The organism is ANME-2 cluster archaeon, assembly GCA_014237145.1.
GTDB lineage: Archaea > Halobacteriota > Methanosarcinia > Methanosarcinales > Methanocomedenaceae > Methanocomedens_A.
Genome location: JAAXOC010000077.1, coordinates 1 through 55,859, shown reverse-complemented (window position 1 = coordinate 55,859; position 55,859 = coordinate 1). Strand labels below are relative to the sequence as shown.

58 protein-coding genes and 2 pseudogenes are annotated in these 55,859 nt (G+C 43.1%); 39 read left to right on the top strand and 21 right to left on the bottom strand.

The window, feature by feature from the left end; all coding sequences use genetic code 11:
- The first annotated feature begins 104 nt into the window (after positions 1-104).
- Positions 105-803 (top strand): hypothetical protein, encoded by a 699-nt coding sequence (locus HF974_10045; GenBank protein MBC2698648.1) that lies wholly within the window; start codon positions 105-107, stop codon positions 801-803.
- A 126-nt stretch (positions 804-929) separates the two neighbouring features.
- Positions 930-7,967: a PQQ-binding-like beta-propeller repeat protein gene (locus HF974_10040; protein ID MBC2698647.1), complete on the top strand. Its 7,038-nt coding sequence runs from the start codon at positions 930-932 to the stop codon at positions 7,965-7,967.
- A 10-nt stretch (positions 7,968-7,977) separates the two neighbouring features.
- On the opposite strand, the gene HF974_10035 is transcribed toward HF974_10040, so the two are convergent.
- From HF974_10035 to HF974_10020, 4 genes are all read right to left on the bottom strand, one after another.
- Positions 7,978-9,468, bottom strand: a complete 1,491-nt coding sequence (locus tag HF974_10035) for a DUF11 domain-containing protein (protein ID MBC2698646.1) — start codon at positions 9,466-9,468, stop codon at positions 7,978-7,980.
- Positions 9,461-9,799 (bottom strand): DUF2149 domain-containing protein, encoded by a 339-nt coding sequence (locus HF974_10030; GenBank protein ID MBC2698645.1) that lies wholly within the window; start codon positions 9,797-9,799, stop codon positions 9,461-9,463. The genes HF974_10035 and HF974_10030 overlap by 8 nt, the downstream gene beginning before the upstream one ends.
- Entirely contained in the window at positions 9,796-11,016 is a 1,221-nt protein-coding gene (locus tag HF974_10025; protein ID MBC2698644.1) for a MotA/TolQ/ExbB proton channel family protein, read from the bottom strand. The genes HF974_10030 and HF974_10025 overlap by 4 nt, the downstream gene beginning before the upstream one ends.
- A 1,457-nt stretch (positions 11,017-12,473) precedes the next feature.
- Entirely contained in the window at positions 12,474-13,049 is a 576-nt protein-coding gene (locus HF974_10020) for a nucleotidyltransferase domain-containing protein (protein MBC2698643.1), read from the bottom strand.
- 87 nt (positions 13,050-13,136) lie between these two features.
- Between HF974_10020 and HF974_10015 the strand changes: the two genes are divergently transcribed.
- Entirely contained in the window at positions 13,137-13,520 is a 384-nt protein-coding gene (locus HF974_10015; protein ID MBC2698642.1) for an ATP-binding cassette domain-containing protein, read from the top strand.
- Between the two features lie 50 nt (positions 13,521-13,570).
- Positions 13,571-13,798 (top strand): hypothetical protein, encoded by a 228-nt coding sequence (locus tag HF974_10010; GenBank protein ID MBC2698641.1) that lies wholly within the window; start codon positions 13,571-13,573, stop codon positions 13,796-13,798.
- A gap of 314 nt (positions 13,799-14,112) precedes the next feature.
- Here HF974_10010 and HF974_10005 read toward each other — a convergent pair whose 3' ends face one another.
- The gene (locus tag HF974_10005) at positions 14,113-17,550 is read right to left on the bottom strand and encodes a DNA polymerase II large subunit (protein MBC2698640.1); all 3,438 of its coding nucleotides are present in this window, start codon (positions 17,548-17,550) and stop codon (positions 14,113-14,115) included.
- 230 nt (positions 17,551-17,780) lie between these two features.
- Between HF974_10005 and HF974_10000 the strand changes: the two genes are divergently transcribed.
- Positions 17,781-18,164 carry an ArsR family transcriptional regulator gene (locus HF974_10000; protein ID MBC2698639.1) on the top strand — a complete coding sequence of 128 codons (384 nt, stop codon included), beginning with the start codon at positions 17,781-17,783 and terminating at the stop codon, positions 18,162-18,164.
- A gap of 179 nt (positions 18,165-18,343) precedes the next feature.
- Positions 18,344-19,372 carry a TIGR00303 family protein gene (locus HF974_09995; GenBank protein ID MBC2698638.1) on the top strand — a complete coding sequence of 343 codons (1,029 nt, stop codon included), beginning with the start codon at positions 18,344-18,346 and terminating at the stop codon, positions 19,370-19,372.
- Between the two features lie 5 nt (positions 19,373-19,377).
- On the opposite strand, the gene HF974_09990 is transcribed toward HF974_09995, so the two are convergent.
- Positions 19,378-19,752, bottom strand: coding sequence for a TrmB family transcriptional regulator (locus HF974_09990; GenBank protein ID MBC2698637.1), 375 nt, complete (start codon positions 19,750-19,752; stop codon positions 19,378-19,380).
- 150 nt (positions 19,753-19,902) lie between these two features.
- Here HF974_09990 and HF974_09985 point away from each other — a divergent pair, with 150 nt between their 5' ends.
- On the top strand, positions 19,903-20,085 hold the full coding sequence (locus HF974_09985; GenBank protein MBC2698636.1) for a 4Fe-4S binding protein: 183 nt from the start codon (positions 19,903-19,905) through the stop codon (positions 20,083-20,085).
- Here HF974_09985 and HF974_09980 read toward each other — a convergent pair.
- Positions 20,073-20,774, bottom strand: a complete 702-nt coding sequence (locus HF974_09980; GenBank protein ID MBC2698635.1) for a uroporphyrinogen-III synthase — start codon at positions 20,772-20,774, stop codon at positions 20,073-20,075. The two genes, HF974_09985 and HF974_09980, sit on opposite strands and share 13 nt — an antisense overlap.
- A 178-nt stretch (positions 20,775-20,952) precedes the next feature.
- On the opposite strand from HF974_09980, the gene HF974_09975 reads away from it, so the two are divergent.
- Positions 20,953-22,245: a hypothetical protein gene (locus tag HF974_09975; GenBank protein ID MBC2698634.1), complete on the top strand. Its 1,293-nt coding sequence runs from the start codon at positions 20,953-20,955 to the stop codon at positions 22,243-22,245.
- Positions 22,246-22,377: 132 nt separating this feature from the next.
- On the opposite strand, the gene HF974_09970 is transcribed toward HF974_09975, so the two are convergent.
- The 7 genes from HF974_09970 to HF974_09940 form a co-directional block, all read right to left on the bottom strand.
- Positions 22,378-22,605, bottom strand: a complete 228-nt coding sequence (locus HF974_09970) for a hypothetical protein (protein ID MBC2698633.1) — start codon at positions 22,603-22,605, stop codon at positions 22,378-22,380.
- 37 nt (positions 22,606-22,642) lie between these two features.
- Complete coding sequence (locus HF974_09965; GenBank protein MBC2698632.1) at positions 22,643-22,807, bottom strand: hypothetical protein; 165 nt, start codon at positions 22,805-22,807, stop codon at positions 22,643-22,645.
- 229 nt (positions 22,808-23,036) lie between these two features.
- Positions 23,037-23,309 carry a hypothetical protein gene (locus tag HF974_09960; protein ID MBC2698631.1) on the bottom strand — a complete coding sequence of 91 codons (273 nt, stop codon included), beginning with the start codon at positions 23,307-23,309 and terminating at the stop codon, positions 23,037-23,039.
- Positions 23,310-23,724: 415 nt separating this feature from the next.
- A complete protein-coding gene (locus tag HF974_09955) occupies positions 23,725-23,877 on the bottom strand; it encodes a hypothetical protein (GenBank protein MBC2698630.1) in 153 nt (50 codons plus the stop codon).
- Between the two features lie 273 nt (positions 23,878-24,150).
- Positions 24,151-24,948 carry a sugar phosphate isomerase/epimerase gene (locus HF974_09950; GenBank protein MBC2698629.1) on the bottom strand — a complete coding sequence of 266 codons (798 nt, stop codon included), beginning with the start codon at positions 24,946-24,948 and terminating at the stop codon, positions 24,151-24,153.
- 4 nt (positions 24,949-24,952) lie between these two features.
- Positions 24,953-26,068 (bottom strand): pyridoxal phosphate-dependent aminotransferase, encoded by a 1,116-nt coding sequence (locus HF974_09945; GenBank protein MBC2698628.1) that lies wholly within the window; start codon positions 26,066-26,068, stop codon positions 24,953-24,955.
- Entirely contained in the window at positions 26,065-26,562 is a 498-nt protein-coding gene (locus HF974_09940) for a hypothetical protein (protein MBC2698627.1), read from the bottom strand. The genes HF974_09945 and HF974_09940 overlap by 4 nt, the downstream gene beginning before the upstream one ends.
- A gap of 170 nt (positions 26,563-26,732) precedes the next feature.
- On the opposite strand from HF974_09940, the gene HF974_09935 reads away from it, so the two are divergent.
- From HF974_09935 to HF974_09920, 4 genes are read left to right on the top strand one after another with little or no spacing between them, the layout of a single operon-like run.
- Positions 26,733-27,737, top strand: coding sequence for a phosphate uptake regulator PhoU (locus tag HF974_09935; GenBank protein MBC2698626.1), 1,005 nt, complete (start codon positions 26,733-26,735; stop codon positions 27,735-27,737).
- 49 nt (positions 27,738-27,786) lie between these two features.
- The gene (locus tag HF974_09930; GenBank protein MBC2698625.1) at positions 27,787-28,422 is read left to right on the top strand and encodes a GTP-binding protein; all 636 of its coding nucleotides are present in this window, start codon (positions 27,787-27,789) and stop codon (positions 28,420-28,422) included.
- A 4-nt stretch (positions 28,423-28,426) separates the two neighbouring features.
- Positions 28,427-28,786, top strand: coding sequence for a DUF2073 domain-containing protein (locus HF974_09925; protein ID MBC2698624.1), 360 nt, complete (start codon positions 28,427-28,429; stop codon positions 28,784-28,786).
- A 36-nt stretch (positions 28,787-28,822) separates the two neighbouring features.
- Positions 28,823-29,242, top strand: coding sequence for a hypothetical protein (locus HF974_09920; protein ID MBC2698623.1), 420 nt, complete (start codon positions 28,823-28,825; stop codon positions 29,240-29,242).
- A gap of 12 nt (positions 29,243-29,254) precedes the next feature.
- Here the strand turns inward: HF974_09920 and HF974_09915 are convergent, their stop codons facing one another.
- On the bottom strand, positions 29,255-29,713 hold the full coding sequence (locus tag HF974_09915; protein ID MBC2698622.1) for a hypothetical protein: 459 nt from the start codon (positions 29,711-29,713) through the stop codon (positions 29,255-29,257).
- Positions 29,714-29,750: 37 nt separating this feature from the next.
- Complete coding sequence (locus tag HF974_09910) at positions 29,751-30,401, bottom strand: class I SAM-dependent methyltransferase (protein MBC2698621.1); 651 nt, start codon at positions 30,399-30,401, stop codon at positions 29,751-29,753.
- A gap of 96 nt (positions 30,402-30,497) precedes the next feature.
- Between HF974_09910 and HF974_09905 the strand changes: the two genes are divergently transcribed.
- The 14 genes and pseudogenes from HF974_09905 (at position 30,498) to HF974_09840 (ending at position 40,440) form a co-directional block, all read left to right on the top strand.
- Complete coding sequence (locus HF974_09905; GenBank protein ID MBC2698620.1) at positions 30,498-31,265, top strand: hypothetical protein; 768 nt, start codon at positions 30,498-30,500, stop codon at positions 31,263-31,265.
- A 303-nt stretch (positions 31,266-31,568) separates the two neighbouring features.
- On the top strand, positions 31,569-32,909 hold the full coding sequence (thiD, locus tag HF974_09900; protein MBC2698619.1) for a bifunctional hydroxymethylpyrimidine kinase/phosphomethylpyrimidine kinase: 1,341 nt from the start codon (positions 31,569-31,571) through the stop codon (positions 32,907-32,909).
- Complete coding sequence (locus HF974_09895; protein ID MBC2698618.1) at positions 32,899-33,153, top strand: hypothetical protein; 255 nt, start codon at positions 32,899-32,901, stop codon at positions 33,151-33,153. The genes thiD and HF974_09895 overlap by 11 nt, the downstream gene beginning before the upstream one ends.
- Positions 33,150-33,989, top strand: coding sequence for a Bro-N domain-containing protein (locus HF974_09890; GenBank protein MBC2698617.1), 840 nt, complete (start codon positions 33,150-33,152; stop codon positions 33,987-33,989). Before HF974_09895 ends, HF974_09890 begins: the two co-directional genes overlap by 4 nt.
- Positions 33,990-34,310: 321 nt before the next feature.
- The gene (locus HF974_09885; GenBank protein MBC2698616.1) at positions 34,311-34,457 is read left to right on the top strand and encodes a hypothetical protein; all 147 of its coding nucleotides are present in this window, start codon (positions 34,311-34,313) and stop codon (positions 34,455-34,457) included.
- A 247-nt stretch (positions 34,458-34,704) separates the two neighbouring features.
- A pseudogene (locus tag HF974_09880) lies at positions 34,705-34,782 on the top strand (hypothetical protein).
- The gene (locus HF974_09875; protein MBC2698615.1) at positions 34,760-34,936 is read left to right on the top strand and encodes a hypothetical protein; all 177 of its coding nucleotides are present in this window, start codon (positions 34,760-34,762) and stop codon (positions 34,934-34,936) included. The pseudogene HF974_09880 and the gene HF974_09875 overlap by 23 nt, the downstream one beginning before the upstream one ends.
- Before the next feature lie 109 nt (positions 34,937-35,045).
- Positions 35,046-36,527 (top strand): ATP-binding protein, encoded by a 1,482-nt coding sequence (locus HF974_09870; protein MBC2698614.1) that lies wholly within the window; start codon positions 35,046-35,048, stop codon positions 36,525-36,527.
- Positions 36,528-37,015: 488 nt separating this feature from the next.
- Positions 37,016-37,189, top strand: a complete 174-nt coding sequence (locus HF974_09865; GenBank protein MBC2698613.1) for a hypothetical protein — start codon at positions 37,016-37,018, stop codon at positions 37,187-37,189.
- Between the two features lie 447 nt (positions 37,190-37,636).
- On the top strand, positions 37,637-38,134 hold the full coding sequence (locus HF974_09860) for a flavodoxin (GenBank protein ID MBC2698612.1): 498 nt from the start codon (positions 37,637-37,639) through the stop codon (positions 38,132-38,134).
- A gap of 70 nt (positions 38,135-38,204) precedes the next feature.
- On the top strand, positions 38,205-38,279 hold the full coding sequence (locus HF974_09855) for a PGF-CTERM sorting domain-containing protein (GenBank protein MBC2698611.1): 75 nt from the start codon (positions 38,205-38,207) through the stop codon (positions 38,277-38,279).
- Positions 38,280-38,660: 381 nt separating this feature from the next.
- Complete coding sequence (locus HF974_09850; GenBank protein MBC2698610.1) at positions 38,661-38,807, top strand: hypothetical protein; 147 nt, start codon at positions 38,661-38,663, stop codon at positions 38,805-38,807.
- A complete protein-coding gene (locus HF974_09845; protein ID MBC2698609.1) occupies positions 38,804-40,024 on the top strand; it encodes a DUF362 domain-containing protein in 1,221 nt (406 codons plus the stop codon). The genes HF974_09850 and HF974_09845 overlap by 4 nt, the downstream gene beginning before the upstream one ends.
- 113 nt (positions 40,025-40,137) lie before the next feature.
- Complete coding sequence (locus HF974_09840; GenBank protein MBC2698608.1) at positions 40,138-40,440, top strand: transposase; 303 nt, start codon at positions 40,138-40,140, stop codon at positions 40,438-40,440.
- Positions 40,441-40,748: 308 nt separating this feature from the next.
- Here HF974_09840 and HF974_09835 read toward each other — a convergent pair whose 3' ends face one another.
- Complete coding sequence (locus HF974_09835; GenBank protein MBC2698607.1) at positions 40,749-40,958, bottom strand: TOBE domain-containing protein; 210 nt, start codon at positions 40,956-40,958, stop codon at positions 40,749-40,751.
- Positions 40,959-41,582: 624 nt separating this feature from the next.
- Between HF974_09835 and HF974_09830 the strand changes: the two genes are divergently transcribed.
- Positions 41,583-41,819: a hypothetical protein gene (locus tag HF974_09830; protein MBC2698606.1), complete on the top strand. Its 237-nt coding sequence runs from the start codon at positions 41,583-41,585 to the stop codon at positions 41,817-41,819.
- A 206-nt stretch (positions 41,820-42,025) separates the two neighbouring features.
- Here HF974_09830 and pssA read toward each other — a convergent pair whose 3' ends face one another.
- The 3 genes from pssA to artA are packed head-to-tail and all read right to left on the bottom strand — an operon-like array spanning position 42,026 to position 44,245.
- A complete protein-coding gene (gene pssA, locus HF974_09825) occupies positions 42,026-42,715 on the bottom strand; it encodes a CDP-diacylglycerol--serine O-phosphatidyltransferase (GenBank protein ID MBC2698605.1) in 690 nt (229 codons plus the stop codon).
- Position 42,716: 1 nt separating this feature from the next.
- Complete coding sequence (locus HF974_09820) at positions 42,717-43,367, bottom strand: phosphatidylserine decarboxylase (protein MBC2698604.1); 651 nt, start codon at positions 43,365-43,367, stop codon at positions 42,717-42,719.
- Positions 43,367-44,245: an archaeosortase A gene (artA, locus tag HF974_09815; GenBank protein MBC2698603.1), complete on the bottom strand. Its 879-nt coding sequence runs from the start codon at positions 44,243-44,245 to the stop codon at positions 43,367-43,369. Before artA ends, HF974_09820 begins: the two co-directional genes overlap by 1 nt.
- Positions 44,246-44,884: 639 nt before the next feature.
- On the opposite strand from artA, the gene HF974_09810 reads away from it, so the two are divergent.
- From HF974_09810 to HF974_09800, 3 genes are all read left to right on the top strand, one after another.
- Complete coding sequence (locus HF974_09810; GenBank protein ID MBC2698602.1) at positions 44,885-45,130, top strand: 4Fe-4S binding protein; 246 nt, start codon at positions 44,885-44,887, stop codon at positions 45,128-45,130.
- Between the two features lie 177 nt (positions 45,131-45,307).
- The gene (locus HF974_09805) at positions 45,308-46,507 is read left to right on the top strand and encodes an exonuclease SbcCD subunit D (protein ID MBC2698601.1); all 1,200 of its coding nucleotides are present in this window, start codon (positions 45,308-45,310) and stop codon (positions 46,505-46,507) included.
- A 2-nt stretch (positions 46,508-46,509) separates the two neighbouring features.
- The gene (locus HF974_09800) at positions 46,510-50,013 is read left to right on the top strand and encodes an AAA family ATPase (GenBank protein MBC2698600.1); all 3,504 of its coding nucleotides are present in this window, start codon (positions 46,510-46,512) and stop codon (positions 50,011-50,013) included.
- 69 nt (positions 50,014-50,082) lie between these two features.
- On the opposite strand, the gene HF974_09795 is transcribed toward HF974_09800, so the two are convergent.
- Positions 50,083-50,325: a type II toxin-antitoxin system HicB family antitoxin gene (locus HF974_09795; GenBank protein ID MBC2698599.1), complete on the bottom strand. Its 243-nt coding sequence runs from the start codon at positions 50,323-50,325 to the stop codon at positions 50,083-50,085.
- Between the two features lie 261 nt (positions 50,326-50,586).
- On the opposite strand from HF974_09795, the gene HF974_09790 reads away from it, so the two are divergent.
- The 9 genes and pseudogenes from HF974_09790 (at position 50,587) to HF974_09750 (ending at position 55,848) form a co-directional block, all read left to right on the top strand.
- Positions 50,587-50,823: a hypothetical protein gene (locus tag HF974_09790; protein ID MBC2698598.1), complete on the top strand. Its 237-nt coding sequence runs from the start codon at positions 50,587-50,589 to the stop codon at positions 50,821-50,823.
- Positions 50,810-51,028 (top strand): type II toxin-antitoxin system PemK/MazF family toxin, encoded by a 219-nt coding sequence (locus HF974_09785; protein ID MBC2698597.1) that lies wholly within the window; start codon positions 50,810-50,812, stop codon positions 51,026-51,028. Before HF974_09790 ends, HF974_09785 begins: the two co-directional genes overlap by 14 nt.
- A 618-nt stretch (positions 51,029-51,646) precedes the next feature.
- Positions 51,647-51,832 carry a hypothetical protein gene (locus HF974_09780; GenBank protein ID MBC2698596.1) on the top strand — a complete coding sequence of 62 codons (186 nt, stop codon included), beginning with the start codon at positions 51,647-51,649 and terminating at the stop codon, positions 51,830-51,832.
- On the top strand, positions 51,825-52,073 hold the full coding sequence (locus tag HF974_09775; protein MBC2698595.1) for a type II toxin-antitoxin system RelE/ParE family toxin: 249 nt from the start codon (positions 51,825-51,827) through the stop codon (positions 52,071-52,073). Before HF974_09780 ends, HF974_09775 begins: the two co-directional genes overlap by 8 nt.
- A 247-nt stretch (positions 52,074-52,320) precedes the next feature.
- On the top strand, positions 52,321-52,620 hold the full coding sequence (locus HF974_09770) for a GIY-YIG nuclease family protein (GenBank protein ID MBC2698594.1): 300 nt from the start codon (positions 52,321-52,323) through the stop codon (positions 52,618-52,620).
- A 231-nt stretch (positions 52,621-52,851) separates the two neighbouring features.
- Positions 52,852-53,172 (top strand): hypothetical protein, encoded by a 321-nt coding sequence (locus tag HF974_09765; protein MBC2698593.1) that lies wholly within the window; start codon positions 52,852-52,854, stop codon positions 53,170-53,172.
- 214 nt (positions 53,173-53,386) lie between these two features.
- Positions 53,387-54,205, top strand: coding sequence for a hypothetical protein (locus HF974_09760; protein ID MBC2698592.1), 819 nt, complete (start codon positions 53,387-53,389; stop codon positions 54,203-54,205).
- 17 nt (positions 54,206-54,222) lie between these two features.
- Positions 54,223-55,158, top strand: coding sequence for a nucleotidyl transferase AbiEii/AbiGii toxin family protein (locus HF974_09755; protein ID MBC2698591.1), 936 nt, complete (start codon positions 54,223-54,225; stop codon positions 55,156-55,158).
- Between the two features lie 270 nt (positions 55,159-55,428).
- A pseudogene (locus HF974_09750) lies at positions 55,429-55,848 on the top strand (hypothetical protein).
- Positions 55,849-55,859: the final 11 nt, after the last annotated feature.

The following is a 55,859-nucleotide window of genomic DNA, read 5'->3' as shown; positions in this document are numbered from 1 at the left end:
AAGATAACTTCTGCAGATGCACTCTATCTGGCAAAATATCTTGTAGGAAACGAGGCGGCACCATAAGGCATCCTTACGGATGCCTTTTTTTTGCTGATGTGAATATGAAAATATTAACAATAGCATTTTGTGTGCTTTTTCTTGTGATAATGTCAGCTCTGCCTGTGTCTGCAACGGCTGAGTTATATTTTGGAGATGTTGAGACACTGGAGGATGGATCCAAGACATTGATTGTCAGGGATGTGAAAAATCTTGGTTCATGTGATGCCAATATCGAATTTACTACATCCGGAGTCGAGGTTACAGGGGTAACATCAGGAGATGGGAATGCCCTTACTGTGCAGACTTCGGATATAGATAACACAAACACAAAAGGCTCTGTGATTGTAACAGCATGGGATGCAAGTACAGCTCATAGCGGTACTGTGATTATTTGTAATATTGTATACACGGGAAGTCATTCAAATCTATTTGAAATTCCTTCCGTAGAATTATTCGATTATGATAGTTATGACAAGATCCAGCACAGTGGAAACAATGACATTGATCGCAGTTCAGGAAAATCCACAATTAATCCCACTGCAACAAAATTTGCAGATGATTCTGCTACAAGCATTGCAACGGTATCCGGAGGAGAAGCAGATGGAGAAGGTATTGTTGCCGAATCCACAGAAATTGTAGATGAGACAAATGGGTCATCCGGGGAAGATAATAATGGTATTCCAAGGTTTGGATTATTGACTGGTCTATCGGTTATGTTGATTACGGTGTGGCTGTTGCGTAAAGATAATAAGAACGGATAATATCTGGAAAAACAAATGCAAGAGAATACTTGAAATCCACTACCTCTCTGAAACAAAAACATGACTACAATGTATGACCTGCATTAGCGCACTTGATTCTATCATTTGATGGAGGTATAACCCCGAATGTGTCGAGAAATATCCATCTATGTGCTTGTTTCAATGATGTGTATAGCCTGTGCTGCATCAGCGATAGCACAGACAGCACCGTTCGTGATCAGTGGCTATATCTTCAATTCCGACGGCAGCCCGTGCAACGGACCGGATATTATTATAACAGACCTGACCACTGGTGTGAACCAGACCGCTCTGGTGCACTCCACATCAAACTATTACCGTCTCGTGCTTGACAGCAGCAGTATCAGTACTGGTGATATCCTGCACTTCCACATATCGTGCAGTTCACAATCGCAGACAATCGAACACACGATTACGGGCAGTCATATCGACAACGGCGGGATAACCAACTCAAATTTTACATTTACATCAAATGGAATAAACCTCTCAGGCTACAAGATCAATGATACCAATGGCAATGGATTGTGGAACCCGGGAGAACAAGGGATCCAGGGATGGAATATAACGCTTAAGAATGCCACAAGTGTGGTTGTATCCACTGCTTCAACCAATCAACAAGGCTACTACGAGTTTACGAACCTTCTCCCGGGAAGCTATAACGTGAGCGAAGAAGACAAAGCAGGATGGATGCATACTAATGCTTCTTTCAAGCAGGTAACCCTTGCTGACAAATATCTGACAAATCTCAATTTCACGAACAGGCCTTTCACGCATGCCGTGCCAGAACTGGATACCCTGTTCGTGATCAGCGGATGGACACACTATGAGGATAACACAGAATACAACAACCCGGTTATCAGCATAACAAATCTACACACCAGTGACAACTGGCACCCTATGACCCGGTCAGGCAATAATTATTACCGTCTCATCCTTAACACCACAGATATAAGCAGCGGTGATGTGCTGCAGTTCAATTTCACAGATGGCGAAAGTATCAACTTGACAGATCACACCATAACTCCAGACGATATCAACTGCGGAGGACTATCCGATTTTAATCTCACCTCCAGAACCAGAGCAATTCCGGACATTGCAGTGGAAGTTGAAATGCCAGAATATATGTATCCGGATTATCCGGATGATATATACATAACAGTCAAAAACACGGGCATAAGGGATATCGATCTGTTCAATCTTTCATTTGATGTCAATGAAACACTGGTGGATACCATAACCATCAGTTCACTACCAGCAGGTGAAAATACTGCCGTTCATTTTACATGGACTCCGGCAGATACTGGAAATTATGCAGTATCTATTACAGCAGATCTGGAGAATCAACTCAATGAATTGAACAGGGACAATAACAAAATAACAAAGAACGTGAACGTAACCCCCCTTTCGGTCATTCATGTACCGAATGATTATTCCACGATCCAGGATGCGATAGATCATGCTGGACCGCACACTTTCATTTTTCTTCGGGATGGCGAACACTGGCTCAGCACAGGAGATCAGTATTCGCCCATAACAATAGATGATAAGCACCATCTAAAGCTGATCGGCAGCAGCAAATGTGCAAAAATCATGATACGAACTGCGTTTATAAACAAACCCGGACTTGACATGATACGGATATTCAACTCAAGCCAGATAGAATTGCGTAGATTTACAGCAGAAGCCACGGGCATTAATGAAAATACCTCGCTTCAAAATATACGGCTTGTTGCGGTTGAACGATCGAATAACATAAAGCTGACAGATCTGATACTTCATCATGATGGTCACACCGAAGATGCCCCGAATAATGCCATAAAACTTGTAAATTCCGAATACTGCCGCATCGTAAGCAACGTCCTGTCAGGTAAAGAAAAAAGGTATCTCACCGAACCGATTGGAACTGTAGGCATATCGCTGGTAAACTCCAGAAACAATCTGATTAGCAATAACACGATCTATCATTTTGTACAGTGTATTAATCTCGCAGATAATAACACACTCAATAACACACTACACCTTAACAATTTATTTCCACATGAGAACGGCGGCATAGCTGCAATAGATCACGGATGCAACCACTGGAATTCGGCAGCTTCGATGAAGTACCTGTACAATGCAAGCGAATACAGGAACTATACCGGAAATTACTGGAATGGGTTTACCAGCAATGACAGTAATGGGGATGGAATTGCAGATTCACCGTATACCAGCGGCAGGATAAACGATCATTATCCCATGATCGAACCGCATGGCCTCACCTTTAACCTCATTACAACAGGGATTTCAAGACCATCCCTGATCTATACCGGCAGGGAAAATAGAATACTTGCATCAATTGAACGTGAAGGAACATATCCGGAATCTGAGCGCTTAGAGGTAAAACTGACGGTAAACGATATCGAAGTTGAATCCAAGGTAATCACAATGAAAAACAGGGAGAACAGGATACTGCGTTTTATATGGGTACCAGGGGATGTGGGGGCATACAATCTAACTGTTGATGTGCACCCTGAAAATGAGATGAGGGAAGTGGATGAAACAGATAATAAATTATCGATCAATGTAACGGTATCCTCGCCTATGTTTAATTATACTGATAATATTATATCTGCGCTCGATTTTTTGAATAGGTCACAGATGCCGAGAAGTGGCAGTCTTAGTGGATTCTCTAATTCTGCATGGGCTGCACTTGGGATAACCGCAGTGGGTGAAGACCCTGCAAGTGGAGGATGGAAACCATGTGGAAATTCGCTCATTGACTACCTAAGAAATGAGCCGAAAGACTCTGTAACAGGACTGTCACCTGGCACCAACCCCTGCGACCTCACAACCATTGAAGACTTTACACGAATGATCTTTGTGATAAGTGCAATTGGGGAAGATCCAACAAACTTCGGGGATGTGAATTATCTCCTGATGCTCAAATCCTTCTATGACGGCGAGCAGTTCGGAACTCCGGATATCGTGGAGGATGATGCACTTGCAATCCTTGCACTTGTCTCTTGTGGAGATAAGGATACCAGGATGATCTCAAACGCAGCATCAAATATAACAGATCAACAGAAAGAAGACGGAAGATGGATCTCACCTTATGGGAACAGTGATGTCAAAACAACATCATTCGTGATCCAGGCGCTCATTGCCGCTGGAGAGAGCAGAAATTCACTAGTGATAACGAATGCATTGGATTACCTTAAAACAGAACAGGAAGATGATGGCGGTTTTTCAGATGCAAGAACAACCTCTTATGCAATTCAGGCGATCGTAGCAGCTGGACAGGATCCATTGACCTACCTTTCAAATGGTAAAAGTCCGCTGGATTACCTGATGGACCTGCAGCAGGACGATGGATCATTCAACAAAACCCTGAATATGTCCATGTATCCGGTGGTGACAACTACCTATTCGATCCCTGCACTATATGGAGCAATCCATCCAGTGATGATCAAAACGACACGAGAGGATTATAAAATGCCAGATATTTCCATTGTTGATATTGTTATCGAGGATGAGACATTTGTCAATACGACCACCATCCTCACCATATATCTTAAAAACAACGGCGGGATCTTTGATGTCGCCCTGTTCTCAGATGGGGGTCCTATCGGGAACCAAAGTGTACGGTCGGTATGGAGTGACTCGATAACGCCGGTATCATTTACATGGAAACCTGATAAGAATGAAACTCACAACCTGACCTTTGTAGTTGATGCAGGTGACCAGATCAGGGAGTTGTATGAGAACAATAACCGGTTAACACACGAGATAAATGTATTACGTCCTGATCTGTATCCGTTTGTGATAACTCAGCCTCCACACACGTTTGTGAATGTAACAAATGATATGACGCTTACTATAAATGGTACGAACGATGAGTATTTCAATGTAACATTAACTGTGGATGGAGTGATTCTTCTCAACAGAATGATAACGGGAATAAAAAATAACCTCGTGCTGTCGGTTAGTTGGCGACCATCCGCCATAGGTGAACATACACTTGAACTTGTGGTAGATCCAGGTGAAGACATGCTGGAAAGTAACGAGGAAAATAATGTTCTAACAAAAGTGGTGAACGTGGAAAATCCAGACCTTGTTCCGGCAGCTTTCGAGACCATACCGATCTATGTGAATGCAACCAATAAAGTTATCCTGTCGGTTGAAGGTACAGCCGAGTACTTTAATGTCTCGCTAATAGAAAATGGAACAGGAGTGAGTAAAACATCCGGTATCATATGTTACGGGAGTACAGATGCCACTGTTTTATGGAAACCACATGTTCTTGGGAACTGCACGCTACAGGCTGTGGTCGATTGCGATAATGACATCGAAGAGACAAATGAGGATAATAACAATATTTCACAGGATTTCACAGTCGTACTTCCTGATATCATCCCAAAACAGATAACGCCCTATGTTATTTTCCTTAATGAAACGAACCGGATAACTATAGACGTAAACGGCACGGCAGAAGTATTTAATGCCTCCATGTTTGCAAATAATATCCTCATCGATAAAAAGACGGAACTTGACACCTATAACAGCAGCATATGGTTCGACTGGACTCCTGATACAAATGGAACATACAATCTTACGGTCTACCTGGATCCGGATAATGACGTTGCAGAAACGAATGAAACGAATAATAACCTGACAGCAGGTATAATTGCGGCAAACCGGATAGATCTTGAATTGTTCTCACCTCTGGGCGGTGAGATATGGACAGGTATTCAGAACATAGCATGGAATGCCACATACGAAGAGCCAGTATCGATCGATCTGCTCTACAGTGCAAACCTGGGCCATAGCTGGAATGCTATTGCAACAAACATAACAAACAATGGGTCGTATATGTGGGATACGAGTTATGCAATTGATGGAAAATACCAGGTAAAGGTAATCGCACGCTGGGGTGCCGTCATAGAAGTGGACCGATCCGATCTATTTTACGTATATAATAAAAATTCAGCTTCGGAATGGGGAGAGTTCCACAGTAATGCCGGTTTTTCACTATCAGATGCACCTGATACAAATGAGATTGCCTGGATGAGTGAAGATATCGGCGCAGAAGGTTCTTCATCTCTCATTGTTGCAGACGGAAAAATATTTGTATATTGTGCCGGATGGAATCAGTTATATTCAGATTATACCTATCTTGTAGCCTTGAACGAATCAGATGGCAAGGTGCTCTGGGGTACACCGATCGCTCCCAGGGAATATGGGTCGTGGGCAACACCTACCTACCATAAGGGTAAGATCTACATTTCCTCCGGGAACGGGGTGTACTGTATCGATGCAACAAAAGAGGATAGGGGACCGGTATTGTGGACATTTAGATTTCCGGATGGAGGAGGTTCTGTCAATGGCGGTCCTGCGGTGGCTGACGGGAAAGTGTATGTCGGAAGCTGGGGCGGGGGACACTATTACTGCCTTGATGCAGGCAATGGTACCGAGATATGGAGGTTTGAGATAGTTGAAAATTCCCAATCTGTGCCTGCTGTTGCATATGGCAGGGCATACTTCGGTGATTTTAGATATCCGGATGAACGATCGAAAGTATATTCCATAGATATGAACGATGCCTATGAGTTCTGGAGCACAACCGTGGACTGGAATGTATGCGGTTCGGTTACGGTTTCAGACGGCGTTATATATTTTACGACCTATAATTTCAACGGACTTGGTATGTTGTATGCACTTGATGCGGGTAATGGAACTGAGGTTTGGAAGAACAGTATTATAACAACAGATTCAACACCTGCATTTTATGCACCATCCGGCTCAACCAGAAGTTATGTATATATATCATCGGGATTCGGTGAACACGTGATATATTGTTTCGACGTGAAAAATGGTGAATTGATATGGAAGAACGAGAAGGACAAGCTGGGAAGCTGGACAAACTCGCCCGCAGTATCTGCAGATAAAAAGGTTTTTGTTGGAAAGGAAGGAACCGGAATGGTACCCGGATATGCCGGATTATACTGCCTTAACGCGTTTACAGGAGACGTGCTCTGGCACTCGGACTACGGGGGTTCATCGCCTGCTATAGCTAATGGAATGGTCTATACAATAGGCGTTGGCCGGGTGATCGCATTCGGTTCTACCATATTACCTGATCTTACTGTGGAAAGAATATATGTGCCTGAAAAGATAAATGCAGGAAAAACGCTGGTCATAACTGTACAAATTAATAATATTGGTGAATCAAGTGTGAACGAAAGTTTCGGTGTGGCACTTACGCATAAAGGCAGGCAAATCGATAAAATTACAGTTCCTTCACTGGATATCGGTGATGTAACAAATGTTTCCTTTAACTGGACACCCCAACAAACCGGGAATCATCGTCTGATGGTAACGGTTGATGCCGATAAAACCGTGACCGAGTCAGACCCAATGAATAACTGGTGTACAGTGGATGTTATAGTTGGAGATCATCAATCCGACCTTACTGTAACAGCAATTGATGCACCGTATGTGAACCGGGTTGGAATGAACATTAATATAACGGTGCATATTGAAAACATCGGGTCTGAGACGAACAACACGTTTGATGTGGGCCTGATGATCAATAACAGGCTGGAGGATAATGAAACTACCTCGATGCAAAATAATGATGGTACTGACAATGATAACAATAATGACATTGATAACAGAACATCGGTAGGTTTTAACTGGACTCTGGATGCAACAGGGACATATTCCCTCACAGGTACTGTTAATCTGGATGACGATGTAAATAAAACGAATAACAATATGACAATAGAGATCGAAGTGGTCACGAACGAGACCTTTTTTGGCTATGGTCCCGGACATGGCGGCGGCAGTGGCGGTGGAACCAGTGACGGGATCGGATCCGGAGATGGCACTGGCGAAAGTAGTGAGGCAGGAGCAGGCGGAATGGAATATTCAGGTGATACAAGCAGTTCTGTAAAAGATAGAATAAGCGAGATCACAGGATTCCTGTTTGGTGATGCCAGTTCTGGCAGTTCCGGTGGGGGAGGAGCTTTACCAGCAGCTTTTATTATCTGCCTGATCTTTATACTGGGATTACTGTATCACGGACACCGCAGCGAGAAGCGCTCGCTTATTGATGAGAAGCATCATCTCATGCTACCCAGAGGGTTTCGCAGGAAGAAAAGTTGAAGTGAAAGACTCATTCGATCCTCCTGATCAAAAACCCGAGAAGAAGTATGACGACTATAGTGAATGCAGTCTCAAATACTGGCGGTCTTGACTCCATGCTTTCTGCTGCCTGATACTGGACAGCTGGTTCAGGTCCGGGCGTTGCATCCGGGGGCAATGAGACATTAATGGAAACCATCTCTGATATATGCACCCTGGAATAAGCGTCATTGACGATCTCAACGACAGGTGATGGAAGTATTATATTTCCAGCTGATCCAATTGTGATAACATACGTTGTTGAACACGATTGGTTCTTTTCTAATAAGGTTCCCAGTGTGGCATTTCCATCGAGCAGGCGCGTACCTGCCGGTAGATGATCGGTCACATAAACAGTGGCTGGGGCATTGCCTGTATTTATAGCCGATAGCGTGACCGTCATATTATCCCCGATATCTACTTCTCTGGAGTCCGCGGTTTTGTTGATGATGATGCATGCCCCGTTTATTATTATTGAAGGTGCATTGGATGTTACACTAATATTTTCTCCCTGCATGTTCCACCGTGCAATGGCAGAGTCAGTGGGATATTCGCCTGGTTTTTGCGCTTTCAGGAAATATGAGTAGCATTTCTTCTCCTGTGGTTTGAGATCAAAATGCCAGTTCAGGTCATAACCATCAACCAGCTCAAAATCCGGTGGAAGTTGGTCACTTAACTCGACCGTCAAATTGACAATACCGGTATTCTCTACTTCGATACGAACAGGTACATACAAATCCATAGAACTATCCCCTGCCGTTTTTGTTACTTTGAGGTCGCAGATGGGCAGAACGGTAATTGATGTTGAGCGTGACAGATTGCGTGCTACTCCATTAATATCCACCCAGCTCAGGCAGACCGGTATATCGAATGTTTGCTTGCGTAACAGTGACGGGACCCTCAGTTTGGTGGTCACTGTACTGGATGAGTTGACTGGTGTATCCACTTGTTTAGTGGTTCTTCCATCGATTACACGCAACCCGTCCGGATCAATATACACATTCATATCATTGATGGCTGCGCCATTGTTCACAATCTTAGAGGTAACACGTATGCCAGAATCAGTTGGCTTATATTTTTTGCGATCAGTGGTGACACCAAGATAAATGCACGGTTTTTCCTTTATATTTAATTCAATATGTATACGGGGATTTTCCCACTTGGTCGGAGCATGTGATAAAGCATCATCAGTAGTATTGTAAATATTGATCTTGATCTGTTCCTCATAAATAAACTCATCAAGCGTTGCATTAAGAACAACCTTGCTTAAAATCACACCATTTTTTGTCAAATGTAATAGAACCATGCCGTTCTCTTTATCAAAATCGGCAACCTCTACTGCATATTCTTCAAGTGTGTAATTATCACCCTGATATAGTACGGCTTTACCGCCGGACTCCCATTGTATCTCATCTGCAGATGCAATAGTAGCCAGTATAACCATTACTGAGAATAAACACAGGATTAATGTCAGTTTAATCACCGGACGCCTCCTTAACAAGCACCCACTCTCCACTATCAGTCTGGTAGATTGTTCCGAACTTCCTCCCGCTTGTAGAAACCTCTTCTTTGGTCAGTTCAAGTTTCTCTATATCATCGCCTTGTTTGATTATCACCTGCATGTTCTCCTGTCCGGGATTCATTACAATAGTGACATCGCTCTGGGTGATCAGTTCTTCTACCCCAAAGTGCGTCAGTGCAACCACAAGCAGTCCGATGGCAAATATCATGGCAACATCAAAAAGGTTCGCAACACTGCTCATGGGATCGTCATCTAAATATGTTTTACTTTTTCTGCGGTTCATATATCTCATGTTTTCTCACCAATTGTCACAGAAATGGGTAAGGTCTGTATCTTATTCAAATAATTCCGGGACACAATACGACCGGTTTTAAGACATTGGCTGTCTGTGAATATTTTCATTACAGATTTCGAAATATTAATTTCTTTAATATCCGAATAGCGTATCTTAACGTTACGTGTATCGTTTTTCAGTATCTCATCCGGAGGAAGTTCACTCAGTTCATAGGATTTTTGTTTTTCATGTTCTCTTGTTAAAAATAATGAATATAAAATTATTATTAACATCAATAGATTGATGAATGTCAAATATAGGTAAGAAGGCAGTGCGGTATAACCTGCTTCAGCGATAACAAGGATCACGATGTTCACTACAGAAAATAAAGCCGCAAGAATAAGCGGTTGGGATAGTATACTGCCTGCAGTCCTTGCAATGACCACACTTGTTGGCGTAAAGAAAATGTCATAATAAACGAATCTGGAACTTACCTTTACCGTATCATAAATATCATTCTTTAATAGTTCGTCCGGATCCGGTTGTTTTGATTTTTCAATATTAATAACATGTTCGCTAAATAATATTTCAGAGATATATTCTATATCGCTCATATCCTTTGTATACCATCTGTCCCTGATCATGGCGACCATATGCCCGCTCACCCCAGCCATCAGTCCTACAACTGTTGTACCGAATGCAATAATAAGGTTATCAGACAGCGTTTGGATATCGCCCCGTGCAAGCCCGGCCAGTGCCGGTCCCATTGGTATGAGTGTCCCCATCAGACCGAACATGGGACCTGCTTTTGCCACAAACCTTGACTTTTCAAGTTTTTTAATTATTTCAGCATCACATTCTTGTAACAGCTTTTCAACTCTGAGATGCATGAGATCCTTGTTATGGAAGTCATCCTGGAATTCGGAAAGGTGGTTAATATAAAAATAATGAAACCTGTTTGAGCAGAATTTTTTAAGAATAACTGCTACATTTGCAAAATCGTTTGCTTCCATCGATCCCTTAGCTTTTAAAGCTCCGTTCTCGATCAACCAGAAATCACTGTGCCTGGCGCGCCACTCGGTGAAGAAACCGCCAATCTCTATGAAACTCCAGGCAAGTAAGCTCAACAGTATAATTATAACCGGATATAATAGGTTTGTTGAAATAACATATATTCCTGTTTGTGCGGCCGATTTGAATAATTGGGTAATTTCAATTCCAAAAGTTAGATCCATTTAAATCCCTGTCCTTTGCTCTGAAAATAGCATTTTCACGCTCGTGAATGTCCTGAAATGTCATGAGCGCTTATTTGGTTTTGTAGATATGTTACTAAAAATGGCAAGCAAACGGCTTGTTAGCTTTTTACTAAAAGCTGGCTTCTACTAATTAGCTGTTCAAATTAATTATTGGCACTATTTGATGTTCATATGTCTGACTTGACTTGCAATTCTTTGGAGGATGTGTATTTTGATGTCCGGTATTCATAGTTATCAGAAGATCTTTAGTAAACAGATAAAAACCGTGCCGCATATTTGCGTCACGGTTTTCAAGTTAGGAGGATGAGTCCCGATGTCACATGGATTCAGATATTGATATACTATGTCATTTTGATAATAAACATTATCTAAATGGGTAAGATGGTTTTCAAAAATACGGTAGGTACATCTATTTCATTCTTGTGGATTATGGATCAGAAATAACTATTGGGTGCCATATGAATAGTTAGGGAGATATAACGGCTCCTGATATGTCCCTATTACCTTACTTTGAAAGATCCCAAAAAACAACCCCTCACACTATCGTTTTTTGTTGCCACCAGAAATTTTTAAATAAAACTCTCGGTTCAGGTCTCCTTCAAAACCGTTTCCAGTCCAAGTGCAGTAAAATGTCTCATCTGATCTAATCCCATAGTTTCAAACATAAACTGCGGTTTCTTGTCACCCCTTTTCACTAGGACAACTCTGATCTTCTCAAGATATGGTTTGATCTCACGAATATCTAACTTTAGTATGTTGTACGTAATAGTATTTGTAGTTAGTGGCACTTTTAATTACTGATTCAATTAATTGCTATTGTTTATATTTAAAATTCGTTGGTGGCAACAATGTAAAATGAGCAAAACGTGGGAAAACGCTAGCAACAGAGGATATAAATAAGTTCAACAGTTAGTAGATAGGTTTATCTTTCAAACTCAGGTATTAAGCGTTTCATTCCCTTTTATTACAGTACTTCCGAATAGCCCTACTTCCGATTTAAGATTTCTGACCAATCACAGCAAAAAGCATATATTCTATTAAAAATTTTTTATTCCATAAGCTCATCCCTTATGTAAAAATCGTAGGAGGGGATGAACCTATGGATTTTTCAAAATGCACCAGCCTGTTAGCAATTGCATTAGAAATACTCAGTAATAATAATAAATCAAGCATAATAAAGTTACCGAAAAGTGCTACGTATAGCCTTCAAGACACCTTAAGCGTAATACTTCACGCTGCCACTTCAGCAACCAACTCGCCAGAATCAGCAAGTAATGACCTGAAACTAAAAAACCCAAATAAAAAGATACCATCATCAGACACAATTAATAACTACATAAAATCAAACAGCATCGAATACATTCTATCTGCATTCAGAAAGATTAACAGTGACATAATAGACATGCTTAACCTTCATGGCACTACTCACGATGTTGCTATTGATTTTCATAATATACCGTATTATGGGGATAAAAATACGCACGTAGATAATGAGTCGCAGACGCTGACGCATCCGAACGTGCATCCTTAAAATTACCACATTCAATACTTTCGCATAAATATGAACGGCGGATATCCCCATAGCGCAAATAATCCCGGTATGCATCCTCCTTCAGCGAAATGCTGCCATTTCTAAGCTGCTCCTTTAGCCCTTTCATCAAACTCGTATCATACAGCACCAGCGCCTCCGTAAGAGGATTCACCCCTTCCCTGGGCACACCCATTTCAATATTTACCAAGAACACATTCCGGGCTACTACTGCACAGGAAATATCTTCAAACTCACAACGGCCTTTCACATTATTGAACCTGTCCAGACTTCCCATCTCCTTCAGTTTAGCTGCCGCAGGCAGCTCAATGACAACTGCCATAACATCAATATCACTATCCTCTGTATCCTCACCTCTGACAACCGAACCAAACAGGAACACTGAAACCAGATTATTCCCTAATACGCTCCGTAAAAGATTTGCATACTGCACCGCCAGTTTTATCTTTTTAGAATCTGCCATAGATCGCTCCTGTCAAAGAAAATAATCCCCATTTTCTACATTTATTTTACTTTTGCACACACTATTTAATACCCCAACCTTATACAAATATTTGGGAATATTTTGATAACAGTAAATGGACTTTTAAAAAAATGTGGAAGTACCACAGCACTGGGCAATGTCAGCTTGCATGTAAAAGAAGGTACAATACACCGACTTATTGGCCCCAACGGAGCAGGCAAAAGCACCACCATTGTCGCCACTCTTGCCATGCTGTGGATATTGCTTCCAATCTTTAGTGTTGCAGTAGAAATGATATTATCTATGGTACAGACCGTTGTCATGATCTCCCCCATCACCCAGGACCTGATGGTTCTGTATGGCAGGAATAACGTCCTGGTAATTCAGTATGCAATAATCCAGTTCCTGGTAGCCCTGGTACTTATCATCCTCAGCATAATAGTATTTATTAAGCAGGACATAGAATATTGACCTCCACTACCGACCTTGTGGTAAAATGAGAGATATGAGAGGACAATGAAATGACAGATACATCCAATGACGATGCCAAGGATTACCTTGAAATAAAAATGAAAGCCGGGTGGTATATGACCATAACCCTGGCAACAAGCGAGAAATTTGATAAAGAATATGTAGAGATCGCAAAAGAACGCAGCGGCCAGAAAAAAAGCAGGTTCAACCTGAACCCAAAATATACAAGGCAACTGGGGGAAGCATTGATACAATTCGCAGATGCCAATGACCTTTGAACGATGGATATCAAATAAAACCTGGCAATGACCTTTGAACGATGGATATCAAATAAAACCTGGCAATGACCTTTGAACGATGGATATCAAATAAAACCTGGCAATAACCTTTGAACGATGGATATCACATAAAACCTGGCAATGACCTTTGAACGATGGATATCACATAAAACCTGGCAATAACCTTTGAACGATGGATATCACATAAAACCTGGCAATGACCTTTGAACCATAGACATCACATAAAACCTGGCAATGACCTTTGAACCATAGACATCACATAAAATCTGGCAATGACCTTTGAACTATAGACATCACATAAAATCTGCCAGACCCATCTGTTTTGAAACATCACTCTCGAACAGGGACTTGATCTCAAGATTGATCAGTTCAAGTCTCTGTTTAGTGTAATCACTTATTTCGTACTCATCTGCTATCTTAAGTGAAACATCCATATACTTCTTGACAGATCCCTCATGTACAGTAAGTACGATCTTACCGTTGCATTTCGGACATACTCCTTTCAGCGGCGTTCGCCTAAACTTCCTGTTACACTTCACGCACCTGACCTGCTGGCGGGAAAAAGCCCTCAAGTTGCCGATCAGGTCGGGCAGGAAATGGGATTTGATAACCCTTTCCGCCACGTCTTGCTCATCCACTGCCCTTATCTTACGTGCCAGTTCAAGCTGGGCCGTCATCTTTTCGATCATAGTACCCAGGGTCTTGTATGCACTGTTGGCCGGTCCCATGGCAATATCTGAAATATCATGGGTAAAACCCCAGCCCTCATACTGTCCAGGCGTGCCCAGCCTGCTGCTCACTGTTTCAATGAGCTTTTCCAGGTCCTTGGGATTGGCATAATCCAGGGTGGCCTCATAGAACTCAAGCGGATACCTGAACAACAGGTCGATATTATGCGCCTCCTTATCCACCTCCTTTGGGTCGATGCGCGTAGTAAGTACAAGCGGTGCATCCATCTTTCCGCCCCTTTTATCTGGCAGGTATGAACGTGAGAAGTTCAGGAACCCGTCCAGCAGCAGCATGACACAGTCCTCATCACCATCACAGTTGCGCCGCTTGGCAGCATGGAAAAAGGGATGGGCATAACCCACCGAGGCACCGGTAAACCCTATGACCCTGGCCAGTACCCCGGCAGAGGTATGAGGTGCAAGCCCTATGACCATGGTCCCGATAAGGTCCTCCACTGATCCTGCCTTATAGTATGGTTCAAGGCCGTAATACTTGACAAGCAGGTCGTCAATGAAATTGGCGGTCTTGAGCAGGTATTCGGCACAGTGATAGGAAACGACAATATCCTGCACCTTCAGTTCAACTACCTGTGATGCGTCCACCAGGTCTGCCCCATATGTGTCAACATTGTATCCTAATCGGTGCATAGTCTCTACGCTTACACCTATCTCATCAGGCCTGACATGGGTCAAAGGCATATCAGACATATCATAACGCACCGTTCCGTCCTTGAAGGTAACCACACCGTGCCTTGCGCGTAGTATTCCCTTTTCAATGGGTTCAGGTGTCTTGTGTTTGGATATCAGTCCCTGGACACCCTTGAAAGTATCAAGATTGTCACGTTCACCCAGGTTTTCGAAGGCCCTTTTATACTCTTCCTTGAAATTAATTGTCAGCTTATCAGCCGACGTAGTCTCTTTGTGGCATTTGGGACATTCCGGTTCATTTGTCTCGATATTACATACAGGACAGTGCAATTTTGGCAGTGTCGGGCTGTTGCAGTCAGGGCATAAGTTCCTGAAGGTCACAGTACCGCAGTGGGTACATGCCCTGCAGTCCACCTCGATCTCATAGATACCCACTTTTTCCTTGAACGACCTGGAGTAGTTTTTAGCATTGATGAGGGATCGTGTCCGTCCGCCTGCTTCACCTACAGGGAACAGAACATTCGGTGCCGGTTTCATCTCCCGCCTGTTAGATTTCTCGGGCCGCCCCATCCGCGCTCCTATCCTGTAGGGTGCCCTTGCCCTGACCGTCAATTGAGCCAGGTGGTTTACCATCTCCATAGGGTCGGGAAAATCGTCCTGTGAAGCACTCCTATGCCTTTGTAGTGAACCATCAAGCCCAAGGCACCTGACCAGCGGTGCTGCCTGTTCAATATCAATTCGCTGCTCCCGGATACTGTGCTGGACAAGCAGTGTTTCCAGTATCTGCTTTATTGCATCGTCAACAGGAATTGACAGCAGTTCACCAGCAAACTCACCATTTTGTTCAACGTATTTTGAAAGTGTGATTATTTCTCCTGAAGTAACATCGTGCCACAGGTAAGTGTACTGGGGATGGAGCGCAACATTGAACGTATCACACAACTCCAGTGCTGTCTGGCCGCCGGGGTCGGTCAACTGTGAGTCATCATATGGCACATCTTTGCCTATCTTACCGGCGTTAGTATGCAATTCCTGGATCCACCATTCAAAACAATACGATGAAGGGACCAGGATATGGTTATTCTCAAGGAAATCACCGTAGTTGATCAACAACTCCCCGATATCAAGGATACTGGATACCGAACTCCTTATTTTCCTTGCCTCGTCAATGGAATCCACTCTCACTACCCTGCCATTGAATAGCCGTACAGTTGGACCTTCCAGGCTGTCCACCGGCGCTATTCCAAGGGCTTTGCCCGGTCTTTCAACTTTCATCTGGGTGCCGGGTGCAAGAAAATCATCCATTAATACCATGGTTGCCGGACTTACGCCTCCCGCTGCAAAACAGGTGTTCCGGCTGCGCCCGTACCTCAACCTGAAGCCGCCTGGCCTGGAAGGGTATGAGAACACGGGCCTGCCTGCAATGATGTCCTGCAGGTATTTGTCCTTGGGTTTGACCTTGACAGCCTCGTCATCATTTTCCTGTTCGTCGTCATCATCTTTCCTGACCCCGGCAATGAACTGGTCAAGCCAGTCCCAGCCGTCCAGTTTTAGAGCATTTACGTGCTTTTTTATCTTTGGCGCTTTCAGTGCCAGCCCTTCGGCCAGTACCAGGCACATCCCGCCCCTTACGCGGTTGGTGGGTATCCGGGGGAGGTCCCTGTGCCCCTCCACCTCAGCATCCTCGGTTGGTTCACCGTCAATACAAATGGGACAGTTCTCCACTATAAGTCGTATCTCCTCTTCGCTGGGTGTATATTGCAGGTTGGCCACGCGCCTGTACAGCAATACCTCTTCTACATACCGCTCAACTTCTTCCTTACCGGGCTTGTAGCGATCAAGACCCATATTCTGCCTTACAACATCAGCCACCAGGACTGAAAGTGCCTGTGCCGTGCCTCCGGCACTCCTGATGGGGCCCGCATAATAAACCCTGATGAACCTGGAACCATCAGTGTTATCGTCCACATCGACCCGCTCGATACCTTCGATAGGGGCCGCTACTACACCTTCGGTCAGCACCGCTACAGCCACCCTGACAGCTGCATCAATAGCCTGGGTCTCGGAATCGAATGACTGTACTTTTCCGGTGGCTACATCCACGCTTATCTGGAGAGCTGCTGCTTCCCTGCTCATTTTTGATTCAAGTTCCCTGATACAGGGTGCAACACCTTCTATCTCCATAAGTTTCTCAACCCTGTCAGCCAGGTCCTTAGCGAGTGGAATTTCGATATGTGGTTTTGGCTCAAGCCCTTTTTTCCTGGACTTTGAGGCAATATCAATTTCGGCATGGAGCGTTTTCTCCAGTTCGTCAAAGTATTCCTGCATCCTGTTGCTGACAGACGTGTCTTTCATAAGTATCCCTATATTGTATGTAAAATTGAGTTAATGGTAAATAAGATGTGTGAAATAGTAGTTATCGACCAATAACTATATTAATCATAAGATAATATTAAACATTAGTCACTGGCATTAGTTAATAAAATTATATATCTACAATAATCGTAATTTAATTTAAATATATTTTGATAGAATTAACTATATATTATGAAAAAATAGGAAAAAAACATTAGGTGATATGAAATATGAGATCTTCTGAGGTAAGAGTTTTTGATGAAACTGATCTGGAGTTTATTGAAATATTAAGGAATTTAAATATCTCACGGAATGTGGCTTCAACTCTTGCGTTTCTTTCAAATGTTGATGAAGCAACTTCAAAAAGCCTGGAACTTGGTTCCCAGCTTAGGCAGCCGGAAGTTAGTATTGCAATGAGGGAATTAAGGGATTTCGGGTGGCTGGATGAAAGAGAGCTCAAGAAAGAAGGCAAGGGCAGGCCGATGAAAGTCTATAAGCTTGCTGTTCCATTTGGTGAAATTGTTGAGCATATAGAAAAACAAACCAAAAAAGATAATCAAAGAATAATGAAAAACATTGAGAAACTGAAAAGGTTGAAGTTTCAAGAAAAGTAGATTATTTATCAATTTTTGCTAAGCCGGGACATATTTCCTAACAATAGCTTGTTTTTTTTCTCTTGGTACCTGAATTACCTTAGCAACAGGTAAAATTAAAAATATTTTTTTTATGAGATACTTTTGCCCTGAAGATACAGGGTAACCCTTAAAGATACTGCCACATTAAAGGAGTATATATGGATCACTGGATCTCCCCCGAACCAACAAGATTCGAAAGTGAACACCCGCTATTCCTCTGTGTCCTGTCAAATACGGATACAGCCAGTATCCCGGGTATCTCTGCAGCAGGGAAATCACCCGGTTTGATAGACTATACCCCGGCAGGAGATGCCGAATTGGTAACACTGGGCAGGACAGTGTGCAATGCCGAACCCCCGATGACAGACCAGAGTCCTACACCTGCCGTGATTACCAGGGCGGCAATGCAGTTGACAGGCATCCCTTTTATGTTCATAAACAGTGGCTTGAAGATAATCCCCAGCATACCACTACTGGATGTTGGTGCCTTCCCTGGCAGGGATATCAGGACGGCACAGGCAGTACCGGATGCACGTAAGATATATGCGAATGCACTAGAGATGGGACGCCAGATACGAAAGCTCTCGGATCTTGTTATTATCGGTGAGAGTATACCAGGCGGGACTACCACTGCCATGGCTGTACTTCAGGCAATGGGCATAGACGGCAGGGTGAGCAGTAGTAATTCCCTAAACCCCCTGGACATTAAAGCACAGGTCGTGGACGAAGCTTTTAGCAAAGCAGGCATCCGTTTTGGGGATATGTCACATGACCCCATTGGCGCAATAGAACACTTTGGCGATCCAATGATGCCGTGTGTATGCGGTCTCATAGACGGGCTAAAGGACACAGGGATCGTACTGGCAGGCGGCACACAGATGATGGCAGTACTTTCCCTCCTGGATGGTCTGGGTATAAATGGGAATATTTCAATTGCCACTACGAAATTTGTGGCAGAAGACGGCACTGCCAGTTTTGTTGAAACGGTATCTGAGCTGGGTTTTGAATCTTATATTGCTGACCCTGGTTTTGACAGGTCCAGGTACCAGGGACTCAGGATGTATGAATCCGGAGTAATAAAGGAGGGCGTGGGAGCAGGTGGTGCAATGTTTTTAGCAGGACTTATGGGGATCAGGCAAAAAGAGTTCAGGGAACAGGTAGAACTGGTGTGTGACCAGATATTGTAAACCTACTAAGATTCCAGTATCCCGGATTCGATATCTTCGATCATAGAGTTCATCTTTTCATACCAGGTATCGATATTCCCTTTTATCATTTCTTTTAATTTACAGGGATCAAGTGCTGAATAAACGTAATAATAGCCTCCACCCTCTATGGTTTTAGTCTCCCTGTATACCAGTTGGCATGACATGAGGTTTTGCAGGGACCTGTAGGCAGTGCTGCGTTCCCGATTAAGCAGTTCACCCAGTTTTTCAGCAGTCATCTGTCCATGGGATACCAGTAATTTGTAGGTTTCCATGTCCAGGTTCTTTAATCCAAGCACGCATTTGGCAATGTCTGAGCAATTGAAATTCCCGTGGATCATTTCAGGTATGGAACTTGGAATTTCTTACACCTCGTTATTGTTATGTATGATCTGTTCAGTATTATTGTGGCAAGTGGTAAGTGGTAAGCACAATATTGTATAGTTTGTACAAAACCATTATAATACTATAACTATTACAACTATTTATTTAATAAATTATCGATGGTCGAAATGGAGAACGATAGATATATTGTAGTCCAAGGGTGCAGGAAATGCGGAAAATGTGATCAGGTGTGCCCTGTGGATGCACTGTACAAGGTTGACGGCGAGGCACGCATAGATTATGATAAATGCACACGCTGCGGTAAATGCATGGAAATATGCCCGAATAAGGCCATAATCTACCTGGACTGACCAGCCAGGGCTTTCAGGCATCCTTCCAGCGTGCCGTTACCTGTTATATCAGGAACAATTCCATGATCACGCATCATGCTCGCGGTCTTAGGCCCGATGGCGATCACTGTTTTACCTGCTGCATCCCCTGTTGATACACCAGACTGAGCAAATGACTTCCCGCTGGTAAATATGACCACGTCCACGTCAGGCAGTATCTTCCTGAGATCGTTTCCAGTGGGTACCAGCCTGTAGGCTACTCCTTGCTGTACACGGGCGCCTGAAGCAGTAAGTGACTCCACCAAAGCGGGATTTGGGATATCTGGGCGTACAATTCCTACGGTCCTGCCTCGGATGCGTGACCCGAGATGGGATGCAAAATGGTCAGATGAGAATGTGGTGATTGTTTCACAGTTGAAGCCCTTATCGACGATGGCTTCCTGTGTCCTGGGACCAACTGCTATGATAGTGGTAGTATCCGGGACAGTGCCGCACTGTTCAAAGAAGTACCTGACACCCATAGTGCTTGAGAAGATAAGAAAATCCACTTTGGCTGAGGTCACTTTCCTGCAAAGCTCATCCAGTGATGCAGGATCATCCGGAATTTTTGTCTTCATTGTCGGGACAAGTATTGCATCATGACCGTACTTTGAAAAAAGTTCACTGGTGCCGCCGGATTTTTCTTCCAGCCGGGTTACTGCGATTTTCATCTGATTGAATATCTTCGGTATATGATTTAACTTCTTCCAATTATTGTTCCGGACCTCATAGCCCATGTTCTGATCCCGGGAGCTTTATCAGCAAATTTATATTAACCAATAAATGTCTGTTACCCGTCAATTGCCTCTAATAAGGTCAGTGGCAATTGTAATAACCTGAGATGTGACAATGAATACCAGCTTTCTACTACTGTCAGTCGTCATCGGTTTTATTCTTGGTATATTCAGTGGGCTTGTGCCTGGCATTCACACCAACACGTTCTCTTTTATCTTAGCCGCATTTTCACCCTTACTTGATGAACTGGGTTTTAGCCCGGTGTGTGTTGCAGCTATTATCATATCAAATGCATTGACCCACACCTTTCTTGATATTATACCGTCTGTATTCCTGGGTGCGCCCGATGCCGATACATCACTGGCTGTGCTGCCCGGACACCAGATGCTGCTGGACGGGCATGGTTTGGAGGCGGTCAGGCTGTCGGCACTGGGCAGTGCAGGCTCGGTAGTGGTCTCACTGGTACTGATATTGCCCATGGCAGTATTCTTTAATGGTGTGTATCCGTTTGTAGACCAGTACATTGGCTGGATACTGCTGGCTATTGTGCTGGTAATGGTCTATACCGAGCGTGGTGAGGTGGTTGAGGGACAGGGGCCACTGGTGAGGATGAAATACAGGATGTTTGCTGTAGTGCTGTTTTTAGGCTCGGGTCTATTGGGTTTGTTCGCTTTTGAATCCCAGGCATTGATGAACCCGCTTATCATGGTCGGCGAGCCTTCCATACTCATGCCCCTGTTCAGCGGGCTGTTCGGGGCGTCCATGCTGGTGATCAGTATGCTGACTGATACGGTCATACCTATGCAGGTAAGTTCCAGGCTGATCCTGCTGCCGAAGCGCATATTGAGGGGAACTGTGGTTGGCAGCGTTGCAGGCTCCTTTGTGGCATGGCTGCCCGGTGTCACTTCGGCAGTGGCTACTGTGCTGGCAAGACTGGCAGTGAAGGAGGACTATTCTGATGATGACACGGCCAGGGAGTTCATTGTTTCTATATCGGGTGTGAATACGGCGAATGCGATTTACGGACTGGTCGCCTTGTATGTGATCGGCAGGACCCGCAGTGGTGCCATGGTTGCTGTATCCGATGTGATGGGTGGGACGAGTCTGGATGCCAATATCCTGGTCATTTTGCTGATTATAATTGTCGGGGTGTCGATCGCTGCCTATTTTATGACGATATACCTGGGTGACAGGATACTGGGTGTGCTGACCAGGATCAATTACCGCAGGATGTGCATGGTGATTCTGACAGGGCTGACATTGCTTGTACTGGTGTTCACGGGCTGGTTCGGGCTTGTGGTGTTTGCTGCGGCTGTTCCTTTGGGTATGCTGGCCCCATATCTGAAGGTAAGGCGGACCCATGCTATGGGTGCCCTGATACTGCCGCTGCTGATGTTTTATTTTTGATTTTCCTTATAGCTGGACAGTAAGTTTAGGAGCAATGGGCCAGCCGCCGGCAGCCCTCTTGATTTATCGAAGCCCAGCCCCGGATCAGCGCAGCAACCAGACAGAATATAGCCAGCTTTATACTTCACTGGCTCACTCTATCTTTTTTAATTTATTTGAAATATCACGGCAAGTTCCACCAATTAAAATCAAAAAAAATCCAAACATCACTATCGCAATAAGTGTATAAATAAAATTTAAAGGCGATGAAGCAGGATTTTGTACATAGTATAAAGCAGCAATAAGAATAGCTCCGAAAAGTGCACTTACCAATATTTTTAATATATCAAGTCTTGCTAAAATATAATCCTTCTCTGACATTCATCAAACCTCATTTATGTAAATCCGCCCATCCTCTTCATTCTGCTAATTCCTTTGATGTAGGATATGGAACCCGTTTTAATTTTACATTGCCCTTTTCATTACATGCAAATAAAACGCCTTCGTCGTCTCTTGAGAGGAGCATGCACTCATTTAAGCTGAGTTTTTCGTATATTGGTTCTTCCTTCTTCTTTTCGATCATATTATTATCCCTTTCTCAATAATTATAAACTACAATAGATGTGTCATAAATTTTTGCATTCATAGGACCTGATCTTCTTTGTTAATATGGTTGCTGATCCATAGCTTATCTTGATACTGCTGCTGCTGGTGTTTTATTGCATCATCATCATCTCGAAATTACCGCAACCCTAATCTAAAGCCTTTGGTAATCCTTCACATGAAAAATTATATCGATGACTGTATAAGATTTATTTGAATATATTATCTATTTCCCAAAAAATATCATTAAGATATTGTGCCCCCACACCTAAATTTTGGCAGTATCGGGATAATGGAAAATCTCCTGTTAGTATTTCACCACCATTATTTTTGGCAGCAATTATTAAAGAAGTATCTGTAAAACCAAATTGAAACACCTCTTCAGATTCAAGAATTATTTTTTTTGGAATATATGACTCTTCCATACTCTTAAAATTTTCACTATTTTCTTTAAGAAACTCTGAGAATCGATTTACTTTCAAATTTGCAGCAAAATTTGATACTTCACATAGAACTCCAGGTGTAACAATAATTATTTGTGCATGTGCAAGGAATTGTTTAAGAAGTGTAAAGTTTTTAACCGGAGACTGTCGGAAAAGTCGATATTTTGAGATATTACATTCAAACCTGAAATTTCAATGCTACAGTTCATAGCGTTTTACAGAGATATGTTTTATTCAATGTTTCGATTTTGGTACTTTTCCGACAATCTCAACCGAATAATTATACGTCTTAAGTCTTTAAAATTTTGATATCAAATTTGTGTCATAGGTCCCTATCAGAAATAATAAGAGAGGAATTGTATCGATTATAATGATCTTGGGAGCTTTAATCATACATTTGGACATCCATAATGGTTCCATCTTCATCAATTATCATTGTGTATTTTTTTGTTTGCTATTCAAAAATATTCTTCACATCACAGTTGACTACCCATAAATCATCTTCTTTTGTAACCTTACTCGTTTCGAATAGAAAATAAGTGGTGGTTTTTGTTTCTTCAAAATATTTTTTAGCAATAATTGCCGCCCATTTTGCATCAATAGCCATTAAAATCACCTGTACAGGCTGTCCCAAAACTAAAAGCGTGTGTGCAAATCAAATGAAATCTATCCCATCTGGGATAATAACATTGAATTATAATCAATAATTGCCCAATTATGATAAAATATAGCCGAATTGTATAATGTGAATTAGTTTTGGGACAGCTTGTGTAATACAAACTACTTTTAAATACATATTTTTTTTCATCTTTATTCAATTATATGATGATAAAAACCATTCTCTATCAGGGTATAGGGTATACCCTGCATGTATATTCCCTCAAAGCGCCAGCAACTTCTCCTTACCCGTTATCACATCTTCCATCGAGAACACTTCCAGATTATGGATGCCGCCATACCCCAACTCCCCTATCACTTCCAGGTCAACCGTCCCGCTGCCAGGTGCCATATGCACATCCCCGTTATACTCATCGGTCCACACACCCATATTATCATGCACATGCACATGCACCACCAACGGGCGCACAGTCTCCATAAACTCCCTGACCATACCCGCCCTGCCTCCTGCAGTCAGGTTAGCATGTCCCACATCAAAAGTAATACCCAGGTTGCCTGAATTGACCTCCTCAACTGCCTGCACCAATTCACCAGCCTCACAGCACAGGTTCCCGGGAGCCGTCCCCTCCTTGTTCTCCAGGCCCAGCATCACACCGTGATTATCTGCAAACTCTGCCAGACGCTTCAGGTTATCCACCATCCTCAACAGGCTATCCTGGCGGTTATTCCCAACAAGCCCGGGATGCAAAACCACCACCCTGGACTGGAAATATGCTGCCAGTTCAATAGACTCTTCCATAAGCCTGAAATCAGAACCTTTCATGTTCGCCGTATCCACACACAGTTTGGCAGGATATGTGGGAACATTGGCATAGTAGGGTGCATGTACAGATGTCACACCGCTGGAAGTGGATAACATATCAGACACATTCCTGACCCGGTCATGCTGAAGTTTGCGCCCCTCATAGAGTTCCATTTTAGGCACATACAGCTCCACAGAGTCAACCTCATTGACCAACACCTCAAGCGGGGATGCAAAGGAAGATGCCCCTATGATCATTACTCTACAGCACCTGCCCCATGATGTCCAGTGCCCGCAGGATATCCTCATCAGATGTGGCATAGGACAACCTGATATGCCCTTCGCCCCGGGGCCCGAAGGCCGAACCAGGCGCAGTGATCACTCCCGCATCCAATAACTTCATGACAGCCTCCATTGAATTGTCAACCTTTGGGAATGCATAGAAAGCGCCCTTTGGTTCCACGCATCCAATGCCGATATCCTTTAGTCCTTTTATCAATAAGTCCCTGCGCCGCAGGAAACTCTCCCGCATCTCTGTCACGCATTCCTGGGGCCCGGTTATGGCAGCCAAAGCCGCTTTCTGTGCGATACTGTTAGCACATGCCTGCACGTACTGGTGAGCCTTCAGCATCTGCTCGGTAATATCATGTGGAGCAGCCACATAACCCAGCCTCCATCCAGTCATTGCATAGGTCTTGGATGTAGCATTAATAGTAATAACGTTGTTGGAAATACTGGCAGGGCTCACATGCTCCCCTTCATAGATAATATGCTCATACACTTCGTCAGAGATGATGGTAATATTATGGTCATCTGCCAGTTCGCATAGTCCCTGCATCTCGTCCCTGGTCTGCACACCACCAGTGGGATTGGATGGTGAATTGATCACGAGCACCCTGGTCTTATCAGTGATATATTCGGCAACGGTATCTGCATCCAGGGTGAATGTATCAGTTAAAGGCACACCTACCGCCCTGCCGCCTGAGATATCGGTAAGCGCCACATATGACACAAATCCCGGGTCAGGTACCAGTACCTCATCCCCTGGTTCCACAAGAGCAAGAAGTGCTATGTGAAGTGCCTCCGATGCACCCGAGGTAATAATAATATCATCAAAAGCGACCTGGAAATTATTAAACTGTTCGAATTTTTCTGACAGGGCCTGCCTTAATTCCGGCAAACCGAGATTCGTGGTATATCCGGTGAACCCATCATTAATTGCGTCAATAGCTGCCTGTTTAATATGATCAGGGGTATCAAAGTCTGGCTGGCCAAGACCCATGTTGATGGCATTGGGGCCTGCCCCCTCGAATAACTTCCTGATACCTGAAATGTCTATCTTTTCAACCCTCTCGGCAAATCTTCGATTCGATGTCATTCTTCCTCCCTGTATTCCTTTTTGGTGATATTCCATCCTTCCATTGATCTAAGTTCATTAAATATCAGCATGATCATTGCCATACTACCATTCCAGTGAATGGTCTTATTTACTTCCCCTTCCTTAAGATCATTAATAATACTTTCAATGAAATAATTCAATGCATGCTGTTTCGAAAACTGGATATTAAAAATGACCTTGTATCCGTCTTTGATCCTTCCATAGGATATTAACGTATAGTCATTATTTTCATACAAGGGGATCTGGTCATAATCACATATGATCTCAGTTTCATGGACAAAAGAGGAATCTGCCCTGGAAAAGCATTCTAATATCTTCCTGACACTTTGAACTGTAGCCTGCTTGCCGAACCATATCTTGATCTTGCCGGTTGTGCATGACAGTCCAATGTTATCGCATCCCATCTCAATGTATGAAATATTTCTCCCATCATCAAGTACGTCATCCATTGATATAGAAACTTCTTCTAACATTAGGATATGAATTATGTTAACTTAATATGAATTTTATGGTTATATTTTTGTACATCGCTTGCTCTCGTTTTCAGTTTTACGCTATCGGATGTTCCATAATTTCCTAAAAACATCAGAACATATATATTCATAGATGAATCTATATATTCCATATAGAACGGGAGATGGATATGGAGATTCGAAAAATCCAGCGGACCGGAGGGTCAACTTACATAGTGTCACTGCCTAAACAGTGGGCCGATCATGTGGGCCTGACCAGCGGTATGAATGTGGGGATCACTACCCGACCAGACGGTAGCCTGCTTATTTCACCTGATATCCCGTCTCCATCTCCATCTCCCACAAAAAAACAACTGGATGTTACTGACAGGACCGGGGATGTGCTGGTGAGGGAGATCATAGCGTCCTATATTGCAGGCTTTAATGTGATCGAACTGGTATCAAAACGGATCACTGCAGAACAGAAACAGACCATCAGGCAGATCACACATAAGCTCATCGGACCCGAGATCGTTGAGGAAACTGCTGATCGGATGATCATCCAGGACCTGCTGAATCCCGTTGAACTGTCCCTGCGCCAGTCTGTACGGCGGATGTACCTGATAGCAAGTTCAATGCAGACAGATGCAATTCATGCCCTGGCATCCAGTGACTCTGACCTGGCCATGGATGTATCCAGCAGGGACGATGAAGTGGACAGGTTATACCTGCTGATCGAAAAGCAGCTTCGTATCATGCTTCGCAGTGGACAGGTAATTGATTCACAAAAAGATATGACACCTGATATGAGTCTTGACCTGAGCCTTGCGGCCCAGCCTATAGAGAAGATCGCAGACCATGCAAGGAAAATTGCGCTTATCACAATAAGCCTGAAGAAACAACTCCCTGAAGATGTTGTCAGGATGTTTAAGGGTGCAGGGCAAAGTGTAAGCAAACTTGTGGAGAATTCTGTAGAATCATTATTTTCATCTGATATTGACAAAGCAAACAATTCGATCGAGATGAAAATGGAAATAAACAAGGCACTGCATGCTATTGATAAGAAACTGGTCACCATGGATCCCAGGGATGCACTACACCTGCGAATTGTATCGGATAGTATTGATCGTATAGGGGATTATGGTGCAAATATTGCAGAAATAGCGATAAATTCAACTATATCAAAATCATTGTAAGAAAAAAATAAGAATAATCCGGTGAGGGGATTGAAAAGGAGGAAAAAGAATGGGATTGATCAAGAGAGTAAAAAAGAATTTCTCATATATATTTAGAAACTTATTTAAGAAGAAGACTGCAAAGATCGGAATCTACGGGCCGCCCAATGCAGGAAAGACAACTCTTGCAAACCGGATCATCAGGGACTGGACCGGGGATGCTATGGGTGCGGTATCGAATGTTCCGCATGAGACCAGGCGGGCACGCCGCCGTGAAGGTGTAACAATCGAATCCAATGGCTCAAAGGTCACACTTGATATTGTGGATACTCCCGGACTTGCCACTAAAATAGATTTTCATGAATTCATGGCCCACGGTCTGGAAGAAGAAGAGGCAAAGCGCAGGGCTAAGGAAGCCACCGAAGGTATAATCGAAGCCGTAAAATGGCTTGATGACCTGGACGGAGTTATCCTGGTGATGGACGCTACCGAAGACCCGTTCACCCAGGTGAATGTGACCGTTATCGGGAACATGGAAGCAAGGAAACTGCCGCTTTTGATCGCTGCCAACAAGATCGACCTGCCCGAATCCTCACCTGCAAGGATACACAGTGCATTCCCCCAGCATCCGCTGGTACCAATATCAGCATTGGAAGGACAGAATATCGATGCTCTCTATGAAGAGATCGCGGACCATTTCGGGTGATATCATGATAGGAGTACAGATGGACCTGATCTCAGAGGAAAAGATGGCCGCGATGACAGCCATGGAAAAAATACGGCTGATACTTGATGGTGTCAAGGAGGGTAAGATCATTGTGCTTGAAAGAGGATTGACACCCACTGAAGAAGCGAAACTCATAGAGATGACCATGACCGAGATCACTCCGGACGATTTTCCTGGTATTGAGATTGAGAGCTATCCCAGCAGCCAGAACCAGAAATTAATAGACAGGATATTCAGGAAACCCGTTGTCAGGACAAGATTAACAGTGATCGGCCCGGCAAACCAGCTAAAAACACTGAAAAAGGACCGCGACCTTATCAGTGCACTGGTATCCTCACAATAAATACTTAATAGTACTTTGCTAAAATAAAGAGGAACTATGCCCCACAAATGTACCCGGTGTGAGACGATTTTCAAGGACGGTGCCGTGGAGATCCTTAACGGCTGCCCTAATTGCGGCTGGAACAAGTTCCTCTTTGTACATGATGAGACCCCGGCAGTTGTGGAGAGTACAACCGAAAGGGAGGAAGAACAGCCGGCAAAGAAATTCCTCAAGGAGATAGATGAGTTCCTTGCAGACCAGGGGGTCAAGGTGGATGAGGCTGAAAAGATGGAACAGGAACCTGAGGGTGAGCGCATTGAATCTATTCGAATAATGGGCCCGGGTTCCTATGAACTCAATCTTGAAGCACTGCTGGAGCGCAAGGAGATCATCATGGCATTAAAGGAAGATGGTACATATATGGTGCACTTACCTTCGGTGTTTGACAATAAAAAGAGAAAGAAAAATAAGAAATAACCCTGTTCATTTTCATGCTTCGAAAAACGTGTTTGGTGTGGTTGAAACGTCATAAAATATTCTCTCTACACCTGAAGGGAAAACAAGTTTAAAAGTATAAACATTAGTACCCAGGTTGTGGGAATCATGGAAAAACATATTTCCTCCTTGTTCAGGGTCATGGTAGGATACATTCATTACTTTGACCACAGCACTATCTTTCCTGACACTCAGTACCTCGACATTATCAAAATCATCGAATATGTCATAGATTGCAGATTTTATGCTTCCCGTACCAAGGAAAAGGACATACATTTGTGCAATTATATCCAGTTCAAATTCGATGTTGAAGGTAGCATCCGGACCTTCTAGAGTCATTGTAATAGATTCCACCTGCAGGTATCTGGATGGCTCAGCACTTGCAGTACCCACTGTTAAATATATTGATGATAATAACAGTCCCGTCACGAGCAAAATTATTCTGCTGTTCATAGATCTATCTCTTTAATAGATAATGTTCCATACCAAATTATTTATCTTTTTCTCTTGACCTTGCAGCCACTGAGATCATGTGTCTCATATAATCTTTCCCTGCAATGTTCTTGATGATCCTGTTTTCTTTGATGTCTATGATCTCCAGGCCGGAAAAAAGGTCCTTTATCTCGTCGGGGTCAAAATAATGGTACACCGAGCCTGTACTGCGCAAAAACGTGGCAGGTTCCACTTCCCTGCCTCCTATACGCATATCCTTCCTGCCAAGTACTTCTATTACTAAGGTGCCGCCAGGCACCAGCACACGTGCGAACTCTGAGGGCACCGCACTTCTTTCCTCTTCCAGTAAGTGCTGCAGGACGCCGAAGGCAACCACTGCATCGAATGTATTGTCCCTGAATGGAAGATGGCATACGTCCGCAGCAGCCAGGTCCATTTGCATATTACGGCGCAATCTTACAGTGTCCAGTTCAGTTATGGCAAGGCTGGATATGTCCACTCCCATGACTTCGTATTCCCGCATGGCAAGAGGGATTGTGTATCTCCCCACTCCGCAGCCAGCATCAAGGATACGGGCAGGTGGTGTTACATACCTGTCAAAAAAATCAAGTGAATACGGCCCCTTCCAGATACCACACAGGTGTTCTGTGTTCCAGGCTTTCAGATGGCTGATCGGTCTTTGCTTCATACTTATAGGAAGATGACAACGTTTATGTATAAAAATGAGTTCTAATACTCACGCCAATTCAAGTTCCACAATGATAATTGGCAAAGAGGAAAAACAATGAATACGATGATCAAAACAATTATTACGCTTGCCATAGTTATGACCGGACTGCTGATTTCAGGATGTACCGACAGCGAACCTGCGACCCAGCAGCCATTAAACCACAACATGCCTTTGGTTCCTGTTGTAGTGGATGTCACAATAGGCGAAGTACTGGCGAACCCTTATGCACATGAAACCATCCGTGTGACTGGTATCGTGAACCAGACCATCGATGTTGAGGGTTATACATACATGGAGATGACAGACAGTACTGACAGCCTGTGGGTGGCAGGTTATTCGACACAACTGGATAACGACACAGAGATAACAGCTACTGGCAGCTTGCAGACCGAATTTACCAGTACCCAGCTTGGAAGGACGTTCGACATTATTTTATTCGCTGATTCGGTCTCTGACGGGACCACATCTGTTTCAAACTCCCCGCATGGCAGCGGTACTATAATAACAGGTAACATAACAAGTGACATCAATGTCACACCTGTTGATGGGGGCACAAGTATAGAAGATATCAAGTCCATGTCGGCAGCACTGGATGGACAGGTTGTAAAGGTATCTGCCGTGGTAGTGAAAAACGTGGTGCTCATTGATGATTATTTCCTGACACTTGATGATGGTACAGGACAGTTGAAGGCAAGATGTCCAAATACTTTTAATGTATCCCAGGGGGACAGCGTGGTAGTCACGGGCAGTGTAATGACAGATGTTGACCTTGGAAGTGGATACTATTATGAAGTATTGCTCCAGATAACTGATGTGGAGTAGGTACGTCAGGTATTGTATCTATCAAAGTTAGTATATAGTTAAAAACCAAACAATATTAACTAATAAAATGCGAATTTCAACAAGTGATAACAAATAAACCACGGAGGGCACAGAGGACACAGAGAGTAAAATCAGATGCAAGCTCTGTGTTCTCTGTGTTCTCTGTGGTTAAATTATAATTGTCTGAAAATCAAAGTGTTAAGACATTAGTATCGGTGATTTCTATCGATAACTTCTGTCGAAGTTATCTATCAAATGTTAGGTTCTTGACTATAAAGCCAGGTGTGAGGTGAAGGTGATATGATGGAAAAGTATCCTGTAGTAATGACAATAGCAGGGTCAGATTCAGGCGGCGGTGCAGGTATACAGGCTGACCTGAAGACCTTTGCAACACTGGGAGCCCATGGTACGTGTGCAATTACTTCTATCACTTCCCAGAACACGACAGGTGTGCAGGATGTGCATGACCTGCCGCCCGGTACTGTTGAATCCCAGATACGGGCAGTGGCTTCTGATATGAAGATCGCTTATGCCAAGACAGGTATGCTCTCTTCGTCCGGTATTATTACCAGGGTAGCAAAGATGGTCAGGGAGTACCAGATCCCGCTGGTGGTTGACCCGGTCATGGCGGCCGAGGCTGGAGACAGCCTGATCGGGCGCGAGGCTGTTACAACCCTGCAGGAGGAACTCATTCCGCTGGCCAGGGTACTGACACCCAATGTCGATGAGGCAGCTATCCTCTCTGGAATCAGGATCAATGACCTGGATGATGCGAAGGAAGCGGCACGCCGCATTGTGGATTCGGGAGCAAATGCAGTAATTATCACGGGGGGGCACCTGGAGGGGGCTGACCTCTTATATGAGGGAGTGGATTTTACGCTTGTGGATGGCGAACTGGTCAAGGGCGGGACCCACGGGGCCGGGTGCACCTATTCGGCTGCATTGACCGTATTTCTTGCTGGCGGGGCCAGTCTTAGGGATGCGGCTGCGGGTGCCAAGCTGTTTGTGACAAGGGCTATTCTTGAAAGCCGGTCTGTGGGGCAGGGCGTGGGGCCTGTGAACCAGGCGCAGCATACGGTTACGACTGCCCGGATGTACGAGGCAGTGGTGGATGTGCAGGAAGCGGTTGCCATACTGGAATCGTCCAGGGATTTTGCTGATCTTATACCTGAAGTAGGCTGCAATGTGGCCAGTGCCATTCCTGATGCAGCCGGTACTGAAGATGTGTGTGCGGTGCGGGGGCGTATCGTCAGGTCGGGGGGCCGTGTGCAGGCTGTGGGTTGTCCGGCCATGGGTGCCAGCAGGCATGTGGCAAGGATCGTGCTGGCTGCCATGCATCACGATGCCGGATTGCGGGGAGCCCTGAACATTCGTTATTCAGGGGATGTGCTGGAGGTGGTTAGGGATATGGGGCTGGCTGTGGCTTCATTTGACAGGGCGCATGAGCCCGAGGGTGTCAGTACTATGGAATGGGGCACCCGGACTGCTATTGATACGTACCGGAAGTTGCACAACCGGGTGCCGGATGTGGTGTATGACCCGGGTGCGGTTGGTAAGGAGCCTATGATACGGCTGCTCGCACACAGGGCTGTGGATGTGGCGGAGATGGGTGTGGAGATTGGGAGGAGGCTGGGTGAGGAGTAAATTTACTCATTTAGCAAGTGGTGCAATTGTGAAAAATATAAGCGGAGATTTAGTTAAGAAAACGATTCTTCCAATTCCACCATTAAAAGAACAACAATCCATCGTCGTAGAACTCGACGAAATCCCAGCCGAAACCAAAAAACTCGAAGCAATCTACACTCAAAAACTCGCAGACTTGGACGAATTAAAAAAATCAATACTGCAAAAAGCTTTCAATGGTGAACTCACGGAGGTGTTAGTATGAATGAATTAATTTTATTTCAGGATAAAAAAGTTCGCAGAGCATGGGACGAAAGCAACCAGAAATGGTATTTTTCTATTGTGGATGTAATCGAGATTCTGACAGATAGTCCAAATCCTAGAAAATATTGGAGTGTACTTAAAACCAGACTCAAAAAGGAAAACAGTGAGTTGACTACAATTTGTAGTCAACTGAAAATGCAGTCGTCTGACGGCAAATTTTATAATACTGATGTTGCCAGTACTGAAGGTCTTTTGCGAATAATTCAATCTGTCCCATCTCCCAAGGCAGAACCTTTCAAACGCTGGCTGGCAAAAGTTGGCTACGAACGGCTCGAAGAGATCGAAAACCCGGAAATCGCAACAAAGCGTATGCGTGAGATCTACAAACAGAAGGGCTATTCAGACGAATGGATCGAAAAGAGAGCAAGAGGTATCGCTGTCCGGGATGAATTAACTGAAGAGTGGAAGATAAGAGGTGTGAAAGAACATTTAGAATACGCTATATTGACAGCTGAGATCAGTAAGGCAACATTCGGCATGACGCCTTCTGAATACAAAAATTTTAAAGCGCTTGATAAACCAAAAGACAACCTGCGCGACCATATGACAGACCTTGAACTAATTTTTACAATGCTGGGCGAAGCATCAACGACAGAAATTGCAAAAAAGAAAAATGCAAAAGGATTTCCTGAAAATAAAAAAGCTGCTAGTGCAGGGGGAACCATTGCAGGAAATGCCAGAAAAGAACTCGAAGAAGAATCAGGTAAAAAAGTGTCAACAAAAACCAATTATTATGAATTGTCTGAGGCACAAATAAGGAATAAGAAAATTCAGTAATTGATACCATCGTGGAACAATAAACGAATCTGAAAACAAAAAGCGTTTGAAGGTTCATAGATTACTGAAACTGAACTGTCGATAATTTGTCTACAGTTGAGTTCGTTCCATTTTGGAACATACTGCCATATCCCCCAAGGTTGATTTGCCATATGCAAATACTGGATTTAAGTTTGGGACAGTGATCATTTGCACAACCACTCGCCCCTGCGCAAATTCAAAATAATACACTCTCAAGTATAATATGTAGGAGTGTATTCATCAACAGACAAAGCGAACTCATTGACCAGTTCATGAACAATCGAGGATTTAAGCTATTCTATGTCAAAAAGGCCTCGTCATCCTCTGTTGAGTGTTTCTCACGTTCTGGAATCATCTATACAGCTTCTGACCCCGGGCCGTGTGCCGGAGTTTATCAGGGATATGGGGCTGACTGTGGAGATTGCGAGGAGGCTGGGTGAGGAGTAAATGTGTGTTTCAAGCGTTATTTATGGAGTTGAACTTAGAAGTTACATAGGGACTAATTATCCCCATGTAGAAATGCTAACTCATACAAATACAAAAAAGAAACGTTCTTACAGGAAACATAAAAGATGTTTTTAGATTGATCCAAACAATACCATCTCCTAGAGCAGTGCCTTTCAAAAGATGGCTTGCAAAAGTCGGAAAAGATTGATTACTATTAACTCTTGCAACGGGTACAGGAAAAACTGCTATTGCCTTTCAAATTGCCTGGAAACTTTTCCATGCACGTTGGAATTTAAAGCGGGATGGTACAAGAAGACCGCGAATATCGTAAGGTGTTGTGCAGAGTTCCTGAATATCAGCAACCACAGCCCGAAGCGCAAGCATATCTCTGGGCTAAGCGGGATCTTGCCAGCGCCCCTGCATTCCAGCCAGATAATCCACATCTGCTGAATAGAAGAAAAGCAGGCATTGATCTGTAAGATGTATAGTAGTAGTTTAGTTGGTCATTCAATTGACCATTAGCTTATAAACAACTGGTCAATCATATGACCAAACATATATAAGCAACCAGTCACATCATAAATAAATATGGATTTTATAAACATATCCCGTCAAAATCCCTGGTGGAAAGATCCATCTGCGATATCCAACGATGATAAAATAAAAGATTTTCAAGCAGCACATATCCAGTGGCAACCAAGGATAAAACATGACATTACATTTGACAACGATCGAATCTATACATTACGAGGACCTCGCCAGGTTGGAAAAACAACGTTGGTCAAACTCCTGATAAAAGACCTGCTACCGGAAGTTAAGGATTCCAAGAGCATTTTTTATTATACTTGTGATCTCATAGACAATGAAAAAGAACTTTTTGAAGTTATGAATATGTATTTGGATTGGTCCCTGGCGTTCAATTTAGACCGAAAATATATATTCCTGGATGAGATATCATCTGTAAAGAACTGGGAAAAAGGATTAAAATACTTAGTTGATACCGGGCTATTAAAAAACACCTCTGTTCTATTAACCGGGTCGCATTCAATCGACATCAAACATAGCATTGAACGCCTGCCCGGAAGACGGGGGGAAGGTACTGGAACATTAGATAAAATATTATTGCCGATGAAATTTGCCGAATTCGTAGAAACTGTTGATCCGGCAATGAAAAAACTGTTAAGGGATAATGATCTTCACCAGGGAGACAAAACACAGGATATTGTTCTTGGGTTGTTTGACAGGAAAATAGATCCTGTGCTCAATCAATTACAAGTATATCAGGATGAATTGGATCGATTGTTTGAACAGTATCTGTTCACAGGTGGAATCCCAAAGCCAGTAAATGAATTCTTTTTAAAAAACAGCATTGATAGCAGTACTTATGAGATCTATATACGTTCATTGATCGGTGACCTGGCAAGATGGCAAATTCAAGAGATATCCATTAAGCAGATACTGCGAAGCATTTCCAATAAATTATCAACAAATATTAGCTGGCAAAGCATAGTTAAAGATACGGATATTGGGTCGCATAATACAGTATCTAAATACGTTGGCGATCTGGAAGATTCATTTGTACTAAGTACCTTGTATTCGATTGATATTTCTAAAAAGAGTGCCGTCTTTAAAAAGGAGAAAAAAATATACTTCCAGGACCCTTTTATTTTTCATTCTTTACGGGCATGGGTGATGGGATTGACAGATTATTTCAATTCAAGCCTGTTATATCTTAGTAATCCGGAAATGAAAGGTAAATTAGTAGAATCTGTTGTCGGGAACCATCTGGTTCGATTGATGTATAATATCTACCCCAGTGATGTTTTTTCGCTTCATGAACATGTATTTTACTGGCGGAAGAAAGGCGGGAAGATTGAAGTGGATTTTGTATTAAGATCTGGAAATAATGAGCTGTTCCCAGTTGAATTGAAATATCAAAATCAGATACAAAAAAGCGATTATAAAGGATTATACACATTTAAAAAAGGGGTATTGCTTTCAAAAAACAAATTTGATGTTACCGGCAATTATGTAACAATTCCGGTCTCATTGTTTTTGCTGCTCATTTGATAATATGGCTGTTAAAATGTTGAGATATGCACTGACAGGCAAGACAGAAGATCGTAAGGTTGATGTGCTATATCATATAGTGAACTTTGTCCGGGATATAATGACCATTTGCACAACCACCCACTCCATCGCGAATTCTAAATAATACACTCCCAAGTATAATACTCGTGAGTGTATTCACCAACATACAAAGGGAACTCTCGCTCCTCAACCAAAGGTCCGCTCGTCCCAAAGCCGAATTCGTAGTAATATGCGGTAGGTGCAGAATTGGAATAAGCGAACTCATTGACCAGTTCATTAACAATCGAAGCTTTAAGGCACTCCATGTCGAAAAGGCCTCGTTATCCCCTGCTGAGCGTTTCACACATTCGGGAATCCTCTATACAGCTTCTGACCCCGGTCCATATGCCGGAGGTTATCAGGGATATGGGGCTGACTTTTGATTAATTTGACAGGGCGCATGAGCCCCCTGGTGTCAGTACTATGTAATGGGGGTCCGGACTGCTATTGATACGTACCGGAAGCTCCACAACCGGGTGCCTAATGTGGTGTATGACCTGGGTGCGGTGGTCAAGGAGCCTATGGTTCGGCTGCTGGCGCACAGGGCTGTGGATGCTGCGGAGATGGGTGTGGAGATTGGGAGGAGGATGGGCGAAAAGTAATCTTTTGAGGGATAATGCTTTCACCGCACTTTTGCCAATCATTTTTATTTTGCGTACCCATCAATAATTCACTTCTAGTGTCAAGTCAACCATACAATATCGCAAGATATATGATCTGACACGGTTATTTTTTAAGTTTTTTTCAAGACGCTTATTAACGCTGATTAACGCTGATTTAAGGTTGCATCTGCGTTAATCAGTGTTAATCTGCGTCTAATATAATTATTGATTAATTTGATTTTAGAATTGTGCCATATGCCTTTCATGATCTGACACTTTAAGGTTGACTTGACACTAGTGGCATATCCATATTTGGTATAGAAATCCCCTATTTTTTTTAAAACTTGAATTGTCATAATGTCTTCAGAAGAATTAAATATAACTTATAATCATAAACATTAATGACATCATAAATCTCTGATTAATAACAAAGGGAGGAGTAAAGATATGAAAGTCCTAGTTGCTTATATGTCTGTTACAGGAAATACTAAAAAGGTAGCTGAAGCTATTTTTAAGGAGATTCAAGAAGAAAAAGAAATCAAAGAACTTGAAGAGGTTGAAAATCTCGAAGGCTACGATGTTGCATTCGTTGGCTTCCCGGTTCATGGATTCGGACCACCTGAAGACGTGAAGGAATTCTTAGACAAATATGCTCAAGGTAAGAACCTCGCTCTTTTCATAACACATGCAATGCCTCAGAGTATGGAAATGCTTGAAGGAATCCTTGTAAAATGCAATGAACCCGCATGTGAAGCGAACCTATTAGGTACATTTGACTGCCAGGGAGAACTTGATGAAAGCCTGGCACAAAAATTGTTAAAGCATCCTGACCCAAAAATGCAGAAGTTTGGGGCGATGCGTGAAATGACGTTAGGTCATCCTGATGCTAATGAAATTGAGAGTGCGCAATTGTTCACAAAGGAGATAATGGAAAAAGTGCGTTAGACCAAAGATTTATATTTGGAACACTTTCCTTAGCATCAAGTCCAGAAATACCAAATAAAGAAGAAAAGGAATCGCAGGATTTGAAGGAGTTTTTTCTATTACTGGTTTATTAGCAATTGCACTTTTAATTAGAAGAAGGCGATAATGTAACAAGTGGTATATATTGAATCAAGAAAAATATTATCCCCGAGCATCAATGAGAAGCCTGGGACAGAGCGAAGCGACGTCCGGGATCGTTGACTTATAATCCGCTGATATAATCCCCATCATCAGCCTGAACAGAAAGGGGACGGGAAGAAGATGAACGGTGTACCTTTATCTGGCAGCACAGTATTACCTGTATGTGCTTCGTTGGATACCATGATATGGAGGATTTGATATGACAGCAAACGCGATCTGTGCCGCCAGAAAGTATGGCGATGTGGATCATGCAGAAAATGTGTATGCCCAATTCGTCACACAGAATCAGTGTGAGAGTTTTCTTGTCATATAAATTATATTTATTACCATAACACTCGATCCTACTATGCATGACCCAGCACATAAATATAAGGCAACACATCTTATCGCAGGAAGTGCTGACATGCCCGGAATGCTGAGCAATATACTTTCTGCATTTGAAATACCATATCTGGCAGACGCTGGAAACGATCGAGGAGTGTTGATGAGATGAATATGAGATCACTGCAACCAAATCCTTTTATCGATGACATGTCTCATCCTTATGTCCATGTCGCTACGGGAGAAGGTGCATATGATAACACGAGACAAGTTCTTTCACAAATCAACCTTGCTGTAGTCAAAGGCAAGCGTGTTCTTTTAAAGCCAAATGCAGGGCGAATTGCTACTGCCGATTCGGGGATTACCACCAACCCCCAGGTTGTGGCTGCAGCAATTGATGCATTTCTCGAGGCAGAAGCAAGCGTTGCGGTTGGCGAGAGTCCTATAACAGGCGTCAAAACAATGGAGGCATTCGAAGCAACGGGTATTGCGTCAGTGGCCCGTGAGCGCAACTGTCCTTTGATTGATATGGATGCCCGGCAGCCCATTCATGTGATTATCGAAGATGGCGTTGCATTACAGTCGCTTAAGGTGTGTCCTGAAGTGCTAGAGTACGACGTTGTCGTTTCAATACCGGTCATGAAGACCCACATGCACACAGTTGTCACGCTGGCGGTGAAAAATATGAAAGGATGTCTATGGCGACGTACAAAGGTTGATCTTCACATGCTACCTCCAATTAAGGATTTGAACGACAAACCGCTTAATATCGCCATTGCTGATACTGCATCGGTTCTTCGTCCGCATCTATCGATTATTGATGGCGCTACTGGAATGGAAGGGCTGGGTCCAAGCGCTGGACAGGCTAAGAAACTTGATCTTGTTTTGGCAGGGATTGATCCTTTGGCAGTGGACGCCGTTGCCTGCTCGCTCATGGGGCTGAATGCAGAAGATGTGCCACACCTGCGTATTTGCGCCCAACGAGGATATGGCGTGATCGATATCTCAAGAATACAGGTGAGTCCTGCTAGGTGGCATGATTTTATCTCTCCTTTTGAGCCCCCTCCCGACAACTTATCTATACAGTTCCCGGGTATCACCATTCTTGATGAAATGTCATGCAGTGCCTGCCAGTCCACAGTTTTTATGTTATTGAAACGGTATAGGAGTCAGGTCTTCGACTCCTTCACCGGACAGGAGAATGTCACCATTGCAATCGGGAAGGGACATCTATCTATCCCTTGCGGTACGCTCTGCATCGGTAACTGCACTGCTCAATATAAAAAGCAGGGTGTTTTTGTACCGGGATGTCCGCCTGTGGCGACTCAAATCCTGGAAATGATTTCCAAAAACGAACTTGAAGAAAGCCCCGACAATCTGATTGAGTAGAGCTGTTGACGCACATTTGCAGGGATAACTTCCACTGTGCATTTTATAATTTAAAACTGAAAACTACTCAACAGACACTCGTGGATGCCTCGGACTTTAAGTCCGAGCGTGGTGTGGATGGGGCTGTAATTGGAATTGATGAGACTTCGTGTGCCAAAGGGCACAAATATGTTACACTTGAAGTGGATTTCGACACATCTAAAGTAATTCATGTTTGTGAAGTAAAAGACTCTAATACTGTTTCTATCTTCAAAAAAGATTACAAAACACACAGTGGAAATCATGAGAATATTCACTCTGTCTGTTGTGATATGTCCCCTGCTTTTATAAGTGGTATTCATGCTGAATTTCTTAATGCAGCAATCAATTTTAATAAATTTCATGCAATGAAGATGGTAAATGAGGAGGGAGATTAATGAATGAAGCAAATTACGGCAAGTGTAGAGACCTATCGGTCATTTGGGAGTTTATAAAAAGAAGTGCTCGTGGTTATCGAAATGTTCAGAATTTCATTACTATGATCTATCTTCGATTGGGACAATTGAATTTCCAGTTACCCACATGAATTAGCGAAGAGCCATTTGCAAAGATACACTAGAAACCGGTAGTATCCGAATCAATTACTATAGTCCCTATGAAAAGATTAATCAGTAAGCTATCGATTTCCCAATCAAGTTTGAGTAATTAGAAAAAAAACTGCAAAAAAAAGTTTGATTGGAATATTTTATTCCTTTGATATCAGTATCTCTGTTGCTTTGATCACGGCTTCTACTTTATCGCCTTCTTTTAGATTAAGCTCTTCTACCGCCTCTTTAGTTATCATCGAGGTTAGATTCGCAGACTTGGAGATTTCAATTTTTACAGTGGAAGCAACTGTACCATTCTCTATTTTCGTTACAACGCCTTCGATCTTATTTCTTGCACTAATTCTTATTTTAAACACATCCTATACTTTCTGCAATTCCTGCCACGCAATTATAATTACAGTGAATTACAATAAATTGTTGTATAACATACTATCTAAATCTACCTATTGAGTAAATGAGACTTTTTATTATTTACTGGGACTATTCAAAAAAGCCGGAATCCACACGAAACTCGGGTGACCTCAGAACTGCCTTCCGGCAGCGTTCAAGTAAAACTTGTCTCATGATTCCCTTCCCATGTACCCCAATATACACAAAAACCCATCTAGCGTCTTCAGGTTTTTGGTTCGTTTACTTTTACCACGCAGAATATCGGCGGACTTAAAGAGGAAGTTTTCGAGTTGGGAGAGCGTGATTTTTTTAGTGTCCAATATTTATTCCTCTTACATGATGTATTTTTATAATGGTGGAACAAAGTAGATATCGTTTATAATGAATTAAAAAGCTTCATATAGTTTCTACCTGACCCCGTTTTTAACAATTTCAATAGGTATAGAGGCTGTCTCAGAATTATTATCAGTATTGTTGTTAGAAAGCCTCTTGGATTTGAAGTGGATACGATAAAACCACTAAATACAATCACATATATCGGGGAAACACCATACATATAGTTAAAGGAAGTAGAAGTGAACATGTCGAGTGATATTAAGACGATACCATTGATGGACGAAAATTCTGTTGATAATTCAAGTTGCAGCACAGGCTGTGGCAATTGTAATTCAACCGGCTGTGCCGGTGGACACATTGTAAATGCAGGCTCAAGTGATGATGTTGTTTACATGAACCTCCTTTTTTTTGCACTGTTTTTTATTGTGATGATTGTTACATCGTACCTGATAATGAAAATATTGACTGCGATATTCCAGTAAATTATTCGATAAATTAATTAATGAATTCAGGACTTTCTATTAAGTATGAAGGCCGTCCAGCAATCCACAAGTTCGGACAAAAAAAGAATCCTTTGATATATTGGATGAAATGATACACAAAGGCTGGCCGTGCTCAACAGAGTTGTATGCAGAGATATTGAAAGCTATCAAGTAATCAGCAATGGTCTGGCTGTCAAAAAGCGGCTTTATTTCCCCATTTTAAACAATGGACTGAGAAGATACGATCCGATAACTACAAGGTTTGCCCCTGCCGCCACCCTGACCCCGGCGGTATTGCCAAGATAAAACAACAGTACTACAATTATCATCAGGACAGCTGCCAATCCAAGATATTTCATATTCCTGATCTTTGGGTAATATACCCTGCTGATCATAAGTATTGCTAATATTGACATTGCAGCCATCAGGCCATAAGAAAAGAACTGCCACCCCACATTATAAAACACCAGCACATACAATGCCACGGCCAGGCCGGAAGTAGTGATAGGAAGACCCACAAATCCGTCCATTGCACTGATGGCATTGAAACGGGCAAGTCTCAGTATACCGCATGCCAAAAACGCCCCTCCGACCACACATATCAGATTGTGGTACTGGGGTGCCAGAATGGCATATGCGATAACCGCAGGTGCCAGTCCGAACGAGATCACATCGGCAAGGGAATCAAGATTTTCCCCGAGCACACCATATTCCATGGACCTTGCAATAGCACCGTCCAAACCATCTGCAATAACCGCCAGTAGGATTAGGATCGAGGCGTGGTAGGCGTTTAAAGGGGACTGCACCATCATCAGGACGGCAGTAAAACCAAGGAGTGCATTTAATAGTGTCACCAGGTCAGGCAGTTTGATCAATCGGTAAATGCTTTCGTTCATTTCATCCACCTGCAAAATGACCGGAATCGTTTTGACCAGTCGTGTTTCTTATTGCTATGGCAGATTCGGCAGCTTTTACCCTGTCACCTTTATTGACAATCAGCGTATATCCGTTAGGGGGTGTGATATCCACCCGGCTTCCGAACCGTATCATGCCGATACGCTCACCCCTGACTACACTGTCACCTACATTAAAGTACGTGTCGATCCTGCGGGTCACAGTACCTGCTATCTGCACCATCCTGACAAGTCCGTAATCCGACTCAATACAAATCAGGTTGCGTTCATTCCTGTGCGAATCCTTGAAAAAGGCAGGCAGGTATCCACCATCCTTATGTTTCATCTTCACGATCTTTCCACTGATAGGGGCCCTGTTGACATGCACATTGTATATGTTCATAAAGATACATGCCGTGTTATCCCTGATATCCACAATTTTACCGTCAGCAGGAGATAAAATTACATCCTTTGGTCCTTCTACTGTACGTTCAGGATCCCTGAAGAACCAGATGAAAAAAATATCCAGTATAAAAACAAGTGCGGACTCCTTTGCCAGTAGTGACGAATTCAATAAATAAGCAGCCACTGCCAGTGTCACTGCAACTGCGAGTAGGCCCCTGACCAGGGTTTCGGTATTTCGGGCCAGAATGATTAACCACTCCTGATCAGCCTTAGGTCCTCTCTTATCAGCTGCCAGAGATTATCGATAAGGTCCAGGAGTTCAGGCAGCAGTTTCAGGACTGCATAGGCGATAAAGAATAGGGCGATCCCTGAGCCAGCTTTTGCAATAATGTGATGCCCTAAATAGAAACTGGCAGAATCATGCAGGAATAATTCATTGCCCAGGATATTTACTGTCATGGGTCCGGTCCCGAACCAGTTGTAGCCATATGCTCCTATCACAAATGCATTCCTTATGAGGTTGAGTATGTATATTACCGGGATCGAAGCCATCAGTGCCATGAAAATCCGTTTTTTCTCTGCTTTTATGCCAAGTATGATCCCGAAGAACAGGGCTATGCTTTCAATGGCTGTACACGCCAGTATGATCTCTACCCTGTATCCTTCAAGGATTATCATGTTCCAGTCAAGCCTTTCTACAGGAAATCCTGCTATCTGTGCGAGCCAGAAGGTCTGAGAGGTCACTATTGATATCAGTAAATGGTTCAGCGATTCGATTTCAGCGAAGGGGAAATAGAACAGGCATCCCACTGCCGTGATAGTAGTTACAGCTGTCAGGGTATTTTGCCTGTCAGTGGGATTATCGTTTTGTATGCCTTTTCTTGAATCCAGATATGTACCGAACATCAGTTGAGCTATGATAATGCAAATGAATGCCACGACCAGGGTCAACAGTATCATTGAGAGATCCCCTTCCTTGATGTAATATAGCGGTTGCAGCGCCCAGTATATGGCAAAAAATATCCAGCCTATGCCGCCAATGGGCATCCGGTACTGTTTATGTTGTGATGGAAGTATGGATGCAAGTAGGAAGAATACCAGTGACATCCATAGAAAGTAATTTGTCATGCTTTAAGCCCCTGATTTGTTACTGTATATAATCTTATATTATATACTACTCCGCATGTATAATCCGCATATATTAATCCAGAACTATAGATCACAGCCACATAGGTCACCGGGGATACAGAGGCAGGATCTAAGGCTCCGGAAAAGGCATCTCTATAACCTCTGTAGTAGAAAGTTACAAAAAACGGTAGTGTCCTATAAATCGTGACCTATATATTAATTGAATTTGAAAAACGAACTGATGATTTTATCTGTTAATTCGGCGTGAAGCATTTTGTTTTCTCCTTTCAGATTGGAGACTTTTTAATTTATTCTGAATCAATGGATCATGGCAAAAAAGATTAACCGCAAGGGACGCGGAGGATCGCAGGGAGTTGTTATTTTTCTCTGCGTCCCTCTGCATAATCGGCGGTTTTCAATATTGTCAAGAAAATAATAAAAAGTCTCATGAAATATAGGACACTACCCAAAAAACAGACATGGTTTGCCATATAATACGAAATAAACCAGGATAACGTTGAAGTGGCCGGAGAACTATAGTCTGCCAGGATGGCTAAGTAACATCACTGAACATATTTCGAAACGTTCTTATTATAGCAAACAATACAAAGTATACATCATATCATTGAGGGAAATCAAATGGCAAAAGAAGATAAACGACTTGTACTTTCAGAAGAGGATTGCATTGGCTGCGGAATCTGTGTAACTGTATGTCCTACCAACCTTAAGCAGGAGAAGGACATAAACTTTGATGTGGATGCCGAGCCCAGGGCAATAGCTGTGGACAATGGGCAGGCTGTCATAAACGATGACCTGTGCATAAAATGTGGCATATGCACTAAGAACTGTCCGGTAGATTCACTAACGATCGAAGTTTTAGCATAATATTTTAGGGGTTAGAATCCCTACAGTTTTTTTTATTTACATATCAGTATATACTTTCTTCCAGGCATAGAAAATGCGAACGTAGTGAGGATTTTACTGACTGACCTGTAAATTACCTTAGGTCAGGAATCAATTACTAAAATTTTTATTCAATCCCGTCCATACTCAATTGGTTCCATGCGCATACTTCACACTTCTGATTGGCATATAGGCAAAAAGATCTATGGAGAGGACAGACTGGATGAACATACCCGGTTCCTGGACTGGCTGCTGGAAATCATAATTAACAGGGATGTAGATGTCCTGCTTGTTTCAGGGGATGTCTTTGATTCATCAATGCCCCCTGCCCGGGCAACTGACCTGTACTACCGGTTCCTGTTCGACCTGTACGGGAAGACCCGCACCCATGCAGTCATAATCGCAGGCAACCACGATTCAGCAGTGAGGCTGGCCGCACCAGGGCAATTCCTGAAGATGGCCCGCATGCATGTCGTGGGCGGCATCCGTGATTCTGCAAAGGATTGCGTAGTGCACCTGGACGCAAATGGCCAAACTGCTGCCTTTGCCGCCGTGCCCTACCTGAACGAAAGCGATATTCTGCCCCATATCCCGCTGGAAGCAGAAATAGAACGCTCGCTGAGATACCGGGAGGCTATGAAAAGGATATATGATGAATGCCTGTCGGCAATGGATGCCGATATTAAAGTGTTTATGGGACACTACTTCATCCAGGGCGGCACATTCGGAGACTCGGAGCGGCTGGTGCAGATAGGCGGTATTGCGCCGATCAGGACCGATGACCTTCCCGGTGATGTAGATTATATTGCACTGGGGCACCTGCACAAGCAACAGCAGATCAAGGGAGGTGGCTGTCCTATTGTATATCCAGGTTCGCCCCTGCCCCTCAGTTTCAAGGAGGCAGAGTATGATAAGAAATACGGCAAGAAAGTCCTCCTGGTCGACCTCGGCACTGACGTTGCGTGTAATATCGAAAAGGTCACTGTGCCCGTGTTCAGGGAACTGGTAAGGGTGGATGGGACTCCTGACGAACTGACGCAACTGGCCAATTTCGGGGACTGGAAGGACAGGTACATTGAGGCGAAAGTACTCCTGGACGGCCCTGCCGTTGGCGTGGGAGATGAAATACGCCAGGCATTCGCCCTAAAGGGCGGCAAGGTGCTTGTGGTGGAGTCAGTACTGCCCAGGGCAGGTGGTGAAATTTTATCCACAGAGGATATTAAGACCAGGACCCCTGTGGAAATATTCCAGGACTTCTACAAATACAAATTCGGCGAGAGCGGGCCTGATACTGAACTGGACGAATTGCTTACCACTTTTAATGAATTGCTGGATATAGGTCGGGAGCAGGAGATATAGCCTTGAAACTCATGTCGCTGTGCCTGAAGAATATCAACAGTTTCAAAGATGAGCTTCACCTGGACTTTACCAAAGAACCATTGTCTGATGCTTCCCTGTTCGCCATAACAGGCCCAACCGGTTCGGGTAAGACAACCTTGCTGGATGCCATATCAGTGGCACTGTATAACCGGACACCCCGGCTGGATGGAACAGGCAGCAGCAATCCGGTCAATCTATTAAGCCAGGGAACCAGAGAAGGTTTTTCCGAGGTGGTGTTCCAGACAAATGACACGCAGTACCTGGCTGAGTGGCGGGCAAGGCGGAGCAAAAAAGGTGATGTCAAACCCGAAGTAAAATTGCTCCGTGCAGATACAGGGGAACTTATTACCAGCAGGCGGAAGGGAAAAAGCGGCAGTGACATGGCAGATATGTCGGTCGAGGACGCAGTTACAAGTATACTGGGCATGGATTTTAATGCTTTCAGGCGCTCTATCCTGCTGGCACAGGGCGATTTTGCAGCATTCTTAAAGGCCAGTGCCGATGAGAGGAGACAGATACTTGAGGCCACCACGGGCATGGGAGAGTTTGAGGTGCTGAAGGAGAACCTGAACCAGCAGGTCAGGAAGGTGACAGGTGAATACGATATTGCAGAGGCCGGCCTGGAATCTATACCGCAGGTATCTGCTGAAGAGATCGGTACGGCAGAAAAAGAACTGGCCCGGCTTGAAGCTGAACTGCTTAGTCTCAACGAACCCAGGACCGCCCTGGAAAAAGAAAAGGAAGAAGAGCAGCGGCGGGTGGATGCCCATAATAAACTGGATGAGGACAGGAAAAAACAGCAGGAACTGCTGTCAGTGAAGGACAATATGGAGAACCTTAAGGCTGAGATCGAGCGGGCACAGAAGGCTTCAGACATCCGCTCAGAGATGGGATCGTATCATACTGAAAAGGAGCGGGTGGAAAAGCTGGAGACTGCACTGGAAGAGAGTATACATGAAAAAGATACAGGACAAAAACGATTCTATGAAGCGAATGCGAAATATGATGCGGCAAACCAGGATTTTGAAACTGCAAGAAAAGACGCTGAACAGAAAGAAAATGCATATAATGATGCAGCTGTCCTGGAAACCCGTGGCAAGGAGCAAATAGGGGAAGCAGATAAAAAACAAAAGGAAGCAAATGACCTTAAAGTAAAACTGGACGGACTTAACAACCAGATACAGCAGAAGAACAAAGAGATCGCGGCCCTGGAAGGGCAGCTTAAGGGTGACAGGGAGTTCCTTGAACATAATCCCCTGCCTGAAAATGCGGATGACCTGCTAGCACGGGCGTCACAAACTGCTGCCTCTCTTTCCGAGAAGGAACGAACATTAGGGGAGAAACAGGAAACTCTGATGAGGGAAAAGAACGAACACCAGGCAAAAACAGAAGAGATGGAAAGGACTGTAAATGAGGGAAAAGTCATTGAAACCAGGAAAAATGACATCACGTCCCGCCTGGAAGCTGTCAGGCAGGCACTGCAACCGCTGACTGAAGAGGGTAACAACTACTACTGGCGCAAATTAGGGTCGGCATGGGGTGAGGTAAGGGATGCAGGCAGCAGGTTCCTTGAGTCCTATGAACAATTAAGCTGGATATTTGATGATACAATACTGACCGCATCGGTTCAGGAATTCAATGAGAAATTGCATGAGTTCAAGCACAGGATGGAACTTATGAAACAGCAGGTAATGACTGCTGAGGAAAAGGTCAAACGCTGCCAGGCCGAAGAGAAGGCCGTAGCTGCCACCAATCAGGCACTTATCCTGCGCAGGGAGCATCTTACAGCTGGGGAACCGTGCCCTGTATGCGGTTCAACTGAGCACCCCGATTCCGGTAAACACGAACCTGACAGGGAAGGTTCCATTGATATGGCGAGGGATAATGTGCAAAGTGCCGGATCAGAACTGGAAGATGCAAAAAAAGGCCTTGAATCCATACTAAAAAAACTCGTAAGTCTGGCAAAAAAGAAGGTTACTGCATGCGATAAGCGGATTGGTAAAATAGAATCCCTGTCAAAAAAGATAGATTTTACCGAAGGTGAACTGAAACTGGCAGAGCAGCAGATCGAGGCCAACAGCAATCGTATTAATACATTGAATGACCAGATCGAAGGCATAGCTCAAAGGATGCAGGATATCTATGCTAAAATAATGGAAATGGAAAATGACATTGCATATAACAATAAGCAGTTCCTTTCTATCATTCCTGCTGAATTTGCAGGTGAACCGCCTCAGTTTGCATTTGAGAAATTCAAGCAGCATATATCAAATACCCGGGAGTCCATCGGGCGTCTGGAGCAGAACAACAGTACACTTGTAGAACTGGGAACCTTTGTACAGGAGAACACCAGACGCCTTGATGAAGATACAACACGCTACAGCAATCTGCTTGAAACCGCTACCGTATACAGGGATGAAGGTACCGGATTACTTGAACAGGTCATGGAAATGACCGGCGGTAAAGGAGTAGAGGCAGCAAGGTCGGCACTTGAGGCGCACCTGATTAAAAAAGGGAATAACAGGGATACCATGCTGGAAGATTCCAGGCAGGCTGAAACGCAACTGGCAGCGATTACAGCCCGGCTGGAGGGACAGAAAAATGACCTGGACAGGACGCAGGAGAAACTGTCGGCCATCTGGTCCGTATACCTAAAGGCTTTTGAAAATGCAGGTTTTGAATCTGCCAAGGAACATAAGGCATCATTCAGGGACCCTGGATGGATGGATAAGAAAAGACAGGTGCTGCAGCAGTATAACAATGACTGGCATACCGTTGAAGAGAATATAAGAACACATGAAGCTGTTTTTACTCAGACTTCTTTCAATCCCGATAACCTCGTGGATATCCTTGACAGGGAGATGAAGCTTATTGCATCAATTCAAGAGAAGAACACCCTTAAAGGTGGACTTACAGGTAAGATAAAAACACTTAACGAAAACTTCACAAAGAGACAGGAACAGGAAAAAAAACTGGAAGGGGCCAGGGCTGAAATGGAACGATGGCAGAAACTTGCAGGGGTAATACCTGCAAACAGCCTGAGGGACTTTGCCTTGCAGACCATGTTCGACCTGCTCATTACAATCGCAAACCGCCAGTTGTCTGATATAACCTCCAGATATGCATTAAGGGCTGTTGACCTGAAGGATATGGTAGTAATAGACCTGTGGAATGCAGGCGAGGAACGCCCGGTCGAGACCCTGTCCGGCGGCGAGTCATTCCTGGTCAGCCTGTCGCTGGCCCTGGCACTTTCTGAACTGAGCAGCGGGCGCTCAAGGCTGGAATCCCTGTTTTTGGACGAGGGCTTTGGCACACTGGACAGCGAGACCCTGGATGCCGCCCTGAATGCACTGGAAAGCCTGCGGTTATCTGGCAGGACCATTGGAGTGATCAGCCATATCGAAGCGCTTACCCGGCGCATACCTGTGAGAATAGATGTGAAAAGGACAGGGGTCGGGACATCAACCATACATGTGAAGGGATAGGAGAACAAAATCCTTAAATGAGTTTTTCAAAGGCTTTTATTGCCTTTTTGCCTGATATAATTAGCAGTTTCATACTTCAACCGCTAATGTATGAAAACTAAATTCCTGGATATTTGCAATATAGGAAACTACATCTTCGGTCTCATCATCAAGACACATCTCAATGACTTCATGGATGTTCTTGAGTGCCTCATTGAGGGTCTCTCCTTGAGTATAACAACCTCTTAAAAGCGGACACTCTACTACATAAAATCCATCTTCACCTTTTTCTAAAATAATTGGAAAATTTATTTTATTTGAGCTGGATTTCATTGTAAAATTAAGTGCCTTTCAGGCTGTCCCAAAACTAAAATCATGTGTACAAATCAAATGATATCCATCCTATATCGGATAATAACATTAAATTACAATTGATAATTGCCTAGTTGAGATAAAATATGATTGAATTGTATAATGTGAATTGGTTTTGGGACAGCTTGCTTTCATAGATTTAAGGTTGTTGTAAGTTCTATACAAAGAATATTTGCAATAGTGAACGAAATGTTTATATTAGGATGAGGGAAATGGTTTATTATGAATACAGAGGAATATACTCAACAAATCGTTGATGACCTATACTCTTTGCCCAAAGACAAGATTGTCGAGGTAATGGATTTTGTGCATTTTCTAAAGGAGCAAATGCAAAATCAAAGTATCCCATTACATGAGACAGGATTGACTCGGGAAGAAGCATTCGATTTGCGCAGACGGTTGACAACTTTTAAAGACGATTGGAATGCGTCTGGTATGGACGACTATGACAACTTATAAACAGGGAGATATCATCCTTGTTTGGTTTCCGGATTCTAATTTGATGACCGCAAAAAAACGTCCAGCAGTTGTTTTACAATCAAATAATTTACAAACTGGATTGGGTCAATTGATCATTGGTATGATTACTAGTGTCAAGTCAACATCAAAGTGTCAGATTATGAAGGGAATAGGGCACAATTCTAAAATCAAATTATTTCAATAATAATATTAGACGCAGATTTACACTGATTTACGCAGATGCAACCTTAAATCTGCGTAAATCAGTGTAAATCTGCGTCTTAAAAATAACTGGGAAATGGAACAGTGTCAGATAATATATCTAGCGATATTGTATGGTTGACTTGACACTAGTAATTTAATACGTAAAGGTCACAAGAGCCGTATTTACGTAGACATCCATACGGAAATGGGCCAAGAAACTGGCCTTCTAAGTGATTCTATTATTATGACTGATAATATTGCGACCGTTCGTCTATCAGAGATTTACAGAAGAATTGGAACATTTACAGAGTTGGAGATACTGAAAGAATCGTTGAAACACACATTTGGACTTTAAAATAAAAATGAATTGACACATGATCAAGTGTGAGTGGGCTTGTGTGTGGATAACTCATATTTCAGAGATTGTCCGATAATTCAAAATCTTGTGGTATCTACTTCAAATCTAACACCTGGAAGTTGACGCTAAACTATAGCCATAAAAAAAGATATATATGGTTTCATCGTAGATTCTAGTAGACCATTTATTAATGGTTGGTTAATTGTTGGACAGCCTCTTTTAACTAAACAATAAAAGAAGGTGTTACTCATAGAAACAAAAGTGAAGGATTTAACGGTTATGGAACTACACTCTCTCATATCTGATACAGTCAAAGAAACCATGGAAGATTTAATCGAAGATATGTTAGCACTTTCAAGTGATGAATATCTCTACTCTATTAATGAGGCAAGAAACGATTATAATGAGGGTAGATTGAAAAAATTTGAGGAAATCTTTAATGTATAATGTTGTATTTACCAGAAGGTCATTAAAAGACTTAGAAAATATTGACAAATATATACAGAATAGGATAGCTGTGAAACTCAAGGAATATACTAAAGAGCCTCAAAAATATGGTGAGAAATTAATTAATCATAAAATAGGAACATATAGGTTCAAAATAGGAGACTATAGAATTATATTTGATATTGACAAAGATACTATAGTAGTTTTAAGAATTGGGCATAGAAAAGGCATTTATAAATAATAAGATACCGTTAAAAAGCGCATATTTATCTTATATTTTCTATCCTTAGGGTAATTGACTTCTGCTATAACTTTATAAAATGAGGAAATGGAAACCAAACTCTACACTGCCTTCGGCAATCATACGTCTACCCAATACATTCGTTTTACTATCCGACCTCCAACCCCGTTGATGCCCCGGACAGAACGTAACGCTATTCGGGGTCATTGACTTAAGTGGCCAGCGAAAAAATGAAAAGGTGTAGACCATGAAAGTAATTTATAAAATCACCTATCCAAACGGTAAGATTTACATTTGGAAAGATTTGACAGACAGCATCAACTATTTTGGAAGCGCATCCAGTGAATTAATTGAAAAAGATTTTATGCGCGAACAACGCCGTGATTTTACAATACGAAAAGAAATTATCTGGGAATCAGAAACTGCGACCGACCCGGAAGTTAATAAGAAGGAAGTAGAGCTCATTAGATTGCATCGTTCAAATGAACCAGAGATTGGATATAATCAATTGCCAAAATTTCATGATGTGAGGTACACTGCCGATTAGAGACTGAGAGAGCCGTCCCCCAGCCAGTGCGAGGGGGCTCGTGTGTGGATACCTTATATTTCAGAGATTGTCAGGTAATTTAAAATCCAAATGAAAAATAGACAAATTGGAGCTTTAAATCGAAAAAGAAGCAAGAGATTTGTTACTGACAGTAATTGTTAGACAGCCTCTATAACCTCAAGATATGCATTAAGGGCTGTTGACCTAAAAGGATATAGTGGTAATAGACCTGTGGAACGCAGGCGAACAACGCCCGGTCGAGACCCTTATCCGGCTGTGAATCATTCCCGGTCAGCCTGGGGCTGGTACTGGCACTTCTCAGAACTTAGCAGCGGGTGCTCAAGCCTGGAATCCCTGTTTTTGGACGAGGGCTTTGGCGCACTGGACAGCGAGACCCTGGATGCCGCCCTGAATGCACTGGAAAGCCTGCGGTTATCTGGCAGAACCATTGGTGCGATCAGCCATATCGAAGCGCTTACCCGGCGCATACCTATGAGAATAGATGTGAAATGGACAGGGGTCGGGACATCAACCATACATGTGAAGGGATAGGATGGGAGAGACTATATGTAGGCGGCGGCCCCGAGTATCAGTGGGTGCGACAGGGACTGCACCATTGCTGTTGAAATAAATATTTGTGGGATGGGGTGCTGAAAAACAATAGTATAAAGAATGTATTATGTTCGCATTAATATCGTCTTTTTACTGATCTCTATGCTAAAAGCATGGATAACTTTAAAATATTTAAAATCAAAAGACCCGGTAGATGGTCAGAAAAAGAGATAGACTTTACAAAAAGCTACTTAAAAAGAAAGTTGTAACATCCCGGGAAATCAAAAAAGCAGCTCTTGAAATCACTGAACTGACGCTCAGTCCTGCACTCATTCCCAAATACATTTATAGTGAATATACAGCCAAACTGCTTGCGGAAGGTAAACTTCAAAGAATCAGAAAGGGATTATATGCAGTCCTATCTCCATTCGAAGAACCAGAAAAATACATCTCAGATAAGTTCATCATTGCAGGTAAGATCAGGAATCGCTATTATCTTGGGTTCCATTCTGCTCTTGAATATTATGGGTCAGCATATAGTCATTATAACGAAGTGTACATTACAGTCCTTCCCGAAGATCGTTTTTCTCCTTTTAAGTACCAAAACCTTAATTTTAAACCGATCTTTACTAAAGAGATTTTCTTTGATATTGAATCAAAAAAGTACCGCACTGCTGAAATAAAGGTGAGTAGTAAAGAACGCACTCTTGTTGATTGTGTGGACAGACCGGATTATGCCGGTGGATGGGAGGAATGCTTTAAAAGTCTCAGTATCTTAAGTGGACTTGATTTTGGGAAAATAATTGACATTCTTGACATGTACAGCAAAAAAAGTCTTTATGCCAAAGTTGGTTTTGTACTTGAACTGTTACGTGAGCAGTCTGTGTTCTATGAACATCTGAGTGATGAAATATTAAACAAAATTAAAGCATATAAACCAAAAACTCCAAAGTACCTTGAAAGATCGGTCAGCAGTACTTTAAATAAAGATTGGAATCTTTACGTTCCTGCAGTATTTGTTGAGTATCTTTAGATAAAGGAAGTTAAACGGTGTATAATTACAATGAAATGCAGGAAGTAACAGGTTTCCATCGGCTCGAAATTGAAAAAGTATGCCGCATTTCAACCATGCTTGAAAAAATGATGGACGTTCCCTTTTTAAAAGAGCGGCTGTCACTAATCGGTGGAACAGCTATCAACTTTATTTACACAAAACCACTGGCAAGACTTTCTGTGGATTTAGATTTCAATTACCGGCACATCGACGAGGATGATTGGGGAGAGGTTAGAACCAGAATTGATCACGTAATAAAACAGGTACTTTATACACAGGGATACGTAGATGCCGATATAAAGATCGATTCAAGTTACCCGCTTGGCAGGATGGTTGTATATTACAGGAATTCAGTTGGGAAAATGGACAGTTTTCAAATAGAAATCGGATACATGCGAAGATTTCCACTGCTAAGATCAGACATCCTTGCGGATTTTAACCATATTTGCAGGAATGATAAATTCAAAGTAAAAACGCCACCTAAAGAAGAATTGTTTGCAAATAAATGGTGCACTTTTTTACGGAGACGATCAGCCAGGGACCTATATGACGTTTACACAATTGCAAGGCAGGATTTCGATATGGATGTGTTTCGAAAATGTGCGGTTATTGAAAGCATACTCATGGGCAAACCAAAACTAAATGAGATCAATATAAACAGTCTTCTCTGCAATTCTTTGCATTTTGACAATCTTGCAAGAATGGTGAATCTGGAAGATAATATCGATTATCAGGCTATCAAAAAGGATGTTCTGGATTTTACACAAAATATCATAGGCCAATTAAAAGAAAATGAGATTAAAATGATTGAGACATTTTACACTCAAAGCATGTTCAATCCAGACCTGGTCGATGATGACGGGATATTTAATGAGGGGCTAAAAGACCACCCGATAATCAAATGGAAGCATTTAAAATCGAATCGAAAATAACCGATATTGCAATAATTTTAATGATTTCTATGTAATATGCATAGATATGAATAAAAAACCCACATAACAACGACCTTGTCAACAGCAACCACAATATCAGCTTTTGCCTTCTCCAGTTCATTGTCATGCTGGATGTAGGCTATTCAGGGATGGTGTGCCAGTGTGTAGATAATAACCAGATTGCTATCCTGTGCCAGATTTAACCAGACGACTTCAAATCTAAGGATAATTAGCACCTCTTAAAAAAAACTCGAAAGGACAAGAGTTGAAATGGAACGATGGCAGAAACTTGCAGGGGTAATACCTGCAAATAGCCTGAGGGACTTTGCCCTGCAGACCATGTTAGACCTGCTCATTACAATCCCAAACCGCCAGTTATCTTATATAGCCTCTAGGTATGCATAAAGGGCTGTTGACCTGAAGGATATGGTGGTAATAGACCTGTGGAACACAGGCGAACAACGCCCGGTCGAGACCCTGTCCGGCGGCGAGTCATTTCTGGTCAGCCTGGGGCTGGCTTTGGCACTGTCAGAACTGAGCAGCGGACGGTCCAGGCTGGAATCATTGTTTTTGGACGAGGGCTTTGGCACACTGGACAGCGAGACCCTGGATGCTGCCTTAAACGCACTGGAAAGCCTGCGGTTATCTGGCAGGACCATTGGTGTGATCAGCCATATCGAAGCGCCTTAAACGCACTGGAA

What these genes read in the sequence shown, in the direction of transcription:
- HF974_09905 (MBC2698620.1), top strand. Translation starts at nt 30,498, where the DNA reads ATGAATACGATGATCAAAACAATTATTACGCTTGCCATAGTTATGACC.
- HF974_09830 (MBC2698606.1), top strand. Translation starts at nt 41,583, where the DNA reads ATGTCGAGTGATATTAAGACGATACCATTGATGGACGAAAATTCTGTT.
- artA (MBC2698603.1), bottom strand. Translation starts at nt 44,245, where the DNA reads ATGACAAATTACTTTCTATGGATGTCACTGGTATTCTTCCTACTTGCA.
- HF974_09995 (MBC2698638.1), top strand. Translation starts at nt 18,344, where the DNA reads ATGGATCACTGGATCTCCCCCGAACCAACAAGATTCGAAAGTGAACAC.
- HF974_09915 (MBC2698622.1), bottom strand. Translation starts at nt 29,713, where the DNA reads ATGAACAGCAGAATAATTTTGCTCGTGACGGGACTGTTATTATCATCA.
- HF974_09965 (MBC2698632.1), bottom strand. Translation starts at nt 22,807, where the DNA reads ATGATCGAAAAGAAGAAGGAAGAACCAATATACGAAAAACTCAGCTTA.
- HF974_09925 (MBC2698624.1), top strand. Translation starts at nt 28,427, where the DNA reads ATGATAGGAGTACAGATGGACCTGATCTCAGAGGAAAAGATGGCCGCG.
- HF974_10010 (MBC2698641.1), top strand. Translation starts at nt 13,571, where the DNA reads ATGACAGATACATCCAATGACGATGCCAAGGATTACCTTGAAATAAAA.
- HF974_09805 (MBC2698601.1), top strand. Translation starts at nt 45,308, where the DNA reads ATGCGCATACTTCACACTTCTGATTGGCATATAGGCAAAAAGATCTAT.
- HF974_10040 (MBC2698647.1), top strand. Translation starts at nt 930, where the DNA reads ATGTGTCGAGAAATATCCATCTATGTGCTTGTTTCAATGATGTGTATA.
- HF974_09940 (MBC2698627.1), bottom strand. Translation starts at nt 26,562, where the DNA reads ATGTTAGAAGAAGTTTCTATATCAATGGATGACGTACTTGATGATGGG.
- HF974_10000 (MBC2698639.1), top strand. Translation starts at nt 17,781, where the DNA reads ATGAGATCTTCTGAGGTAAGAGTTTTTGATGAAACTGATCTGGAGTTT.
- HF974_09790 (MBC2698598.1), top strand. Translation starts at nt 50,587, where the DNA reads ATGAATACAGAGGAATATACTCAACAAATCGTTGATGACCTATACTCT.
- HF974_09870 (MBC2698614.1), top strand. Translation starts at nt 35,046, where the DNA reads ATGGATTTTATAAACATATCCCGTCAAAATCCCTGGTGGAAAGATCCA.
- HF974_09920 (MBC2698623.1), top strand. Translation starts at nt 28,823, where the DNA reads ATGCCCCACAAATGTACCCGGTGTGAGACGATTTTCAAGGACGGTGCC.
- HF974_09930 (MBC2698625.1), top strand. Translation starts at nt 27,787, where the DNA reads ATGGGATTGATCAAGAGAGTAAAAAAGAATTTCTCATATATATTTAGA.
- HF974_09850 (MBC2698610.1), top strand. Translation starts at nt 38,661, where the DNA reads ATGCATGACCCAGCACATAAATATAAGGCAACACATCTTATCGCAGGA.
- HF974_09795 (MBC2698599.1), bottom strand. Translation starts at nt 50,325, where the DNA reads ATGAAATCCAGCTCAAATAAAATAAATTTTCCAATTATTTTAGAAAAA.
- HF974_09845 (MBC2698609.1), top strand. Translation starts at nt 38,804, where the DNA reads ATGAATATGAGATCACTGCAACCAAATCCTTTTATCGATGACATGTCT.
- HF974_09785 (MBC2698597.1), top strand. Translation starts at nt 50,810, where the DNA reads ATGACAACTTATAAACAGGGAGATATCATCCTTGTTTGGTTTCCGGAT.
- HF974_09770 (MBC2698594.1), top strand. Translation starts at nt 52,321, where the DNA reads ATGAAAGTAATTTATAAAATCACCTATCCAAACGGTAAGATTTACATT.
- HF974_10025 (MBC2698644.1), bottom strand. Translation starts at nt 11,016, where the DNA reads ATGGATCTAACTTTTGGAATTGAAATTACCCAATTATTCAAATCGGCC.
- HF974_09910 (MBC2698621.1), bottom strand. Translation starts at nt 30,401, where the DNA reads ATGAAGCAAAGACCGATCAGCCATCTGAAAGCCTGGAACACAGAACAC.
- HF974_09975 (MBC2698634.1), top strand. Translation starts at nt 20,953, where the DNA reads ATGAATACCAGCTTTCTACTACTGTCAGTCGTCATCGGTTTTATTCTT.
- HF974_09985 (MBC2698636.1), top strand. Translation starts at nt 19,903, where the DNA reads ATGGAGAACGATAGATATATTGTAGTCCAAGGGTGCAGGAAATGCGGA.
- HF974_09885 (MBC2698616.1), top strand. Translation starts at nt 34,311, where the DNA reads ATGTCAAAAAGGCCTCGTCATCCTCTGTTGAGTGTTTCTCACGTTCTG.
- HF974_09955 (MBC2698630.1), bottom strand. Translation starts at nt 23,877, where the DNA reads ATGGCTATTGATGCAAAATGGGCGGCAATTATTGCTAAAAAATATTTT.
- thiD (MBC2698619.1), top strand. Translation starts at nt 31,569, where the DNA reads ATGGAAAAGTATCCTGTAGTAATGACAATAGCAGGGTCAGATTCAGGC.
- HF974_09775 (MBC2698595.1), top strand. Translation starts at nt 51,825, where the DNA reads ATGTATAATGTTGTATTTACCAGAAGGTCATTAAAAGACTTAGAAAAT.
- HF974_09810 (MBC2698602.1), top strand. Translation starts at nt 44,885, where the DNA reads ATGGCAAAAGAAGATAAACGACTTGTACTTTCAGAAGAGGATTGCATT.
- pssA (MBC2698605.1), bottom strand. Translation starts at nt 42,715, where the DNA reads ATGAACGAAAGCATTTACCGATTGATCAAACTGCCTGACCTGGTGACA.
- HF974_10020 (MBC2698643.1), bottom strand. Translation starts at nt 13,049, where the DNA reads ATGGCAGATTCTAAAAAGATAAAACTGGCGGTGCAGTATGCAAATCTT.
- HF974_09890 (MBC2698617.1), top strand. Translation starts at nt 33,150, where the DNA reads ATGAATGAATTAATTTTATTTCAGGATAAAAAAGTTCGCAGAGCATGG.
- HF974_10030 (MBC2698645.1), bottom strand. Translation starts at nt 9,799, where the DNA reads ATGAGATATATGAACCGCAGAAAAAGTAAAACATATTTAGATGACGAT.
- HF974_10005 (MBC2698640.1), bottom strand. Translation starts at nt 17,550, where the DNA reads ATGAAAGACACGTCTGTCAGCAACAGGATGCAGGAATACTTTGACGAA.
- HF974_09760 (MBC2698592.1), top strand. Translation starts at nt 53,387, where the DNA reads ATGGTCAGAAAAAGAGATAGACTTTACAAAAAGCTACTTAAAAAGAAA.
- HF974_09875 (MBC2698615.1), top strand. Translation starts at nt 34,760, where the DNA reads ATGGTACAAGAAGACCGCGAATATCGTAAGGTGTTGTGCAGAGTTCCT.
- HF974_09945 (MBC2698628.1), bottom strand. Translation starts at nt 26,068, where the DNA reads ATGACATCGAATCGAAGATTTGCCGAGAGGGTTGAAAAGATAGACATT.
- HF974_09860 (MBC2698612.1), top strand. Translation starts at nt 37,637, where the DNA reads ATGAAAGTCCTAGTTGCTTATATGTCTGTTACAGGAAATACTAAAAAG.
- HF974_09950 (MBC2698629.1), bottom strand. Translation starts at nt 24,948, where the DNA reads ATGATCATAGGGGCATCTTCCTTTGCATCCCCGCTTGAGGTGTTGGTC.
- HF974_09865 (MBC2698613.1), top strand. Translation starts at nt 37,016, where the DNA reads ATGGGGGTCCGGACTGCTATTGATACGTACCGGAAGCTCCACAACCGG.
- HF974_10045 (MBC2698648.1), top strand. Translation starts at nt 105, where the DNA reads ATGAAAATATTAACAATAGCATTTTGTGTGCTTTTTCTTGTGATAATG.
- HF974_09935 (MBC2698626.1), top strand. Translation starts at nt 26,733, where the DNA reads ATGGAGATTCGAAAAATCCAGCGGACCGGAGGGTCAACTTACATAGTG.
- HF974_09980 (MBC2698635.1), bottom strand. Translation starts at nt 20,774, where the DNA reads ATGAAAATCGCAGTAACCCGGCTGGAAGAAAAATCCGGCGGCACCAGT.
- HF974_09970 (MBC2698633.1), bottom strand. Translation starts at nt 22,605, where the DNA reads ATGTCAGAGAAGGATTATATTTTAGCAAGACTTGATATATTAAAAATA.